45 protein-coding genes, 1 pseudogene and 1 riboswitch (1 of these 47 running past the window's edge) are annotated in these 57671 nt (G+C 45.8%); of the genes and pseudogenes, 11 read left to right on the forward strand and 35 right to left on the reverse strand.

Annotation, left to right across the window (positions count from 1 at the left end; all coding sequences use genetic code 11):
- The 3 genes and pseudogenes from REC12_RS07250 to REC12_RS07260 form a co-directional block, all read right to left on the reverse strand.
- Positions 1-199 (reverse strand): annotated as a pseudogene (locus REC12_RS07250) (DODA-type extradiol aromatic ring-opening family dioxygenase); the annotation flags it as partial.
- A gap of 469 nt (positions 200-668) precedes the next feature.
- On the reverse strand, positions 669-1898 hold the full coding sequence (locus REC12_RS07255) for a D-alanyl-D-alanine carboxypeptidase family protein (protein WP_308893224.1): 1230 nt from the start codon (positions 1896-1898) through the stop codon (positions 669-671).
- A 250-nt stretch (positions 1899-2148) separates the two neighbouring features.
- Positions 2149-2847 (reverse strand): VanW family protein, encoded by a 699-nt coding sequence (locus REC12_RS07260; RefSeq protein ID WP_308893226.1) that lies wholly within the window; start codon positions 2845-2847, stop codon positions 2149-2151.
- Between the two features lie 440 nt (positions 2848-3287).
- A riboswitch (cyclic di-AMP (ydaO/yuaA leader) is annotated at positions 3288-3425 on the forward strand.
- Between the two features lie 3 nt (positions 3426-3428).
- On the opposite strand from REC12_RS07260, the gene REC12_RS07265 reads away from it, so the two are divergent.
- On the forward strand, positions 3429-4151 hold the full coding sequence (locus REC12_RS07265; protein WP_308893227.1) for a C40 family peptidase: 723 nt from the start codon (positions 3429-3431) through the stop codon (positions 4149-4151).
- Positions 4152-4280: 129 nt separating this feature from the next.
- Here the strand turns inward: REC12_RS07265 and REC12_RS07270 are convergent, their stop codons facing one another.
- Genes REC12_RS07270 through REC12_RS07280 form a run of 3 tightly spaced genes read right to left on the reverse strand, consistent with a single transcriptional unit; the run spans position 4281 to position 7774 of the window.
- Positions 4281-5501: an ABC transporter permease gene (locus REC12_RS07270; RefSeq protein ID WP_308893228.1), complete on the reverse strand. Its 1221-nt coding sequence runs from the start codon at positions 5499-5501 to the stop codon at positions 4281-4283.
- Positions 5501-6244 (reverse strand): ABC transporter ATP-binding protein, encoded by a 744-nt coding sequence (locus tag REC12_RS07275; protein WP_308893229.1) that lies wholly within the window; start codon positions 6242-6244, stop codon positions 5501-5503. Before REC12_RS07275 ends, REC12_RS07270 begins: the two co-directional genes overlap by 1 nt.
- 21 nt (positions 6245-6265) lie before the next feature.
- On the reverse strand, positions 6266-7774 hold the full coding sequence (locus REC12_RS07280) for an efflux RND transporter periplasmic adaptor subunit (protein ID WP_308893230.1): 1509 nt from the start codon (positions 7772-7774) through the stop codon (positions 6266-6268).
- A 532-nt stretch (positions 7775-8306) separates the two neighbouring features.
- Between REC12_RS07280 and REC12_RS07285 the strand changes: the two genes are divergently transcribed.
- The gene (locus REC12_RS07285) at positions 8307-8984 is read left to right on the forward strand and encodes a C40 family peptidase (protein WP_308893231.1); all 678 of its coding nucleotides are present in this window, start codon (positions 8307-8309) and stop codon (positions 8982-8984) included.
- A gap of 133 nt (positions 8985-9117) precedes the next feature.
- Here the strand turns inward: REC12_RS07285 and REC12_RS07290 are convergent, their stop codons facing one another.
- On the reverse strand, positions 9118-9396 hold the full coding sequence (locus REC12_RS07290) for a hypothetical protein (protein WP_308893232.1): 279 nt from the start codon (positions 9394-9396) through the stop codon (positions 9118-9120).
- A 148-nt stretch (positions 9397-9544) separates the two neighbouring features.
- On the opposite strand from REC12_RS07290, the gene REC12_RS07295 reads away from it, so the two are divergent.
- Both REC12_RS07295 and REC12_RS07300 read left to right on the forward strand, forming a co-directional pair.
- Entirely contained in the window at positions 9545-9757 is a 213-nt protein-coding gene (locus tag REC12_RS07295) for a helix-turn-helix domain-containing protein (protein ID WP_308893233.1), read from the forward strand.
- 414 nt (positions 9758-10171) lie between these two features.
- Positions 10172-10330, forward strand: coding sequence for a hypothetical protein (locus tag REC12_RS07300; protein ID WP_308893234.1), 159 nt, complete (start codon positions 10172-10174; stop codon positions 10328-10330).
- Between the two features lie 24 nt (positions 10331-10354).
- Here REC12_RS07300 and REC12_RS07305 read toward each other — a convergent pair whose 3' ends face one another.
- Complete coding sequence (locus REC12_RS07305; protein WP_308893235.1) at positions 10355-10621, reverse strand: hypothetical protein; 267 nt, start codon at positions 10619-10621, stop codon at positions 10355-10357.
- Positions 10622-10953: 332 nt separating this feature from the next.
- Here REC12_RS07305 and REC12_RS07310 point away from each other — a divergent pair, with 332 nt between their 5' ends.
- On the forward strand, positions 10954-11160 hold the full coding sequence (locus tag REC12_RS07310) for an alpha/beta-type small acid-soluble spore protein (RefSeq protein WP_308893236.1): 207 nt from the start codon (positions 10954-10956) through the stop codon (positions 11158-11160).
- Positions 11161-11533: 373 nt separating this feature from the next.
- On the opposite strand, the gene REC12_RS07315 is transcribed toward REC12_RS07310, so the two are convergent.
- From REC12_RS07315 to REC12_RS07340, 6 genes are all read right to left on the reverse strand, one after another.
- Entirely contained in the window at positions 11534-12127 is a 594-nt protein-coding gene (locus REC12_RS07315; RefSeq protein WP_308893237.1) for a DUF1003 domain-containing protein, read from the reverse strand.
- Between the two features lie 206 nt (positions 12128-12333).
- Positions 12334-13956 (reverse strand): cell wall-binding repeat-containing protein, encoded by a 1623-nt coding sequence (locus REC12_RS07320; RefSeq protein WP_308893238.1) that lies wholly within the window; start codon positions 13954-13956, stop codon positions 12334-12336.
- Positions 13957-14192: 236 nt separating this feature from the next.
- Positions 14193-15032, reverse strand: a complete 840-nt coding sequence (locus REC12_RS07325; RefSeq protein WP_308893240.1) for an ABC transporter substrate-binding protein — start codon at positions 15030-15032, stop codon at positions 14193-14195.
- A gap of 288 nt (positions 15033-15320) precedes the next feature.
- Complete coding sequence (locus REC12_RS07330) at positions 15321-16955, reverse strand: class I adenylate-forming enzyme family protein (RefSeq protein WP_308893241.1); 1635 nt, start codon at positions 16953-16955, stop codon at positions 15321-15323.
- A 413-nt stretch (positions 16956-17368) separates the two neighbouring features.
- Positions 17369-19801 (reverse strand): coiled-coil domain-containing protein, encoded by a 2433-nt coding sequence (locus tag REC12_RS07335; RefSeq protein ID WP_308893242.1) that lies wholly within the window; start codon positions 19799-19801, stop codon positions 17369-17371.
- On the reverse strand, positions 19791-20957 hold the full coding sequence (locus REC12_RS07340) for a metallophosphoesterase family protein (protein ID WP_308893243.1): 1167 nt from the start codon (positions 20955-20957) through the stop codon (positions 19791-19793). The genes REC12_RS07335 and REC12_RS07340 overlap by 11 nt, the downstream gene beginning before the upstream one ends.
- Before the next feature lie 240 nt (positions 20958-21197).
- On the opposite strand from REC12_RS07340, the gene REC12_RS07345 reads away from it, so the two are divergent.
- From REC12_RS07345 to REC12_RS07365, 5 genes are all read left to right on the forward strand, one after another.
- Positions 21198-22184: a tyrosine-type recombinase/integrase gene (locus REC12_RS07345; protein ID WP_308893244.1), complete on the forward strand. Its 987-nt coding sequence runs from the start codon at positions 21198-21200 to the stop codon at positions 22182-22184.
- Between the two features lie 99 nt (positions 22185-22283).
- Complete coding sequence (gene msrA, locus REC12_RS07350) at positions 22284-23246, forward strand: peptide-methionine (S)-S-oxide reductase MsrA (RefSeq protein ID WP_308893246.1); 963 nt, start codon at positions 22284-22286, stop codon at positions 23244-23246.
- A gap of 120 nt (positions 23247-23366) precedes the next feature.
- Positions 23367-24284, forward strand: coding sequence for an ABC transporter ATP-binding protein (locus tag REC12_RS07355; RefSeq protein WP_308893248.1), 918 nt, complete (start codon positions 23367-23369; stop codon positions 24282-24284).
- Positions 24268-25281 (forward strand): DUF2705 family protein, encoded by a 1014-nt coding sequence (locus tag REC12_RS07360; RefSeq protein ID WP_308893249.1) that lies wholly within the window; start codon positions 24268-24270, stop codon positions 25279-25281. The genes REC12_RS07355 and REC12_RS07360 overlap by 17 nt, the downstream gene beginning before the upstream one ends.
- 10 nt (positions 25282-25291) lie before the next feature.
- Positions 25292-26104, forward strand: coding sequence for a GDSL-type esterase/lipase family protein (locus tag REC12_RS07365; RefSeq protein WP_308893251.1), 813 nt, complete (start codon positions 25292-25294; stop codon positions 26102-26104).
- Positions 26105-26118: 14 nt separating this feature from the next.
- On the opposite strand, the gene REC12_RS07370 is transcribed toward REC12_RS07365, so the two are convergent.
- The 13 genes from REC12_RS07370 to REC12_RS07430 all read right to left on the reverse strand — a co-directional run bounded on the left by REC12_RS07370 (position 26119) and on the right by REC12_RS07430 (position 46862).
- A complete protein-coding gene (locus REC12_RS07370) occupies positions 26119-26511 on the reverse strand; it encodes a hypothetical protein (RefSeq protein ID WP_308893252.1) in 393 nt (130 codons plus the stop codon).
- A 664-nt stretch (positions 26512-27175) separates the two neighbouring features.
- Positions 27176-27379, reverse strand: a complete 204-nt coding sequence (locus tag REC12_RS07375; RefSeq protein ID WP_308893253.1) for a hypothetical protein — start codon at positions 27377-27379, stop codon at positions 27176-27178.
- A 293-nt stretch (positions 27380-27672) separates the two neighbouring features.
- A complete protein-coding gene (locus REC12_RS07380; protein WP_308893326.1) occupies positions 27673-28521 on the reverse strand; it encodes a class I SAM-dependent methyltransferase in 849 nt (282 codons plus the stop codon).
- Positions 28522-29120: 599 nt separating this feature from the next.
- Positions 29121-30284 (reverse strand): pyridoxal-phosphate-dependent aminotransferase family protein, encoded by a 1164-nt coding sequence (locus tag REC12_RS07385; protein WP_308893254.1) that lies wholly within the window; start codon positions 30282-30284, stop codon positions 29121-29123.
- Positions 30285-30519: 235 nt separating this feature from the next.
- Positions 30520-31764 (reverse strand): (Fe-S)-binding protein, encoded by a 1245-nt coding sequence (locus REC12_RS07390; RefSeq protein ID WP_308893255.1) that lies wholly within the window; start codon positions 31762-31764, stop codon positions 30520-30522.
- A 23-nt stretch (positions 31765-31787) separates the two neighbouring features.
- On the reverse strand, positions 31788-32630 hold the full coding sequence (locus tag REC12_RS07395) for an FAD/NAD(P)-binding protein (RefSeq protein ID WP_308893256.1): 843 nt from the start codon (positions 32628-32630) through the stop codon (positions 31788-31790).
- Positions 32630-33643: a 4Fe-4S dicluster domain-containing protein gene (locus tag REC12_RS07400; RefSeq protein WP_308893257.1), complete on the reverse strand. Its 1014-nt coding sequence runs from the start codon at positions 33641-33643 to the stop codon at positions 32630-32632. The genes REC12_RS07395 and REC12_RS07400 overlap by 1 nt, the downstream gene beginning before the upstream one ends.
- Before the next feature lie 9 nt (positions 33644-33652).
- Positions 33653-34600, reverse strand: a complete 948-nt coding sequence (locus tag REC12_RS07405; RefSeq protein WP_308893258.1) for a 4Fe-4S ferredoxin — start codon at positions 34598-34600, stop codon at positions 33653-33655.
- Complete coding sequence (locus REC12_RS07410; RefSeq protein WP_374214184.1) at positions 34593-35075, reverse strand: hydrogenase iron-sulfur subunit; 483 nt, start codon at positions 35073-35075, stop codon at positions 34593-34595. The genes REC12_RS07405 and REC12_RS07410 overlap by 8 nt, the downstream gene beginning before the upstream one ends.
- A 35-nt stretch (positions 35076-35110) precedes the next feature.
- Positions 35111-38143, reverse strand: a complete 3033-nt coding sequence (locus tag REC12_RS07415; RefSeq protein ID WP_308893260.1) for an FAD-dependent oxidoreductase — start codon at positions 38141-38143, stop codon at positions 35111-35113.
- Positions 38144-38297: 154 nt separating this feature from the next.
- Positions 38298-42275: a helicase-exonuclease AddAB subunit AddA gene (gene addA, locus REC12_RS07420; RefSeq protein ID WP_308893327.1), complete on the reverse strand. Its 3978-nt coding sequence runs from the start codon at positions 42273-42275 to the stop codon at positions 38298-38300.
- Positions 42268-45828, reverse strand: a complete 3561-nt coding sequence (gene addB / locus REC12_RS07425) for a helicase-exonuclease AddAB subunit AddB (RefSeq protein ID WP_308893261.1) — start codon at positions 45826-45828, stop codon at positions 42268-42270. Before addB ends, addA begins: the two co-directional genes overlap by 8 nt.
- Before the next feature lie 92 nt (positions 45829-45920).
- On the reverse strand, positions 45921-46862 hold the full coding sequence (locus REC12_RS07430; protein ID WP_308893262.1) for a BadF/BadG/BcrA/BcrD ATPase family protein: 942 nt from the start codon (positions 46860-46862) through the stop codon (positions 45921-45923).
- A gap of 346 nt (positions 46863-47208) precedes the next feature.
- On the opposite strand from REC12_RS07430, the gene REC12_RS07435 reads away from it, so the two are divergent.
- Positions 47209-47943 carry a polysaccharide deacetylase family protein gene (locus REC12_RS07435; protein WP_308893263.1) on the forward strand — a complete coding sequence of 245 codons (735 nt, stop codon included), beginning with the start codon at positions 47209-47211 and terminating at the stop codon, positions 47941-47943.
- A 3-nt stretch (positions 47944-47946) separates the two neighbouring features.
- Here REC12_RS07435 and REC12_RS07440 read toward each other — a convergent pair whose 3' ends face one another.
- The 8 genes from REC12_RS07440 to REC12_RS07475 form a co-directional block, all read right to left on the reverse strand.
- Entirely contained in the window at positions 47947-49353 is a 1407-nt protein-coding gene (locus REC12_RS07440) for a GGDEF domain-containing protein (RefSeq protein ID WP_308893265.1), read from the reverse strand.
- Between the two features lie 111 nt (positions 49354-49464).
- Positions 49465-50313: a YitT family protein gene (locus REC12_RS07445; RefSeq protein WP_308893266.1), complete on the reverse strand. Its 849-nt coding sequence runs from the start codon at positions 50311-50313 to the stop codon at positions 49465-49467.
- A gap of 189 nt (positions 50314-50502) precedes the next feature.
- A complete protein-coding gene (locus REC12_RS07450) occupies positions 50503-51678 on the reverse strand; it encodes a DUF4349 domain-containing protein (RefSeq protein WP_308893267.1) in 1176 nt (391 codons plus the stop codon).
- Positions 51678-52187, reverse strand: a complete 510-nt coding sequence (locus REC12_RS07455; RefSeq protein ID WP_308893268.1) for an RNA polymerase sigma factor — start codon at positions 52185-52187, stop codon at positions 51678-51680. The genes REC12_RS07450 and REC12_RS07455 overlap by 1 nt, the downstream gene beginning before the upstream one ends.
- A gap of 236 nt (positions 52188-52423) precedes the next feature.
- The gene (gene cls, locus REC12_RS07460; RefSeq protein ID WP_308893270.1) at positions 52424-53848 is read right to left on the reverse strand and encodes a cardiolipin synthase; all 1425 of its coding nucleotides are present in this window, start codon (positions 53846-53848) and stop codon (positions 52424-52426) included.
- Positions 53849-54038: 190 nt separating this feature from the next.
- Complete coding sequence (locus REC12_RS07465) at positions 54039-55571, reverse strand: MASE3 domain-containing protein (RefSeq protein ID WP_308893271.1); 1533 nt, start codon at positions 55569-55571, stop codon at positions 54039-54041.
- Positions 55572-55743: 172 nt separating this feature from the next.
- On the reverse strand, positions 55744-56856 hold the full coding sequence (locus REC12_RS07470) for a pyridoxal phosphate-dependent aminotransferase (RefSeq protein WP_308893272.1): 1113 nt from the start codon (positions 56854-56856) through the stop codon (positions 55744-55746).
- 89 nt (positions 56857-56945) lie between these two features.
- A protein-coding gene (locus REC12_RS07475; RefSeq protein WP_308893274.1) for a GHMP family kinase ATP-binding protein crosses the window boundary here: on the reverse strand, positions 56946-57671 show its 3' portion. The gene runs 201 nt beyond the window's last position; only the last 726 of its 927 coding nucleotides appear in the window; its start codon lies off the right edge, out of view — the gene reads right to left on this strand; its stop codon occupies positions 56946-56948.

Genomic DNA, 57671 nt, shown 5'->3' on the forward strand with positions numbered 1-57671 from the left:
AAAAAGTGTTATTCCGGCCTTGATAAGCGGCGCGTGAGGTGACACCAGGATTACACTCTCAATATCCGCCTGAACAAGCCTACGGGCCAGCTCACGGTAGGCATCCAAAGTGGCACGGCATTTTTGCACTTCTCCGCCCCCCGATTTCGGGTACAACGATAGGTGGATGCGGGACAAAACCTATGTAAACTAAACTCATGATCAAATCCTCCTTTCCGGTAACCTCGCAACCACTAAAAAACCCCAACCCTCTTCTACACACCAAAACCAACTTACCTCCAACAAGCAATTACTCAAGTATTGAAGACACGCCAAAACAAAACAATGGACACCTATAGCAGCACGTACCGTCGTGCCAGATAACAAAAATCGAGTGATCCGCTGACTAATCCGCTCTAAGACACCCGCTTCGGCAAGCGGTGAGTTAAGAGCGGCTAAGTCCCTGGATAAGTGCGACTAAGATTCAGAGGGAGTTAAAAACTCCACCTGAATCAAGTCTGCTTTATTAACCTATGGAGAGATTTGGCTAAACAATCCTTTTTAAGTAAGCCTTGCTGTTTAAAAGCATAAAGGAAGCGGGCCAACAAAAATGTATTTTCTAAGCAAACAAGAGGCGCAATAAAACGCCTCTTGTTAAAAACAAAGTCTCTATTCTGATTTTCAGATCTTTAGTATCTAATAAGTTTCCAAAGGATTGACGGCGGTTGTATTGGCTTCGTGCTGCTAAGTTTAACCGTCTGGGTTTGTGAACCTGCACTGATTTTCAACGTCGCTACATTCTCATTTGCATTGATCGGCAACCCTGTCTTAACGTTGGTGATTGAAAGTGTCACTTTCATGCCCGGATAGCCAAAAACTTGGATGGCCTGACTTGTTTTTAAATCACTGGAAGAATTCCAAGCACTTGTCACCTGACCAAATCCTGCCGGCGGTGTTACAGGATAGAGCTTAAACTGCGAACGCACCTGGTCTAAAATTTGGACATTAGACTCTAAAGCGCTTTGTAAAGACTGAGCGGTTTTTTGGCCTAACACTGCCGCTATAATAAAATGCTTTTCTTTGCCGACGACTACGGGCGTTGCCGAGACAAAACAACCGCCGGCCGGAGTGGTTGAGCCGGTCTTAATTCCCACAACTCCATGTTTCCCCAGCATGGAGTTAACGTTGTACACCGTACCGGCTACAGGAAGCGTAGCCTGGGGCATAGCAACAATTTCCTGGAAAACGGGATCTTCCATCGCAGCCTGAGCTATTTTAATTTGATCGACCGCGCTGCTTACCGTTGTAGTACTCACACCACTGGGGTCGTCATAGTGGGTATCTTTCATACTCAGGGATTTAGCCGTTTCATTCATTTTGGTAACAAAAGCGGCTTCTGTTCCCGACACCCAGCGGGCGAGAGTCGTTGCGATATTATCCCCCGATGGCAGCATTAAGCCTTCTAAAAGCTGTCGCTCACTCAAGGTTTCTCCTTGAGCAACAGGCAAAACGGAATAACCGTTTTTGACACCATTCTGATAATCGGCTAAATCTTGGGCATTGATCGTTAAACTGGGCCCATCCTCCCCTGGTTTTAAAGGATGTTCTTTAAGTACTAAATAAGCTGTCATCATTTTTGTCAAGCTAGCAATAGGGACGGAAATTTGCTGATCACTTGCAGCGACAACCCCCAAATTTTCCGTACCCACGGCTGATTCACCCTGATCAGGGAAGCTGACAGACAATTGACCGGGCAATGTGATATCCTGAGATAGCGGTTTCACCTCTATGTCAGGATAGGAACGACTGACCTGTACGATACCAGCCACAATAATTAAAATTACTATGAGCAAAATCAGGGGACCTTTGGGCTTGGGAGATCTGGTTTTTGAAGTTTTCAACTTCGGAGAAACAGTCATGAGAAACCTCCTAGTTCTTTTTTGGAAAGATATCGAAACTAATTCTATTCTACAAGAAGTTCAATCTTACAACAATATTTATTTGCTGCCATATTTTTTCAAAAGCTTGACTGTTGAAGCATGAAAGAGGATCAATCGACATAAGATAAGGCGAGTTGCTTCCAGGAAGCAACTCGCCTTATTGTGTACTTAAGGCAAGAATTGAGCCTTTACGGCCTTTACGGCAACGTCAAACGAAGGAGTTGACCGGTTATTTTTTAATTAAAGGTGCATATATATCGTGGCTGAGCAATGATTTAGTGACATGTCCCTGAGCGTCTTTAACAATTTTCCATGTCTTAACAACGTATCCTTTTGAGCCGGCACGGCCTTTAATGGTTTTGATAATCTGCGGCTTTATCTGAACTATTTTGCCGGTTTTCTCACCATAAATTTGCAACGTTAATAGGCCTGACTGAACTTTGGCGCGAATGTAAATGGGACTGTTCGTGTTATTCTTAAATTTGAAATCTATCCTCGGATAGTATACTGTAGCATCTTGCCCTAACGGTGCATATACAATAGGCACTTGGTGAGGAACACGTTCAACAACCGGCAGATCTGCCAACAACACGGCATTATATAAGGTTGAAGAAACCTGGCATATTCCTCCACCAATAGCAGAAATATAGCGGTTCTTGCTTAAAATATAGGCGTCTTTGTATCCTTTTTTTAAAGTTCGCTCGCCGACTGTGCTATTGAAAGAAAATACGTTTCCCGGATATATTATTTTATTGTTAAGGGCTTGCGCTGCCAAGGTTAAATTTCTGGAACGGTTTTTTTCCCTAATATCAAATTTCGTGCTATATTCACCGATAACTCCGGTTGCAGCCGGGGACTTCGGCCTTTTAGCCCCTTGTTGAGCAGGTGCATTTAGGACTATGTTCCTTACTGCGGTTTGCTCGGACAAACTTTGTCCTGCTATTTTCTTGAGATCGCTCGGAATGGATAGCTGAGAAACATTAGGAAATTTTGTAACGGAGACAGCTTTAAAACCAGATAAAATTACAATAAACAAGCATATTGCCAGAATTAGTTTATGGCGGTGATATTTTAGCAATCTTTTCTTCACTCCCTCTGGATCTTTCTAAGAAACGTTAAAAGGATCAAAGGGATCGGAATCAGCAATTCCATAATCATTAAACTACATTCATATTTTTTGCAATAGCCTGTTAGATTATTGAGAAAAACCAACGTAATATTAGCATATAATGTTACATTTTACCTGCCGAGGCTTCCGGAAGCTTATTTTGGCAGGTTTACTTTCAAATTTTGTTTTTTTCCAGATATTGCATAGTATTTATTGCAGGATATTCAGATATATTGTCGAATTTTCAGCTTTATGAACTATAACAAAAAAAGCTGAATCTAGGTTACCCTAGAGCGGGGGAATTTTCCAATGGGGTGAATCACGTGATAAACGCGTAGGGCTTAAACCTTCCTGCCCGAATCCGTCAACTAACCTCGTAAGCTAAGAAAGGTGAAAACAGAATGAAATTGTCCCCAGGCCTGTCTCGGCTATCCGGAGTTATTCTTTCCGGAATGCTTTTGACAGGTAATGTTTTAGCTCCGTCAACGTCTCAGACTTTGTCTGCCAGTCCTTTATTGGCCCCGGTGTCTTTGGCCGATTATTCCGGACCGGCCAGCGTTCCCCGCTTCTTACATCAGCAGTCTCAAGCGAATGTCGGGACAAAGGTTATGGCAACAACTAAGGAAGCGGACCCGACTCCAACAAACAATAACCAAAACGAAAGCAGTTCACCAGGCAACAGCACACAACCGGTACAAATAGCTCAAGCCTCACCGTCTAAAACTCAGCCAGCAGAAAAAGTGTCTCGCGGGAGCAGCAGTTTTTCCGAGATGATTGATCATGCACTCAGTTTAGTGGGAACACCTTATGTTTTTGGGGGAACATCGCGAACGGGTTTTGACTGTTCAGGATTCACCCAATACATATACTCAGGGTCCGGTATCTCTCTGCCCCGCACCTCTTACGCGCAATATGCTTCAGGTGTTGCCGTCAGTAAAGATGAGCTTCAGCCCGGTGACTTAGTATTTTTTACGACCTATTCTAAAGGAGCTTCTCATGTGGGAATATATATTGGCGGGGGACGTTTTGTTCACGCCGATAACCCTCGTGTTGGGGTAACTATCACAAACCTCAGCAATAGCTTTTATACCAGTCATTATCTCGGCGCCCGCAGGTATGGCTAATACCCTTAGTTCTCCATCCCGTGAGCTTAAGCAAACAAACTGGAAATTCCCCAGTAGGCTGAGCTCATTAAGCATCAACATACCGGGGAATTGTTTGCTCCCGATTCCGGTCAAAACTGTTTGCTGTATCTATTCGAAACGCAGGGCGTCAATGGGGTTTAATTTTGCTGCCTTTTGCGCTGGGAATACTCCAAAAATTATTCCAATAGCAGCCGAAAAGGCAAAGGCCATGACGATAGGAGAGGTGGAAACTTGGGTGGACATACCTTCCAATTTACTCAATAGTTCTGCTCCCCCGGCCCCAAAGAGAATGCCTATAATGCCGCCCAGCATACTTATGATAACCGCCTCAATCAGAAATTGCAGCATAATCGTTTTTCGTTTGGCACCGATTGCTTTGCGAATCCCAATTTCTCTTGTACGTTCCGTCACGGATACCAACATAATGTTCATGATTCCGATTCCGCCGACTAAAAGAGAGATGGCGGCTACTCCGCTGAGCAAGAGGGTTAAGGATTGAGAAACTCCTTCCGCAGTTGACAAGATGTCCGATTGACTTGTGACTGTAAAATCATTAGCTTCACTTCCGGTCAGGCCATGCTGTTGCCTTAAAATCTGGGATGTTTCAGCACTGGCCGCAGTCATTAAATCGGAACTTTTCGCTTCAACATAAATCGTCCGGATGCTTTTAGAGCCAATAAGCCGATTTTGCGCTGAAGAGATGGGGACCAGGATTTGATCGTCGTTGTTGCTTGTTCCACTTGATCCTTTGCTTTGCAACACCCCGATAATTTCAAAAGGCACTTGGTCAATGTTGATGGTTTGTCCTACCATATTGGTATTCGGGCTGCCCGTTAAGTCTTGAACAACAGTAGTGCCGATGACAGCAACCTGGGCATTATTTTGATTTTCCTGGTCTGTGAAAAACCGTCCAATACTTGCCTGCTGATTGCGGACGTCTGCATAAGAAGGTGTTGTTCCGATGACCTGCGTACTAGTATTCTGACTCCCGAAAACGACTTGAACTTGTTTGCTGGCCGAGGGTGCTACATTAGACACATCATTAGCTCCGCTTTTAATCGCATTAACATCATCCATAGTCATATTAGTTAAACTTCCGCTTCCCCCCTTGACGCCTCCAGTGTTGGACTGTCCAGGGGACACAATGAGCAGGTTTGATCCGAGCCCTTGAATTTGTCCGGCAACGGAAGCTTTTGCTCCCTGGCCGATGGATACCATAATAATCACGGCGCCTACTCCGATAATGATGCCTAACATTGTGAGAATCGAGCGAAGTTTGTTGGATTTCAGGCCGCGCAGGGCAATCCTGATGTTCTCAAGAAAATTCATTAGCTGGCCACCTCCCTGTGCCAGTGTTCGTCCAGTTTTAGATAGCCGCCTTGAGCAATGCTTCGGTTTTTGACAGTCTCGTCCCGGTCAATGCGGCCATCTTTAAAATGGATAATTCGTTTGCTGTATTGGGCAATATCCGATTCGTGAGTAACCAGGACAATCGTTATTCCTATGGCGTTGAGCTGTTGAAAAATGCTCATGATTTCGATGCTCGACGTACTGTCCAGATTGCCTGTCGGTTCATCGGCCATAAGGATCGCGGGTTTGTTGACGAGGGAGCGGGCAATGGCAACCCGCTGCTGTTGCCCGCCTGACAGTTCATTGGGTTTATGGTCGATACGCTCGGAGAGGCCGACGGCCGCCAGGGCGTTTATAGCTTTGAGTCTTCGTTCCCCTGCGCTGATCCCGTTATAAAGCATCGGCAATTCTACGTTTTCCAAAGCGCTTGTTCGCGCTAAAAGGTTGAAGCTCTGGAAAACAAAGCCTATCTTCCGATTGCGGATTTCGGCCAAATCATCCTCGCGGGTGTGCTTGATATTTAAATTATCGAGCAAAAATTCTCCCGAGGTAGCGGTATCCAAACAACCGAGAATATTCATCATAGTCGATTTGCCTGAGCCGGAAGGTCCCATAATGGCAACAAATTCTCCATCTTCCACTGTCAGGTTAATTCCGGAAAGCGCTCTGAGCTCTATATCTCCTGTTTTATAAATTTTGACTATATCTTTAAGAATAATCATCCTATCACCTGCTTCCTAAGATTAGGACCGGCTGAATGAGCCGCCATTGCCGCCTGTAAAGCTGCCTCTGCCACCACCGGCTCCGCTGTAACCGCCGCCGTAGCTGCCGTTGCTTCCGCTAAGGGCTTTATTTAGAGAATTACCTGTCTGTGAGGTCTGAGAGTCTTTCGTCTGGGTGCTCCGAGTTCCTATGACGACTTTATCCCCTTCCTCAAGTCCTTGAACGACTTCGACGTTTTTGCCATCGTCAAGCCCTGTTTGAACCGTACGAACGACGGGAACAGATGAACCGCTTGAAAGCAAAGAAACAGTTTCTTGGGAACCGTTTGTATGAATTGCCGAACTGGGGACTGTCAGAACGTTTTGCTTTTCGGCAACAATAATTGTCACGTTAGCGCTCATTCCGGATTTCATTTCATTGTCTTGATTAGCAACATTAACTGTTACATTAAAGGTCGTTACACCGCTTTGAGAAGTACCCGTGGGACTCACTTGAGTCACACTCCCTGAAAAGGTTTGGCCTTGATAGGCATCCAAAGTAATATTAGCTGACTGACCGACACTGACCTTAGCGATATCTACCTGATTGACGGGAACAACAACTTGCATCGTATCTGAAGTGCCGATCATGGAAATAAAGGCACTGCTGCCGGAGCTGCTCCCTTGACTATTTCCTGAGCTGCCGTTTCCGGAACTTCCTGAAGGGCTTCCTCCGACTTGACCATTAACGGCCGTCACGGTTCCGTCCGCAGGCGCTTTAATTACAGCACTGTCTAAAGCTTCCTGAGCACTGCTCAAGGTTGTTTTCGCTTGATCGACCTGATTTTGAGCCAGTTGAACATCGGTGCTGCTAGGTCCGGCATTCGCTTGGCTGACCTGAGCCTCTGCTGTTTTCAAATCTGCCTGGGCCAACTGGTAGCTGATAGAGGCCTGTGATATGGCTGAGTTTAAATCCGCCGTATTATCCAGGTAATCTTGCAGCGTTGAAAGTTGGGAATTTGAGCCTTGCCCGGCTGCTTGCAGCTTTTGAATCGCCGCTTTGAGGGTAGCGGAGCTTTTATAACTTTCGAGGGTTTGCAAATTGCTCAGGGCGCTGGCTTCACTTGATTGAGCCTTAAGCACCGCACTTTGGGCATTTAAGACATTAACTTCTGAGGGAGGCGCGTAAAGCTGATTTAGCTTTAATTGGGCTTGAGTCAGAGCATTCTGGTCTTGGGTTACTTGTTGCTGAGCCTGAGTTGGGTCTAATTTTGCCAAGACCTGTCCGGATTTGACTTGATCCCCAACCTTAACATCAATCTCAGTAATTTTTCCTCCGCTGCTCGAAGACAAATCGTATTGGTTGAGCGCTTGAATTGTTCCTGTAGCGCTGACGGATTTTTCAACAGTCCCTATGCGTACGTTGCCGGTAATATAACTTGGAGTAGATGCTTTGGCATTTTGAGTGTTATAAAATATATTTCCGCCTACTAGAGCCACCGCTATTATCAAGACACCCGAAATAACATAATCAATCGGTCTTTTTTTCATAATCAGCACACTCCTGTTAATAATTAATGTTCTTATTAAAGATTCCAAAGAAGATTTTGTGTAGCAATTGAGATCTTACCATATTAAACAGAGGAATGTGTGAATAATCTATGAAGATCAAGCGATAAAACTCTAGATTTATTAACTTTCTTACCATTGATTTCTAGAAAATAAACAATTATATGTTCTAAACGTTTTATGATTTTAAATAGGATAATTTTTATTCTGTTTTAATCACTTATGAAATTCGAATCAATTTGTATAGCCTTTTTAGACTAAATAAGCCAGAGAAGGGTTGAAATAAAGCCACTAAATATTCAGTCGTCGCTGATCCGGGTTCGGGCACTAAAGTTCATGGTTTGAAAAGAATTGTGTTATAAACCTAAACCGCTTAATTAAAAGGCCTTAAAGAATTGTTAATAATTTTCCCATAGCTTTTAAATAATTTCCAGACAGCATGTTCAGTTTTCTTTTGTATAATAGATTTTGTCATATCCCTAAGTTTCCTAATAAATCATAAAGGAGTTGTTCTATGACAAAGCGACTGGTTATCCTATTTATTCTTGCGAACTTTTTCATTTTAGGATTAGTTCAGACAGCTCAAGCATCTCAAGGATATACCCTATTGAAAATGGGTTCAACCGGTTCCAGTGTCGTACAATTGCAAACCGAGCTGAATTATCTAGGGTATAATGTCGGAGCGGCTGATGGCATCTTCGGAGTAAAAACCGAAGCAGGAGTTGTTGCTTTTCAAAAAGCAAACTCTTTAAGCGCGGACGGTATCGTTGGCACAAACACAAGCAACGCTTTAAACAGCACTTATACGGAGAAACAGTATACTGCTAAAGCGAGCGCCATCATTGCTACTGCCGAAAAATACATTGGAGCTCCTTATCAATGGGGTGGTGAATCTCCCACCACCGGTTTTGACTGTTCCGGCTTTGTTCAATATGTTTTTGCTCAAAATGGGATTACTTTACCCAGGGTTTCCAGTGAGCAGTATACTACCGGAACATCTGTGAATTTCAATAATTTGCAGCCCGGCGACTTGATCTTCTTCTCCACAGACCAGAGTGGAACAGTAGATCATGTTGGTATTTACATTGGAAACAACCAGTTCATCAATGCCTCCAGTTCCAAGGGAGTGACAATCTACCCCATCGGCCCTTACTGGCAATCGCTATATTTAGGAGCTAAAAGCGTATTTTAGCACTTTGAGACCCTCTGGTGGCCCTTTTAATGGCAATGTTATAAGTAAAACAAGAGCAACAGCTTTCTTCTCAGCTGTTGCTCTTTAACTTCTGTTGCTTCATTTTAGGGTCTTATTGGCAAGAAGGCAACCTTTAATTCGTAGTATGTATCTCGTCAATAAGTTCTTTTAGGGATTTGTCAAAACTCTCTATTTCCTCTCTCAATTCGTCTAAACCTTTACCTGTTCTTATTTTACCTAAATCCAAGTACCCTTTAATTACTGTTAAATTATCAATTAAATCCCCACATAATTTTTCTATCTTTTCGTTCATTTTTTCTTCCTTTCCCTTAAAATAGAATAGTATCGAAAAGTAATAAATTACATGAATGTATTCCCTAATTTCTTCCTTTTCCCTAAATATTTGGGGCATTATTACTTTTTATTCTAAAATTCCGGTTCTCTAACCATAGTCTGCGAAATATAAAAAACCCTATGTCACTTATCGTCTGTAGACGCAATAACTACAAAGATTCTATCATTCGAATAAGTGCGATGTCAATGAGGTGGCAGTAAATTAAGTGACAGATAATATTCGAATTCTTTTCGGAAGGCATGTTCGAAAGTTGAGACAAGAAAACGGTATCTCCCAGGAAGAGCTTGCATTCAGCAGTAACTTACACAGAACATATATTTCAGATATTGAGCGGGGAGTAAGAAACGTTTCTCTAGACAATATTTATAAGATCGCACTAGCTTTAGATGTTTCTCCAAAGGATCTTTTTGATTTCTAATCTATCGAGTCAGCTCATGTTTTGTTAGTTTCATCGCGATGGCATCAACCAGATAGAATCAAGTACCCTTTTTACAATCCCTGTTCCAAAAAGAAGCGGGCCATTTCATAGACCGGCTTCCTTTTGGAAAATTTTCTCTTAATCCATAAGTTTGTCAGGAAAAATAGCTTTCCTTTTCTTTCTCGGCCGAGTCGGTATCTTATATTGATGTATTGTGTTGGATGATTCCACTGATGGTCAGACTTTAAGTTCAGAATAAAAAGCATATGGATTAGAAACACTTAATCATAAAACAGATATCGAGACAAAACAATGTCGTACATTAGCCTTTTGCTACGCTTATGCCTGCTGTTAGAGTTTGCAGATAATATGGTTATTGGATATGATCTATGAAGGTATGAAGGAGTGAACTATATGAATTACGAAAAAATGTGGAATGAATTATTAAAAAAGGTAAAGTTCGAGTGTGAAAAGGTCAATGGAATCAATGGATCAACAAAAGAGGACCACATCAAATTTAATGCTTTATATTCAATTCTTAAAATGATGGAAGATTTAGAAGGCAAAATTTAAACTGACATGGTTAACGCTAGTTGATTAATTCGGCTGGCTTGGCAAGAGTCGAAGTTTATAGATACTGCTTTGCGTATAAATCTCCAAATGATCCAGGTTTTTTATGATATTTGTAATTTTGCTCAGGCTGGTAACATTGCATATTCCATCTTCATAAAATAAAAGTTTTCCTTTGGCCCCGATTTCAATGTCGCGAAGCCACACTTTTCTGCCCCATCTGTGCAGGGATGCAGGCACTTCAGGTAAAATGACATCGTATACTCCTTCAATAATCGCCATATCTTCGTTCATTTTACCCTTCCTCCCGTTAGGTTGTTATAGCCTGGCAGAGCTTCACACCATCAAATTTGTATCATTTCAATTCTATTCTACAATTCCTGCCAATTGACCTTCTTTTTTCTGTTAACATCCATTTATTTCTTTGTCCATATTAGGTTTTTTATAATGTGGTCACCAAAAACTTCAGCGAATTTTATTTGCCAGGTCTTAAATCAAAGGTACCCTGGCAAATTTTCTGTGCCTGAGAAATTTTGCCTTGATAAACATTACCAGGAGTTAAGAATAAGTATCTGGATAAAATAATTTCAGAATCCATTACTTACTTAAAAGGAGGCACATAATTTATGGCAGGAGAACGAAGTACGAATACACCGGCAGCTCAAGGGGCTTGGCAACAATTGGATCAATTCAAATATGAGGTCGCCAATGAAATGGGAGTTCAACTTGGCGGTGACCGCACGAGTCGCGAAAATGGCTCAGTAGGCGGACAAATGACCAAACGGATGATTCAATTTGCGGAAGAACATCTTAAAAGCGGCAGCAAAATCTAATTATTTCAACTAAGACTTACCGGATCGCATTGAGATATTCCAATACAATGCGGTCTGGCAACATTGATTTAAATTAGTATATTTTCTTGTAGAAAAGGCTTCTTTGTCAGTACGACTTAGGAAGCCTTTTCACTTATCGGAAAGTAAACAATACGCCTTCCTTTTACTCCCCTTTCCTTTGTATCAGACGAAATGACCAGGAATATTATGTAATATATTGGAAGGGAAGGATGTTGGAAGATGTTAATATTCGGCTGCGGTGTTGCAATTGTAGTTGTTGCTATTCTTATGCTTATTGCTATGGGCATCGTTTTCTAAATCTTGAATAATAGAGCTCATATCGTTCCATAGGACCAGGCCAAAGCGCCCGGTCCTATTTAATGTAATTTTCCAGCTTGGACTCAAGGGACTCAAGAAGGAGCCTGATCTGTAAAAATTCGAATTTAACCTGCTGCAAGTTTTTCTTTTCTTCAGCTTCAATTCGGTGCAGGTGACTTTGAATATCGTCAATTTCCAATTCTGCTTTATAATTGATAGCAAAATCGATAACCGACTCATGTTTATCACGGGCGGTTTGGCGGTTTTGACTCATCATAATCACAGGGGCTTGAAATGCGGCGATAAAGGACAAACATAAGTTCAAAAGAATAAATGGCGGTTCGTCAAAATGAAAAGCTTTAGTTAACACGAGAGCATTCCAAATTGTCCAGACAATTAAAAATGCGCCGAAACAAAAAATAAACTTCCAGCTCCCTCCGAACTGGGCGATACGATCGGCAAGGCGGTCGGGATAGGTTGTCTTGCTGGAATATTCCTCCTCAAGGCGACTTAAAATAATCTTTTCGTAATCATCAACTAAACGGTCAATTCGCTGGACGTCTTTTTTATGAAGTTCAATATCAAAACCTTCGAAGATAGATGCATCCTCAAAGTCATTTGAAGGGATTTCCCTACTAGTTTCTCTCATCTTTGAACTCCTTGAAACTTTTATTAGGTATAATTATGCCCCCTGGATTTTCAATGAATTCCTGAACGAACCTGCGCTTTGAAAATTCTTAGCCTTAGTTGCCTTTTGGGGCCTTAATTTAACTAGAGTTAGGGAAAAAATGCTCATAAAAAAAACCAGAACATCAAAATGTCCTGGTCAGTGTCTTGGTCAAAATCAAGTTAAAGCTAATCAACTTTTAGGAACACATAGTTAAATGAATCGGAGGAGGAATTGCCCAAACTAACAGGATAGCTGTAGTCATTGGGATTGATAGTATTACTTGAATTTCCGGCTATACGGGTAATACCCAAATTGAAAATTTCCAAGCGTCTTCCGCTTAAAGCGAAATTATCTTCTTCAGCCCAATTGGAATTTTCGAGTTTAATCAGCGTAGGATTCGGGAAAGAATATTTATCGTTATAGACTGTAGTATAGCCGGTAAGTATTTGGGTTTCTACTAGAGTACCGTCATCTTTAAATTCCAAGGTGTACTTGCCATCTGAAGTTTTCCATGTGCCTAAGATATCTTGCTGTACTTGATCAACAGTTGCGGGCAGAATGGTATTTGCATCCACAACCGTAACCGTGGCGGTTGCTTTGACGGTCGTTGATTCGAGGATGGTGCCAAGGACAAGAAAGGCGCCCTTTACGTTATACTGATTTGAGGTAACGGTTGCCCAAGTGACATTAACCGTCTGGGTCGTGCCGTCACTCATCGTGGCAGTTAAGGTAGAAGGCAGCACTGGAGCGTTCCCTGCCGTTGTTGTCACATTGACGGAGCTTAAGTGGCTTACGGTAATCGGCTGACTCAAGTTTTGTAACAGATCGTCAGAAACAACAGCGGGTCCTCCAAAAACGTAAACATTAGGAGCCGAGTTGTTCATTGGGATGGCATTTGCTATTCGTTGCTGATAGTAAATTTTTGTATCACTGGGTGAATCGTTATTTACCAAAACGATAGGAGCGGATAGTTTCGTAGCCAGGGTACTGCCGCTTAAAGCATCGGGAAATTGCTCTCCCGAAGCTAAGGTTGTAGTGTTGGGATTAAAAACAGTGGCAAATTCCTTGTTGACCGCAATATTGGTGCCGTAGCTGTCGGCTCCTGAAATTCTTTCCACATTGGGAAATTGACCGGCAACCGTATCGTCTATTTCCTCCGTTGAACCAATGACATAGGACGTGACGATATTTTTGCAGTCAGACAGATAATCCTTAACTGATTCGGGCATATCACTCTTAGACACTAAAATTATCGGATCTTTTTTTATTGAGGCAATCGGCGAGATGGAAAGGGCATCTGAAAAATCATCCGCAGTGCAAACAAAGATTACCAAGGGAGTCGAAGTGACTTGTTTAGCGACGGCAATTGAAGTTTCGTATTTATCGTTTCCGAATACTCTGGTTGTGGTGATCCCCATGGCTTGTAATTCCGCATCGACTGACGCTGAAATAACTCCCGTGCCGCCCACAATTGTGACATTTTTAGTCTTCAAATCAATCAAGGTTTGTTTAGTAACCGGCGTAAGCGACGCACTCTCAGTCAGTAATATGGGCGCATCATATTTTTTGGCTAAAGGTGCCGCAGCCAGGCTGTCGGTATAACCACCCCCAAAGGCTAAAATACAGTTTGCGGAGCCATTCGGCCAACCTCGTTCGGCAATCGCCGCTGATGTTTCGTAGCGATCTTGACCTGAAATTCTGTTAATTGTAGGAGAAATGGTCGTCGTACTAGTTGCGGCTAGCGCTGGCAGCGCCGAAGAGGCTGTGAATATTAGGGCGAGAAACATAGACGCTAATTTTTTCTTCATTAGAAACATTTCCCCTCTTTCAAGTTTTCTTAGATAAACTATACCACCACCCACCCTTGAGAACAAGAAAACAGAGGACAAAGAAATAATTGGATAAAGAAGACTTGATTCAGGTGGAGTTTTACTCCATCTGAATCTTAGTCGCACTTATCCAGGGACTTAGCCGCTCTTAACTCACCGCTTGCCAAAGCGGGAGTTTTAGAGCGGATTAGTCAGCGGATAATTTCCTCTGAACACTATGAATTGATAGTTTGCAACAGCCTGTGCAGCTTCTCTATTCCGTCAATTAGTCTTGGACCGGGTCTGCATATGGTGGCACAGGAAATAGGGTAAAGGTTGTTCTTGCGCACCGCTGTAATTCCTCTCCATTCTTCAGTTACGATATCATCCACAGTTCTTTGGCAAACGGGGTTCTTAGCGCTGCAGCCTTTACATCTTAAGGGTTTGGGCTGCTCTTTTTCTACGCCGCAAAACAGAATCACCTCCGGGTCAAATTCTTTGATTTGATCCCACGTGACCTTAACATAAGGAGCATCGGACTGAAAATCCATTAAGTGAGCTCCGGCAATCTTTAAAGCATCGTATTGAAAGGACTTTGGGCCCGGAGTAAAAAAGGGATCGGTATTCATTAAGCGAAAGACCCTTGGCCGGCGAAGAGCGGATTTTGATCTGAGTTTGGCCACTCTCTCTTTCAATTGACCTACGATTGGTTGTACGGTAATTTCCCTTTGCGTAATTTCTCCTAAGTTATTCATCAAAGCAAAAACATCTTCGATATTGACAGGGGTGGCAGCAAGAATGGAAATTTTATTATTTTGCAGCTCCTCTATAAGCCTGTTGTGCAGAGCCGGATCCGCCAGAACAATATCTGGCTGAAGAGCAAGAATTTTCGATAGCTGAGGATGAGCAAATGTACCGACTTTGTCTTTAAAGCTGGCTTTCTCCGGATAATTGCAATGTTCCGTTACCCCGCTCACAAGTTCTTCCAGGCCTAAAAAATATAAAATCTCGGTTGCTGAAGGAACTAAAGAAATAATTCTGGAAACCGCTTTTGGACGAACATCATGAATTGACACTAGCCAACCCCTCCCCAAAACTAAATGTCTGTCATAGCATTGTCGTCTATAATTCCATTTAAACCTACAAATTCCTCTATTTGAGTCCGCTCAGCTAAAAGAGAATTTAAGAGCCGCAGGGTGAATCACCGCCTGACCGTTTAACCTTCAAAAGAAAAACGGCCGGATCGTCATCAACGTCCGGGCCGCTTTTGCTGCTTACTTCTACTGCTTAGTTTCCCAACTTAAACAGCAAACTTCCAGATTTCTGGATTGCCTTACAGGCCGCAAGGCTATGGCAAGAAATTATTATTTCTCTGTTTGAATGGCCACCAAACTTGATCCGCCGTATTTTTCCCTTAAGCGCGGCTTTTCAATTTTGCCGGTAGGATTGCGGGGAACTATGTCAAAAATGATTTTGCGCGGTCGTTTGTAACGCGGCATGGGGGCGCAGAATGCTTGGATCTCTTCTTCGGTACATAAACAATCCGGCTTTAGTTCTATGATTGCGGCGGCAATCTCACCCAGGCGCTCATGCGGTAAACCAATGACCGCGACATCTTTTATCGCCTTATGAGCGCGGATAAAATCCTCAATCTGCACCGGATATAAATTCTCTCCCCCACTGATAATCACATCTTTTTTGCGGTCAACCAGATAAATAAAGCCGTCTTTGTCCATCCGGGCCATATCTCCGGTAAACAGCCAACCGTTTTTGATTGCGGCTGCCGTCGCTTCAGGATCTTTGTAGTAGCATTTCATGACACCCGGTCCTTTGACAACTAATTCCCCAACTTGTCCAAGGGGAATAGCGCCTCCATTTTCGTCAGTAATTTTAACATCCCAGTTGTGACCCGGTATGCCGATAGCGCCGACTTTATGAATATTCCCGGTGCCCAGGTGGACACATCCCGGGCCAATTGATTCGCTTAAACCGTAATTTGTATCATATAGATGATTGGGAAATTGTTTTTTCCAACGGCGGATCAAACTGGGCGGTACCGGCTGCGCGCCAATATGCATCAGCCTCCACTGAGTAAGTTCATAATCTTCCAGCCTTACATCCCCCCGCTCTATAGCATCCAGAATATCCTGAGCCCAGGGAACCAAAAGCCAGACAATCGTAATTTTTTCTTCGGAAACGGTTTTAAGTATCCATTCAGGCTTAACCCCACGCAAGAGCACTGCTTTACTCCCGGACAGCAAACTGCCGAACCAGTGCATTTTGGCACCGGTATGATACAGCGGCGGAATACATAAAAAATTATCTTCCCGCGTTTGACTGTGGTGTTCAGCTTCCGTATAGCATGCCGACATCAGGCTCTGGTGCGTATGCAGGATCGCTTTGGGAAACCCCGTAGTTCCCGAGGAAAAATACACTGCCGCATCATCTTCATCGCTAAGTTTAATATTGGGGGCATCAGAGGAACAATTGGCTGTCAGGCGGTCATAATTTTCCGCAAAGGAAGGGCGATCCTCTCCCGCAAAGAAAAGCGTTTTTACCTTAGGTATTTGATCACAAATTGTTTCCACCCGGCCAATAAATTCAGGTCCGAAAATCAAGGCGACGGTGTCCGATAAACCTAAACAATATTTTATTTCTTCAGCCGTATAGCGAAAGTTCAAGGGAACGGCAATAGCGCCGGCCTTTAAGATACCAAAGTAAATCGGCAGCCATTCCAAACAATTCATTAAAAGAATAGCCACCTTATCCCCTTTTTTTATTCCTCTCTTTAAAAGCAGATTGGCCAGGCGATTTGCTTTTTCGTCAAATACGCCCCAAGTCATTTCCCGCCGATATTCCCCCGCCGGGTTGTTCTCAATCAGTTCATACTCACGCCAGGTGACATTATGACTTTCCTGAAGATCCAGGTTAATCTCAGTCAAACATAGCTCCTGTCCATAAATTTTGGCATTGCGCGCTAAAAATTCCGTGATGGGCATTCTCTCTTTCCTCCCGTTCTTCCAAACAACAAGATCATTAAAATGATACGTAAAATAAACCGTATGAGCCCGTACTTCTTAAACAATACAAACTAAATTATAAAGCTCTGTCCCCCGTTAAGCAATAGACTCTTATATCCTCAGATACAGCTCAAACCATAAAGTTCTTTTGGAATGGATGTTGAAGCAAATTGTTTATCTCAAAAATTAAGAGCAGCCAAAACAGCAAGCACACACAATAACGCAGTGCTTGGCAGCAAAAGGCAAACTCAAACTAAGATTTTTTATAGGAAGTCATCACGAAAATGACCCTCATTAGCGCAGTGGCTATTTTGTTTGGTTCGAGGTGATTATTCCGGCGAACTAAACTAGACTGACCAAAGACAGTTTGTCGTCCGGCTGCCTCTTGCTGACTAAGACTTGGGTGCAAGCCAGCCCAATTGCCGGAATTTCTCGCCCAGTTTAAAATCCGTCGTACTGAAAATTACCTGCCTCTCCAGAGAGAGTTTTGTCAAAAACTCCATGACCTTATCCCAGAATCCTTCGCTTTCCTTAATTTCGCCGATTGAAAACAATAAAGGCAGATCAGGGCAGCTGCCAAGAGTCAATTCGGCCATAGCCATACGATAAGCGAAATAATCACTGCTTATGGGGTCCTGATCATCGCGATATTGCCGTTCTTGATCCGGTAAGGAGAAAATCCCCTTAACAAGCCGGTTCATCTCATAGTTAAGCAAATTTCCGTATTTCCCCTGCCATTCTTGCCAAGAGGCTTCCAACAAGCCCTGGGTGCTGCTTATAGCTTGGCGCAAGCTCTCGTAGGTCTGCCACTCCCGCTTAACGGACTCGATCTTTTCCTCCAAAACAGACAATGAAGGATAATTTTGGTGGGTTGGCAGGCGCTTTTCTGCCTCTCCACGCAACTTGCGAATTTCCGCCTGTTCCTTTTGCCAGGCAGTCAGTATTTTCAAGCGTTCATTTTCTGGAACACGCGCTTCATGTTCCAGCTCCGCTAAAGGCTCCAGTTTACCGGCAAGTGCTTTCATGTCTCGTGGTCCCAACAGATCCTCAAACTTCCCTGAAAGCTCAGCAATTTTCTTCTCCGCCTCTTCCTTTATTCTCAGCTGTGCGGCAACTTTAAACACCGCGGCCAAAACTTCGTCTCTGCTTGCGGCGGTTGTTTCCCAAGCGCTTAATTTCTCCCGCAATCGTTCTGTGACGCTAAGTAAATTATTTTCTTTTTGGGCAGATTCCCCGAATAAAAACTGCAGTTCTTCCTTCCTGGAAGAAAGCTGCCGTTTTTTTATTTGGTAATCTTTCCAACCGCTCAGCCAGGCCGGGAAATCGTTGACCCTGGCGGTAAGAAAGGCCTGATCCAGAAGTTTAGTGCGGGAATACACAATGTTCTGCAGACTAGTTTCTCTGGCAAGTTTTTTTCGCAGCTCCTCAATTCGAGCGTCAATTTTCTCCACACGCACCTGTAAATCAAGAAAGCTCTGCTGTCTGCTTATAAGTTCCTCAAAACCGGAGACTTGATAACGTTCATAATAACGAGCAAGACGGGAGGCCAGCTTTTCTCCAAAACTCGTTCTTTGGAAATGGGCTCGCAATACTCGATCAAAGGAACTGGCAAGTTTTGAGCCTTGCCACTTTTCTAATTGCCTTTCCCATTGCCTGATTCTGGCTTTATCTGCCTCTGTCAGGTCAGCAAGATCCTTAAATTCCTGGAGCCGTGCTGTTTCCTGAGCAGATTGAACTAGAAAACTTTCTAATTCGGCTTTGGTATCTGCAAGATTTCCCAGCTCTTTTTCTGCCGCATCCTTTTCCTCTACCGCTCTGCGCAAACGCTGAACATCCTTCGGGAAAAATTCCCGGTATCCGCAGGTTTCTAATGAACCTTGAAGCTGAACAATTTCCTCCGATCTCATTTGGATAATCTTTACCAAACGATCGGCTTCCTCCTGAAGGTTTGCCCATTCAAGGCATTCTTCCCGCAGAACCTCAAGCAAAGACCAATCTATTTCAGGATTACTCGTAAGAATCGTCAGAGTTGATTCGGCCTTTTGCAGCTGTTCTTCCAACTGGATTATTTCTGTTTCAAGTTGACGCAGTTGCCGATAATCGGGGTTTTGGCTCAACAAGGCCAAACGTTCTTGCAGAAGGATGGCGGATTCTATTTTTTCAGATAAAACCGCTTCTTGTTCCAGCAGTTTTTTGATTTCTATTTGGAGCAAGCGTTCTTCATCCTGCCGGCGGCGTGCTGCTTCCCAATCACGCCTCAAAGCGGCATACTCAGCTTGCAGAAGAGTTATTCTGCCCATTTGTTCGCTGACTTTCTTTTCCGCTCCGGCCAGAGAGGCTTGGACGTCGGCGAGGGAGACTTCTTCATCGCCCCCTTGCCGCAGGTTCTCGATTCTCCGGCGCAGCTGTCCCTTGGTGCTATTCTTCGGCCAATCCACAACCACTCCTTGACTAAATGACTGCAGATTGACTCCGAAGATATATTCACCCCAGGATATACTTTCCGGCGGGGATATAGTCTGTCCTGTTATCAGCTCAGTTACCAGCGTGGAAGCTTGTCCGCATTCCTTGCCCTGGGGAATAACGCTTTTTTGTATGTAAAATCGGGTATTTTCCCCGGCCACCCAAGCCTCCAAGAGACCTGGCCTGCCTTCCGCCCTTAATAGGTGGGGCCTTTTCTGATAAAATAGTTCCAGCAACAACCGGCCTAAAATTCTTTGCTGCTCATTCTTTTCGTGCCAAAGGAAAGCCGGACCGGCGGGAAATATCCAGTCAACATCCTCCAGCTCTTTTATCCGACTGATCTTTATTCGTTCAATTTTCATTGTCTATCCGCCCCTGACTCAGTGCAGTTAACCCGATTTTTCCTACTAACTCCCAGTGATCCTGATCTTCTTCACTTAGCGCGGAGCTTTGGCGCTCTTGAAGCTTTTGGAGAAATACTTGGGGCAGAGTTAAGTAACTGTTTCCCTCGCCAGGCGTTGTTTCCCCGGGTGTCCTGAAATTGAGCTTAATTTGAGGAGGTGCCTCTTCCTGATTATGTATCAGCTCGATAAAACGAAATTTATCCGCCAGTTTCTTTTGCCAGAGCTTAGCCACTTCTTCTGCCGGCCAAGCTTCACCGGTCAGCTTGATTCTGAAGAGATCCCGCTCCCGTTCCGCGGGGGGCGTTTCCGCTACCAGCTTGGAAACAAAGGATTCGGGGTTGGCTGGAATCGGCAAGGTCTTCTCGATATAGCGGCGCTGTCCCAGTTCCCGGAATTCCAATTGCGGGGAACCGGGACCGATTTCTCCGACAATTACTCCATGAGGACCGCTCTCCCTGAAATTTCGCGCTTCCAGAACACCGCTATCCGCCCAAACAGTTCTTCCCGCTTCCTGAATTCCGGTCCACTTTTCCCGGTGTCCCAAAGCCAAATAGGTTAAACCGCTTGAGGCAATGTTCTCTGTCTGGAGAGGGATAAATCCCTCGCTGTTTTGAGCCGAGGCCACCTCGGCATGCAAAAGCATAAGGGGAATCATTCCGTCTTCCGCCACCTGAAAACCTTCCAGAAAAGGCTTCTCTTGCCGGTAAGCCGTCCAGCCCGCTCCATATACGGTTGCGTTTTGATCCGGAACCTTTACAGGGCTGAGCCCGGCGGAGAAGATATGAACATTGCTCGGCCAGAGAGCGAGACGGTAAGCGGATATGGAAACAAAAGGATCTTTTTCTCCCGGAACGATGAAAACTTTAGTGTTTTTCAATCTTCCCAAGGATTGAGCAACCCGCTCGACAGTGGTTTTCCGCACATACTCCTGTTCAAATAAGTCTCCGGTCAGGAAAAGAAAATCGGCCTTTTCCGCTTGACAAAGCAAGAGAACCGTTTCAAAAGTCTGCCATAAATCATGATTACGCTGGACCGCCCATTCCGCCGGACCTTCCCAAAAGGGACTGTCAAAACGGCAGCCGGCACACTGTAAAAAACGTACGCTCGGAGTCATAACTTCACCTTCGTCTTCAACCTTACCCCTAGGATAGCTATAGCTTAATTAATCTTAGGTTAGATTATATAGTTTTTTACATAACGTTTAAATAGGCTCATTTTACTAGATTTAGTGGGCCTCTAACTACCGTTGCTTATTGATTCTTCAATATAAATCCACGTATAATTATAGAGTTAATATTTGGATAACATTTCATTGTCTAAATCCGTTAGAGCATTAACATACTGGAGGTAAACCATGGATAAGGACCTAACCACCTCTCCCCTCCCCCCCTTTGCCCGTAATTTTATTGATCACCTGGCGGTTACTAATAAATCAAAGTCAACTCAAACTGCCTATACCCTTGAGCTGCGCCTGTTCTTTGCTTATTTATGCAGTTCCCTGCCGGATTTTCCTGCGTCCCCTCAGGCCATTGACTTGTCCTTACTAGAAAAGATCAGCCATCGCCACATTGAGGCCTACTTAAGCTGGGTCAGTGTCCGGCGAAATAACGGAGCCCGCGCTCTGGCCCGCAAACAGGCGGCCATAAAATCCTTATTTCACTACTTACTTCGCGAAGACTTAATCCAAAAGGATGTCACCATTAAATTGGACCCCATCAATATCAACCAAAAGCTTCCTAAAGCTTTGGAACCGGAACAGATCGCCGATTTGACAGATGTTATGGAAACAGGGATCGGCTTAAGTCAGGGACAGTTAAAATACTATGCCTACACCGAAAAACGCGATTACGCTGTCATTCTCACCTTAATCGGTACGGGCCTGCGTTTATCGGAACTTTGCCATCTCAATCTAAGCAGCACAAACTTTAATAAGGGTTGTTTTGAAGTGACGCGCAAAGGTAATAAAGAAACCCTCATTTACTTTAACCGGGAAATTGCCGCCGCCCTTATGGATTATATCCTGCAGGAACGTCCTCGTTACGCGGCCGGAGAGTTGGACGCCCTTTTTCTTTCAATTCAAGGGAAGCGGATCAGCAAAAGAGCGGTACAAAATCTTATCTTAAAATACATGACGATCCTTAAGAGTTTTGGCCATAATACGGACGGCTTCAGCGCTCATAAAATGCGTTCCACCTTTGCGACTTTACTTTTACGGGAAACTGATAATTTAGCCCTTGTTCAGGATGCTTTGGGCCATTCGGACCCCCGAACGACAAGAATTTATGCCAAAGTTCTTGACGAACAGTTGAAACGGGCCGCAGAATTAATTAAGTTCAAATAGGGCAAACGTTCACCCTGAAACCAAAAAAGCATTTGCCACAGGGATAAAGCAGGCTTGGCTTATGCATAATAGTTTGGATATTATGAGGAGGAAGATAACATGACGGATAAAGAAGGATATCAGTATGCTACCTTTGCCGGAGGGTGTTTTTGGTGTATGGTTAAACCTTTTGCGGAGCTGCCCGGTGTGATTGAAGTAGTGTCCGGCTATACGGGCGGAGATCTTGAAAATCCAAGCTATGAGGATGTTTGCTCTCAGGATACCGGCCATTTTGAGGCCGTGCAGGTTACCTTTGATCCGGGAGTAGTTACCTACAAAAAGCTTTTAGAGATTTATTGGCAGCAGATTGATCCGACAAATCCCGACGGCCAATTTGCGGACCGCGGATCATCTTATCAAACGGCAATTTTTTATCACACGCAGGAGCAGCTTAGAGAAGCGCAGCAATCCAAACAAGCCCTTGAGAAAAGCGGCCGCTTCGCCAAGGAAATAGTGACCCAAATCCTTCCGGCTAAAGAGTTCTACCGGGCCGAAGACTATCACCAAAACTACCATCGAAAAAATCCTTTAAGATATGACGCCTACCGCCGGGGTTCCGGCCGGGAGGATTTTAGAAAACTGTATTGGAATGAAACGCTGAATAAAGAACTTCTGAGATCCAAGCTGACGCAAATGCAATACGAGGTGACGCAAAATAAAGGAACCGAGCCGCCTTTTAACAATGAATACTGGGATAATAATTCGGAAGGGATTTATGTCGATATTATTTCCGGTGAACCACTTTTCAGCTCCTTAGACAAATTCGACTCCGGCTGCGGCTGGCCAAGCTTCAATAAACCCCTTAGCCCCGAGGCCCTCCGCGAGAAAGCGGATTTCAGTCATTCCCTGCAGCGCACCGAAGTAATAAGTACTCAGGGAGGCGCTCATCTTGGTCATGTTTTCACGGACGGCCCTCTGCCGACAGGATTGCGCTATTGCATAAATTCGGCCGCATTGCGCTTTATCCCTAAGGAGCAATTGGAAAAAGAAGGTTATGGCGAATTTCTCAGCTTATTTAGTTGAGTAACTATGAAACCCTCAAAGCTTTAATAAGCGTGGCAAATCCACTGTTTATTTGAGCTTTTTTTATTTATAATGAACTTACGAACTTGCCCAGTCACTAACTTACTTAAAGGAGCAATTATGTCACAAACAGCAGTCCTCGAACTTAGTAATGTGAAAAAAACCATTAAAGGAAAAGAGATTGTCAAAGGAGTTAATCTAACCTTACGCCCTTCTCAAATCTTTGGCTTTCTGGGTCCTAATGGCGCCGGGAAAACGACAACGATCCGCATGATTGTCGGGTTAATTAAACCGACGTCGGGGTCGGTAACAATCTGTGGTTATTCTTTAGCTCAAAATTTTGTCCAAGCCATATCCAATGTCGGGTGTATTATTGAAAGTCCCGATATGTACAAATTCTTGACCGGCAGGGAAAATTTGCTGCAATTTGCCGCTATGAACAAACTAATAACTCAGCAAAGGATTAAGGATGTCGTCGCTATGGTGGGCCTTCATAATCGAATTAACGACAAAGTAAGCACCTATTCCCTGGGTATGCGTCAGCGTCTGGGAATAGCTCAAGCCATCCTGGCCAGACCAAAACTGTTAATTCTTGATGAGCCCACGAATGGCCTTGATCCCGCCGGTATTACCGAGTTCCGCAATTTAATTCGCCAACTGGCCTATGAAGAAGGTATGACGGTTTTTGTCTCCAGCCATTTGTTATTGGAAGTTCAGCAGATGTGCGATACCGTCTCGATCATCAAGCAAGGTAGTGTGATTAAAACCGCTAATGTTCAGGAGATTTTACAAGGTGACCAGATAGAATGGCAATTGAGTGACCCTGCCAAGGCCAAAGCCCTTCTCCAAAAACATTGGGATATTGAAGCCGTTCAATTGAAAAAAAATACGCTCAGTGCGAGCATCAATCGGCACTCTCTGGCTGAAATTAACGAATGTTTTATTAGAGAAGGCCTAGCCCTAACTTATTGCACTGCCAAACAGACCTCCTTGGAAGATTTATTTCTTGATCTGACAGAAGGTGATCAAATTGTTTAGTTTGATTGAAAACGAAGTTATTAAAATGATATCTAAAAAACGGCTGCTCTTTGTTTTTATTATTCTCATTGCCTTAATCACCGTTTTCGCTTACGGCCAAAAACAGACTCAAACGAGAACCCAGGCCCAGCTTTCTCAGCGCATGGGCCTGACTGCTGCCGGTGATTGGCGCAAAATGGCGGATCAACAGCTGATTGATATGAAAAACAGAATGGCCAGTCCCTATATGGATGAGAAAAGTAAGTCTTCCCTTCGTGTCAGAATCGAGCAGCTCCAATACAATCTGGACAATAATATCAACCCCTTGGATCTCTCCGCGGCAAAATTCACAACCAAATTCATGGAGCAGTCCATTTTCCTGTTCCTGCCTTTGTTAATCATAATGCTGGCTGCCGATATGGTATCCGGAGAATCCTCAAGCGGGACGATCAAGCTCCTTCTTGTCAGAAACGTCCCGCGCTGGAAAATTCTTCTCAGTAAATATTTGACCCTGATTCTTTTTGAGGTTGTCATTGTTGTTTTTGCTTTTGTGATTTCCGCCCTTATTTCGGGCTGCTTCTTTGGCTTTGGAGGCTGGTCGGCTCCCGTAGCAACCGGATTTAAGGTCCTGGCGGGGCAATTGGATACTTCCACGGTTCTCAACGTTCCTCAGTGGCAATACGCTCTGATGGTTTATGCCCTGGCCTTTTTCGTGGCAATCGTGGTCGGAAGTATCTCCTTTATGATTTCTGTGCTCGTCAAAAGCACGGCTGCCTCAATTGGGATTATCATGTCAACCCTCATAGCCGGTAATTTCATCAGTTATTTTCTCTCGGATTGGAAAATCACACGTTATTTGTTCATGGTAAATCTCAGACTTACCGATTATTTGTCAGGCTCTTTCCAGCCGATTGAAGGCATGACGATGCTCTTCTCTGTTATTGTTCTTTTGTGTTGGGCAATTGCTGCACTGATTGTAAGCTTTGTTTATTTTACCAAACAAGATATCTTGGCTTAAGGAGAAAGCGATGTTTAAAAAAAGTATGTGGCATTCGATCCTTGGTATTGCCTTTCCGGGTTTCATTGTTTTAGCGATCGGTTTCTATCAAGCGCTCGGCGTTACCACCTTATCTAACGTTCAGCCCTCCGCTAAGTCCGTAATGGCGGCAACTGCAGGGGATACAACTGTTTCGCCTTCTCACCCTTCCAACTCTTTGCAAGTGCTCATCCTGGGAGACTCCATTGCCAAAGGCACGGGGGATGAAAAAAGCAAAGGCTTTGCGGGCTATCTGAAAGACGATCTCAAAAGCACAACTGCGAAAGAGCTTGAGATGGATGATGCCGGAATTGACGGTCTGGAAAGCAAAGGTCTTCTGGAACAGCTTCAAGATAGTAAGCTGGAAAAACTAATTACTAATTCCGACATTATTCTTGTTTCCATTGGGGGAAATGATCTAAAAAGCATTCTTACTTTAAATAGCCTTGCTCAAGAGGATGCCTTTAACACACGGTTGGACAGTTATTTAAGCAATCTAAAACAAGTTCTTGGGATTATTGGCAAAACTAATCCTAAGGCCGAGGTGGTATTTCTGGGACTCTATAACCCCTATGCCAAAGTGACTGACAGCGAAGATGCCGGATTTTTATCAACCTGGAACTATAAAACGCAGCAGATGATTGAAGGCTATGGGAAGGGAATTTTTATTCCGACCTCCGATCTCATGCAATATAATTTAGACCGCTATATTGCTAAAGATGGTCTGCATCCTAATTCTGCCGGCTATCAAGCCCTCTCCAACCGAATTAGTGACTCGATTGAAACGATTGTGGCGAAATTATAAACGTTACAATCCCTCTAATTTTTGAGAGGTGTTACCTTGATAGGACCACTAAAGTTCGGCAGTAAACTTGGCCCGGATCCTTTTCCCGTAACGGCGTCTTTGACACAATCTCGTGTATAATCATCTGATTCAGTAATTGACGATTGGCCGGCGCCAATGGCTTTATACTCATCCCTAAGCATTGCTTCGAATTGGGCAGGTGTCATATTTTTGATATTGTTATAGACTGTCTCCTTGTTCCCGTCCGGAATGTGTATAGTTGACCCCAGTTCTGCGTTAATTTTATCAATAGCTGCCTGATAAGGCGCAAGCCGTTCATCAATTGTTGCCGCTTTTTTGATAGTATCCGGCGTACATGCTACAAGTAGCAAAGAAATGAACAAAATCATCCATACCAATTTCCTCATAAATACACCTCCTTTTTTCTGATATTCCAGTAATATCTAGACCTAGTTTTAATATACCACATTCTCCTGCTTATTCCATATCCCATAATTGATCCGCTGACTAATCCGCTTTAAGACTCCCGCTTTAGCAAGCGGTGAGTTAAGAGCGGCTAAATCCCTGCTCCCCAACCCTGGTCCGTATCTCCCAATCCTTTGGTCATTATATAGTCTTTAGGTATTTTATTGCCAATTAAGACAGCTTTATTAAATAACAAAGGATCACGCTCCCCTCCAAACATCAGCAAAGAGGTGAATTCTCAATCCTTTAGGAATATATTCGTCTCTAAGAATAATTAGATGTGGCGCACGAGAAAAGGGTCCTACTAAAAATAATTTAGATAGGACCCAAAAATCAGGAGGATGTTATTTACAGTAACCAATTCTAGAGAAATGATACATTTTCCAGGTTCGCTAAACATCTTAAAAGTATAAGTCAGCAAATTTTCTCCTGAAAAAGCTAAATAAACGCCAAATTAAAGAAAACTCGACTTAGGCCGAGTTTGCGAAAGCAGAAACTGTTAGCTGCCCTTATGCAGTCAGAAAGCATAACTTCGTCAATACTTTCTGACTTCATCCCTGCTGACAAGGTCTTGCAGGAATTGGTTGAGAATTCTGCCGCTATCACTTATTTTATATAGTGAAACCCTGTTTCACAATCGTAACAAAGGTCATATGCCTCGATTTCACGTACTTGTCGCGGATGCAAATCGTTCCTATGGTCCGAGTAGATTCCTCGGGTTCCTTTTTTCCATTCGCTGTAGTTGGGGGCTGAAACTTTCGCTTCTGTCCATTCAGAGTTCCCTTTTCTTTCATTTCTCCCATGAGTCATATTAATCACCTCCTCAAAATATAACCCTGTTCAATTTGAAGCAAAAATTAGTGCTCAAAACCTGTTTCAAATAATAAAACTAGGTTTCATTATTGTTACCATGCTTGTATCTTATCACATTGCCTCTATTGCATCAAGTAGTTTTCTAGGGTAACTGAAGTTTTAACATCTTAATTTTAAAGCTATAAATCAAAAAAGTCAATATATTTAGTAAAATCAGAAGATAGCCTTTTCAAGGAAATGTTTGACAACATTGCTTTAAAAAAAGTAACCAGACCTCAGCGTTCTGGTTATTAATACCCCAAATATTTACGTAATTCTTTTAAACTGGAATAGTATCCTAAAAAAGTTTTTCTGAGCCAATAGCTAAAGGTTTTTGGGGGCAAAGGTGTCGGCTTTGGCTTGCGGCCCAAAAAAAGACCAAAGCCAAAAAAGCTTCGATTATACTTCATGAAGTTTGCATTGCGTTGCAGCCTGTTGACTAGACCGGGCTGGTATCTGATTTTTTGCGGCAGATCTTTGATCAATAACCAATCCTTTTTTAGCTCTCCTAAAAGCAGATTGCCATTGTTTCTCATAGGCTGGGGATTTTTTGCTGTAACGTCTTCAAATCCTGCTTCTGTTAGAGTTTTTAGCCATTCTTCAAAAGGTAGTGGATTAGTCCCCGAACCAAAGCAGGTTTCCATTTGGGTTTTTAGATGAGGAGGCAGCTCCTTAAGCAAGGCCATTTCTAGATCGGCAACCCTGCCTTCAGGTTTAAGAACCCGGCAGAACTCACGGTATACTTTTACCTTATCTAAAAAAACTGTGATCGATTCCGCCATGACTAAGTCAAAGAGATTATCCTCAAAAGGCAGCCTATAGACATCTGCCACCTCAAACTTAACAAGATGAGAAACGCCTTCCCTTTCAGCTCTCTTTCTGGCTTTTTCCACCATTAGGGGGCTGATGTCAATTCCAATGATTTTGCAGCCGATGGTTTTAGCAATATGACAAGCTGTAAGGCCGCTGCCACAGCCGGCATCAAGCACATATTCCCCAGGCTTTATTTCCATAGCTTCTAAATTTTGCTTGGTCGCGGGAAAGCCTCCCGGATGGGAGCTTCCCACCCCTAACCAGGCGATTAATTCGAAATAATTCATATCTTCAACGCGTTTAGTATTCTCCAAAGACTCACCCCCTTCTCTTCTATAAGATATATGGTATTATATTCCAAGAATAAATCCCCTGATAGTTGTTCACTTCCAATATAAAGCAAACTTAACTAGCGGCACACTTGCACAGGCAGCCGCCTCACACATGGTTTTGCGGACAATACACCGGCCAGCCTGTTTGCTCTGGGGCCAATCTGGTTCGCCGTGATGCTGCCCGTTTTCGACCTGGGCTGCCTCGCCTGGCGGACGGTTGTGCAGAGCAGACCAAAGCGCCCGGTACCGGAGAAGCACAGGATGCTTAGGTTCCCCAGAGTTGCTCTCTTCACGCTTGCGCTGGCGGCAGCAACAGCCTGAATCCCACTTACCTGAACACTTGTGATTTGTGAATTTCGGACAAATCCAGGACATGTATTATGTATTCAACAAAAAAGGAGTTGTACTCAAGCTGGCCTTCCAGTTTCGTACAACCCCATTATAATAACTAAAGCAGAGAGCTATGAAATTATTAGTTAATTTTCTTAGTTAATATTAATAATTGCTTTGAATCCAAAAGAATCCCGTAGTGCCGTCTAACATTAACAGCATCTTTATACTGAATGATAGATTTTAGTAAATTCAGCAACGGCTTTTTCAATATCCGCTTCATGTCCCATTTCTTTAAGAGTTTCGCCAACAAGTTCAAGAGCTTTAACAAACATCTTTTCCGTGGCGTTCCCCATATGACCGATACGGAAGGCCTTTCCGGACAACGATGCCAAAGCTCCGGCTATGACCATGCCTTTTTGAGCTAAGCGGGCACGGAATTCGGCATCAATCACGCCTTCCGGGTAGAGGATACAGCTTAAAGTCGGAGCGGCGGTTTCCTCGGGAGCTAAAGGTTTCATCCCATAGACGGATAAGCCTGCTCTCACAGCCCGCCCTAAAGCGGCATGACGTTGATAGCGTTTGCCCAATCCTTCAGACATGACGATTTCCATACCTTTATTGAAAGCGTAAATCATGTTCACGGGAGGCGTTGCGTAATATTTTCCGGGATCGTTCATAATCGGGAGCCAGTTTTTAATATCCGAGTAATAGCCGGTAACGGCCGGCATGGCCTCGCGTGCCGCTAAAGCCCTGGGTCCGAAGGCTACAATGGCCAACCCGGGGGGAACGCCAATCGCTTTTTGCGAGCCTGTTAAGACTACATCCATGGTGTAAGCCGGATCGCCATAGGCCTTCTGCATGTCTTCCTCAACGGCCGCAGCGGCACATACACCGTCAAGAATAAACAGTGCTCCCGATTTTTTGACGACAGGCACTAATTGATCAAGATTAGCCATAACTCCCGTTGAAGTATCAACATGAGTTACAGTGACAGCTTTGAAGCCGCCTTCTGCTAATTTTTCCTCAACTAACTCTTTACGGACATGCTGGCCCCATTCAGCCTGAATAGTCTCGACTTGGATGCCGAAAGACTTAGCCAGGGGAACGAAGCGGTCACCAAAATAACCGTGGCTGATCACCAATAGCTTTTCGCCGGGAGCAATAGTGTTGATGATGGCAATTTCCATGGCAAGAGTTCCGGAACCGGCAATGACGAATACTTCCCCGTCAGTGTTAAACAACTTTTTAGTCATCTCTAAGCTGTTTTTAAAAATTTTAACGAAACGCGGATCGGTATGAGCATAAGTTTCATGGGTTAAAGCATCATAAATTTCATCGACAACGGGCGTAGGCCCAGGGATAAGCAACATTTCTTTATTAGGCACGATATGACCCCTTTCTGTAATGTCCAACCTTTATTTTAGTATTTCCTACTATCCCCAATATATAAATACTAATTTCTATAATTTCTACTTAAATTGTGTATTTCCTGCAACAATTTAAGTTTTTCTCTGTATACAGGGTATGGGGGTAAAATAAAGCCCCGGCGGGCGGTTGTACCGCCCGTGGGGGCTTATGATCTTACATGGTCCGTCTGCTATTCATGACACAGTCAGAGTTCTATTTCGGGGTGTTCTCCGTTTCTGCGCCTTCGCCCTCTTCTTCCGTCACTAAGGCATTCTCAATAAGGTGACTGAGATGATACATTTTCATGCCAAGCTTATAGAATTTATTCATGTCATTAAACTGGTCGATACAGTTGTGACAAGGAATACAGCCTATTTTGGCGCCGGTGGCTAGCAATTGCTCTACTTTTGGTTTAGCCTTTTCCATACGCTGCTGTTTGGTAGCCGCAACAGCCAAAGCTCCGCCGCCGGCTCCGCAACAGATGTTATACTTGCCATCGGGGTTCATCTCGCGGTAATCCATGACAACATTCTTAATGACATAACGCTGCGGTTCATAGACCCCTTCTTTACGCACCGTATTACAGGGATCGTGCATCGTAACAGGGAGAGGATTTTTAGTTTTATCCAGTTTTAGTCGGCCTTCTTTGATCCAATCGGCGTAAAGCTCGACGATATGGCGAACAGGGAAATCCTTACCTTTCCAGAAGGAACGTTTGAACATTCGGCAGGAGCGGAAGGCGTGACCGCATTCTGTGACGATGAGCTCTTTGGCATTCAGACGCTCTACCTCTTCGAAAAGCGGCCGGGAAATTTCCTGAAACTGATCATTTTTCCCGGTGAAGAGACAGATATTGGTTGCATCCCAGCGCTTGCTGCTAAGGGTATAGTTGGCCTTAGCGGCAGCGAAAACATGCAGGATGGTTTGCAGCTCATTGGGATAATGTTTAACCTCTCTGGCATTGAAACCAAACATAAAATCGGCATTCGGCACATCGATGGGGATTTTATAGTTAGGATCTTTCAGTTCGTTCTGGAGTTCCTCTTCCAGCCACTCCAAAGTTTCATCATAATCGATTTGTTCTACCGCCATTTGGTTACCCGTTCTGATATGATCATCGGCAATAATTTGCAAATGTCCGGGAGGAACAGGTGTTTTGCCGCGGAAAGCTCTGGTAATGGCCGCAATATTTACACCCATAGGGCATTCCACAGTACAGCGTTCACACATATTGCAATTCCAGACGAAGGGATCGTTTTCCACTTCTTCCCTCAGTCCAAGCGCTACTTTGCGGATAAATTTACGCGGGTCATTATCCTCGACTAAATCACTATACTTACAGCCGGCAGTACACATACCACAGGTAAGACAATTGGAAAAATCATAGCCATTCAGCATGCCGGCCACTTCATCACGTAAAGTTGGATCAAAACTTTTAACTCTTAAGGGTTCTGCCATTTATATCACCTCCGATATTTGAATTAATATTCACTGGGCAGTTCTTTTAGTTGAGCCATAGAAAAGACCGGACCATCTTTGCAGACATATTCGGTTCCGATATTGCAGCGTCCACAGATTCCCAAACCGCATTTCATGCGCATTTCCAGGGAGGTATAGATTCTCTCCGGCGGGAAGTTCAGCTTTTCTAAAACCGGCAAGGTGAATTTAATCATGGCCGGCGGTCCGCAAACAACAGCATAGGTGTTGACGGAAGAAGGAGCGACTTGCTCGGTAATCGAAGGGATGAAACCGACATGCTTGGTCCATCCTTCGGCGGGACGGTCAATCGTCGTCACGAGATTAATATTGGGGTTCTTTTCCCATTCCGCTAATTCTTCTTTATAGAGCAGGAGGCCTGGGTTTCTTGCTCCGTAAATAACCGTAATATCGCCGTAATCGCCGCGGTGTTTTTCATCCAGCATATAAACTGCCAGGGAACGAAGCGTCGTAAAGGCAAAACCTCCGCCGATAATGACGAGATTCTTCCCTTTGAATTCTTCGACCGGGTAGTAGTTACCCATGGGTCCTCTGACTCCCACCATGGTACCTTCTTCCATCAGGTGGAGGGCATTAGACACACAGCCTACTTTAGCAACGGAGAATTTCAGAACACCGGGCTCAGTGGGAGAGGTGGCAATCCCAAAAGGAGCCTCACCATAGCCAAAAGCGCTGAGTTCAGCAAACTGGCCGGGCATATATTTAAAGTTTTCTTCATCCTGCTTATTGAGATATTCCAAGGTAAAGGTGTTAATATTTCTGTCTTCCGTCTCAACGAGATTTTTAGCGAGCCTCATGGTTATTGGAAGATAAGGATTCTGTTGCATTATTCCACCACCAATTCTGCTTTGTTCACGCCATCAATGACCTGGCGCATATCCATATTTACAGGGCAACTGCGAATGCAGCGGCCACAGCCAACACAGGCCATATCACCGTTGTTATGCACAAAATAGTTGAATTTGTGCATCATCCGTTGACGCCAGCGTTCTTTTTGGGTGTTTCTCGGATTGTGACCGGAACCGTGCAGAGTAAAGAGCGGGGCCATGCAAGCATCCCAGGTTCTCACCCGGCTTCCCGCATTTTGGCGCACTTCCTCAGAGATATCAAAACAGTGGCAGGTTGGACAGGAGAAAGAACAGGTATTGCATCCCAGACATTTTTCTTGCAGTGAATCCCAATAAGCATTGTTAAACATTTTATCGAGTTTGCCGGTAATGGTGGAAACGTCCACTTGGCCTGCTGTTTGTGCACTTTTAACAGCGTCCACAAGGGCCTGTTCCTGAGCTGTCAAATCGGAAAGCTGCAAATCAGTGAATAAAGCTTTTCCTTTTTCTGTGATGACTTCGACCGCATAGGCATCTCCTAAATCAATCAGGAAAATATCGGCGCCTTCGCTGCCGGCAGGAGATAATCCCAAGGAGGAACAAAAACAGGTAGGGGCAATTTTGTTGCAGGCAACCCCGATAATCACGGTATTATCCCGGCGCTCATAATAATAGGGGTCCTGGTATTGATCATTTGTAAAGACTTTGTCAAGCAAGAGCAAACCTTTGGCATCACAAGGCCTCATCCCGAAAATAATGGTCTTCCCTACCTTGAGTTCATTTTTCACAGTGACATCTTTGCCGTTTTTGACATACGAGAGAAGTTTTTCGTGCTGGGGAAAGAAGATCGCTTTGGGAGGAAGCTTAGAATTTAGATAATCCTGCTTAATATCTGCAAAGCTTTTAACTGCTTTAAAATTTACTCCGCCTGTTTCACTCACAGGAGCAATCAGTTGATAATCTGAGGATAAAGCATCTAAGGACTGGCCGAATTTTTCTTTACTTATCTTCATTTCTTCACCTCACTCCTTTACCAAAAACGCTTCTGGGTCATCCCCGCTGTATACATTAAGTGCCGGTTTAACGTCTTCGCTAATTCCGGATTCGTGGTGGTACATTTCCAATACGTCCCGGCTCATTTTGCGGTTTAGAGCGCGAATATCGACGCCCTGCGGGCAAGCTCTGCTGCAAGCCCCGCAATCAACGCAGCGTCCTGCCAGGTGGAGAACACGGCCTGCCTGGAAGAAAAGATTCTCAGCCCGGTCCACACCGCCTGTCAGCCAGCGAGGGCTGTTGCAGTCTACGAAGCATTCCTGACAATAACATAGCGGACAAGCGTTGCGGCAAGAATAGCAACGAATACATTTATCCATCTGCTCACCGAAATAAGCAGCCCGTTCGCTGTCGGCTTTAGCTTCCATCTCCAGAACATCGGCAAACAGGAGGGATTGTTCCGAATCCACAGTTCCTCCTAAATGAACATCTTCGATGACGGGATTAGGATAGCGGCAGGTTTGGCAGGTGGCATCTTTTACTTCAGCAAAGGTAAACATCCCGTCTCCGGACATACCTTTCACCGTAACGCGGCCATCCGCGATAGTTGCTTCAATGATTTCGCCCAATTCATTTTCGATTTTTCTCTTGTCAACAACCCCTTGACAGGAAACACCAATAATGTAAAGATCCTCTCTCTTCAATTGGTTCTCTTGCAAGAGTACGACTAAAGCCCGGCTGTCGCAGCCTTTAGCGACAATAGCCTTCTTACCGGGAATTTTATAGGAAAAGGCTGCTAAATTATTTTCACAGGTTTCATCCCAAATGAGTTTTTCGGTATCCTGGGCTGTGCGTACAAAACAAGGAGTTGCTTTCAGAGGCAGAGAACCTCTTTCATAGCCAATGACAACGTCAACTTTTCCGTCGGCCAGTAATTGGCGGGCCGTTTCTCGGATATCTTCAACAATACTACTCATCCGTTCCACCCCCGTCCTTTACTTTAAATACACTGTTGTTGGGTCCCAGGGCAGCAACACGCTCCGTAACCCCTTTGACCACTTCCGAAAAGCGAACGCCCTCGGCAGCGGATACCCAAGAGAAATTAACCCGGTCTTCTTCTAAGCCCACATGTTTCAACAGGGACTTAATCAGGGCAAATTTGCGCCGGGCGACAAAGTTCCCGCTGATATAATGGCAATCACCAGGGTGGCAGCCGGAAACTAAAACTCCGTCCGCTCCATTGGCCATAGCTTTTAAAAGATAGAGAGGGTTGATTCTTCCGGAACATGGGACACGGATGGTTCTGATGGTCGCCGGGTATTGAAAACGGCTGACTCCTGCCAGATCTGCCCCGGCATAACTGCACCAGTTGCACAAAAAGGCGGCAATTTTAGGCTGGTATGCTTTATTATCCGTATCAGATACGTTTACTTGACATTCTTCCATAAACATCTACCTTTCCTTAACCTTATTAAAGCAGTTCAATTTTAGAAGAAGTTTAACATTTCTACGATTTGTTCATTAGTACATCCTCTAAGATTGATGGCACCGCAGCGGCAACTGGAAGCACATGCTCCGCAGCCTTTACACAGTGCATCATTCACCACGGCTACGCGGTTCTCCAGGTCCACGCTGACAGCCTTGGCTGAACATACGGCTTCGCAGGTTCCACAGGCAGTACATTTGCGTTTGTTAACAAAGGCATTTAAGCCGGCGGATTCAACTTGTTCCTTCGACAGGGCCACACCCGCCCGACCGGCGGCAGCCTTGGCTTGGGCGATGACTTCTTCCATATTTTTCGGACTATGGGCGATACCGGCCATATAGACACCATCGGTGCTGAAATCGACAGGTCTCAGTTTCATATGAGCTTCCAGGAAGAAGCCTTCGTTGTTCAGAGGCACTTTAAACCATTTGGACAGTTTCTTGCCGTCTTCCGGAGCTTTAATGGCAGCTGCCAGGCAAATGATGTCGGCTTCAATTTCGATGGGACGATTTAAGACATGATCATTGACCGTCACAACAAGAGTTTCTCCCTCTTTGCTAACAACAGGTTTGGCATTTTCACTGTAGCGGACAAAGAGAATTCCGCTCCTGCGGGCCAGTTCATAATCTTCTTCAAAATAGCTGTAGGTTCTCATATCACGATAGAGCACAAAGACATTGGCGGAAGGATTCTTGGCTTTAACTTTTAAGGCCAGCTTCACAGATTTGGTGCAGCAAGTGCGGCTGCAATAGGGGTTTTCCTCGCAACGTGAACCTACGCACTGGATAAATACATAGTTCTGAGCTTTGTTGACAAGGTCATCATGACGAACTAAGGCTTCGTCCAATTGAATTTGGGTCATAACGCGGGAGTCCTGCCCGTAAAGATACTCGTGCGGTTGATATTCCAGACCGCCGATAGCAATGATGGCAACTCCATGGCGGATCTGTTCTCCGTCCTTTAAAGTTGTTGTGAAGCTACCTAAGAAGCCTCCGACATCTTGAATTTCCTTGCCTAAATGCAAGGTGATCTGCGGATGCTGGCCGACACGTTCGATAAGTCCGCCGATAAAGGCTTTGATGTCTTCCCCCCGGAATCCCGTAGAGAAACGTTTGCCAAAGCCACCCAGTTCCTGACTTTTTTCAACGAGATGAACTTCATATCCTTGATCCGCCAAGGACAAAGCACTGGTCATCCCGGCTACTCCGCCGCCGATCACTAAAGCAGCATGATTCATGTCCATATATATCGGCTGTACAGACTGCTGCATCGAAGCGCGGACAATAGCCAGACGGGTAAGGTCTTTGGCTTTTTCCGTAGCTTTTTCCGGCTCGTGCATGTGTACCCAGGAGCATTGGTCGCGAATGTTGGCCATGTCAAATAAGTGGGCGTTTAAGCCGGCTTCTTTTAAGGTCTCCTGGAATAAGGGCTCGTGAGTGCGGGGGCTGCAGGAAGAAACGACAACTCTGTTTAATTTGTGCTCTTCGATCATAGCTTTCATCGATGCTTGAGCATCCTGGGAACAGGCATAAATCTTCTCCGTTGCGTAAACAACGGTAGGCAGGGTTTTAGCGTATTCTACAACGGAGGGCACATTGACAACGCTACCGATGTTGACCCCGCAATGACAGATGAAAACTCCGGTACGAATAACATCTCCGGCGACTTCTTTCTCCGGGGGATACTCTTTTTCGCTGACCAGACTGCCCCGTTCCTGGGATAACAAAGCAGAGGCGGCACCGGCGGCTGCGCTGGCTTGCATAACGGTTTCCGGAATATCGCGCGGTCCGCTGAAAGCGCCGGCGGCGAAAATTCCTTCACGGGAAGTATTGACACCGCTGAGAGGTTCAAGTTCAGCAAAACCAAATTTATTAACTTTCAGATCTAAAGTTTGAGCCAAGACTTTGGAACTTTCCCCTGGCTCTAAACCGACGGAAAGAACAACGAGATCGAATTGCTCTGTGGAGATTTGACCGTCTTCGTTGGAATAGCGAATGACCGCATCGCCTGAGCCGTCTTTGGCCTCGGTAACCTCATAAATACGCGAGCGGACAAAGCGAACTCCTTGATTGTTCTTGGCATTGTCGTAATATTTTTCGAAGTCTTTGCCGGGAGTCCTCATATCCATATAAAAGATTGTGGTATCTACCGGTATATGACTATGCTCTTTGGCGATGACCGCTTCTTTGATGGCGTACATGCAGCAGACACCGGAGCAATAATTCTTTTTAATTTTGGAGTTTCTGGAGCCTACGCATTGAATCCAGGCGATCCTTTGCGGTTCTTTTTGGTCAAAGGGGCGGACTAAATGACCGTCAAAAGGTCCGGAAGCGCTCAAGAGACGCTCAAACTCCAGACTGGTGACGACGCTTTTGATTTTGCCGTAGCCATAATAATCTAAAGAACCGGCATCAAAGATTTTAAAACCGGGGTTCAGAATGACGGAACCAACTTCAATCTCGATTTCCTTAGCTTCCATCTCGTGGTCGATGGCGCCGGCCTGACAAGCTTTCAGACACTTTTTGCAAATGTCCTTGCCCTTAGCTTTACCGGTGGTTTGAAATAAGCATTTTTTTGCGTCAATGGCATAAGCGTTGGGAAATGCCTGGGAATATTGTTTATAGATAGCCTTGCGTTTTCCGATGCCTTGATTGAATTCATCGTCCACTTTCACAGGACATACTTCCGCGCAGGACCCGCAGCCTGTGCATTTGTCAACATCGACGTAGCGTGGTTGTTGCTTAATGGTAACTTTAAAGTTCCCTGCTTCCCCTTCGGTTTTAACAACCTGGGAATTCGTGTAAATGCGAACATTAAGATGCCGTCCGCATTCAACCAACTTAGGAGACAAAATACACATGGAGCAGTCATTCGTAGGGAAGGTCTTATCTAACATTGGCATGGTTCCGCCAATGGCTGACGATTCTTCCACCAAATGAACCATGTACCCCGACTCCGCCAAATCAAGTGCAGATTGGATGCCGGCAATTCCAGCGCCTACGATCATAACGGCACCGATTTTATTTTGACTCATTATAACACCTCTTTCATCTTTACTCTCTTTGCAATAGTTACAACAATCACAAGGAACAACAACTAATAATTCGCCAAATAAATTAAAAATCCTCTCTTAAAATGCCGAAATATTATAGAAGAATGTAATTATTCAATAAAAGAATTGGCTAGTATCATAAAAATAGCTGATTCTCAAGGGACCGCCGGATCTCCAGGCGAAGCTCACTGGGAACAATGATTTCACGGCCCAAGGCAAACGAGTACAGCGAGCATTGGGTGACCCGGATGCCCAGCAGTCGTTCAATAGCCAGAGCGTAAAGAGTGAGCTGAAGGGCATACCTGTCCCTGAGAAGCTGCTCTGAGTCCTCCCTTCCTTGGGACAAAGAGTCCGTTTTATAATCGAGAATTTCTGCCCAAACCCCCTCTTCCTTTTGAAAGATCATTACTACATCTATGACTCCCTGAATTAGGATATTCGTTGAAGCTTCTTTTTGAGGAGGGAAGGTTAACGTAAAAGGAACCTCGCGCAGGAGCTGATCCGCTTGCAAAAGCCGCTGCCCCGCGGAACTGTTCAGAAGCTGAATAATTTGGGCAGGCTGGATGACGCTTCTTTGTTCCGAACTTAAAATTTCCCTCTTTTCAAAGTTACTCAGCACTTCCTGAATGGTATTAAGTTGGTTGCTTGATGTCAGCGTTGACCAAACCTTGCCCCACTCTGGCAACGGCAAATGCTGCATAACGGTATGCATGGCGCTTCCGCGCTCTGAGGCTGTCAAAGGCTGCGCCGACTGCATAAATTTAGGCCGAACCGACAAGTCGGATTGCGAGCGGATAGCAGGATGCTGTGCCGTATCTTCCGGCACATACCAGGTGTGGCGGCGCTTTAATTCTGAAACACTGGTTTTGGCTGCTTGATTGACGAGATGGGGATATTGCCAGCTTAGGCGGCGGTCAATTTCCGCATACCATTGCTCAGAGGATATGGTTGCGGCGGAATCCTCTGTCAGAAGGATATCCCGGTTGTCCTCCGCCTGAGATGATTCAAGCTCTCCGCCAAGATTTGCCTCCTCAGCCGCTGTGAAGCTGCGGTGGCAGACGATTTCCCAACTCGAATCGTTTTCGGGCAGGGTTGCGGCAGACAAGCCGGAAGTCTCCTCCGGATTAAACAGGGGATGACGAATCAGGGCCGGGCCGATCCAATCGAGAAAGGATTTGGCGCTGCGAAGTTGGCCGGCAGGTAAAGCAATATCTTGCCAATCTGAACTGCGCCGCCATTTAAGCAGGGTATTCTCCAGGTTTTCCACATTCCCATAGAGGAACAGCCGTTCTTTGGCACGGGTCAGAGCCACATAGAGAATGCGCAATTCCTCGGCCAGAGTTTCCTGGCTCAGCCGCTGCTGAACCGCGTACTGGATCAAGGAGGGATAACGGACATTATTCTCCACGTCAATAATAGGCATACCAAGACCCAGCCTGGCATGAAGGAGCATTTTCCCCCTCAGACCCTGGGTGTTAAAGGCCCTTCCCAGGCCGACAACAAATACCACCGGAAACTCCAGGCCTTTGCTGGCGTGGACTGTAATCAGGCGAACAACATCTTCATTTTCCCCCAGGGCACGGGCGTTTCCCAGATCGTTCCCCTGTCCTTGAAAACGTTCCAAAAAACGAAGAAAACGAAACAAACCGCGGTATCTGGTTGCCTCATAGCGTTTGGCCCGGTCATAAAGCACACGGAGATTGGCCTGGCGCTGGACGCCCGCCGGCAAAGTCCCTACATAAGCCAAATACCCGGACTCTTCGTAAAGGGACCAGAGCAAATCGGCCAGAGAAGTATGGCGGGATCTTGTTCGCCAGGTCTCCAGGTTGTGCCAAAAAGTAATAAGCTTTTCTTTTAAACCCGGGGTTGTTGCTAACAAACCGCGGGCCTTTTCCCTTTTCGCCGCCAGGCTGTCTTCATAAAGAGTCAGCATCCGGCCGAAGGTCCCGCTTGCTTCCGGAGAAAGCTTTTCATCCTCGAAGCCGGCCCAGACAGCTAGGGCTAAGGCCTCATAAAAGTCTCCCTCGGGCAGCATCATCCGCAGTTTTCCCAGCTCACTCCCGTTGAGGCCGACGAGAGGAGAACGCAGAACCCCGGCCAGAGGAATATCCAGGTGTGGATTATCTATTACTTTTAAGAGAGAGAGCATCGTCTCCACTTCGCTTGCCCCAAAATAGCCTGAAGTGGTTTCGGCATAAACGGGAACCCCGGCAGCTTGAAATTCTTCGACATAGATGGGCGCCACCGCGGAGTAGGAACGCATTAAGATGACAATATCCGAATAGCGGACAGGGCGAAAATTCCCCAGCTTTTTGTCATGAATTTGAAACTCGGAATTCTTAACCAGGGCCTGGATTCGCTCCCGGACAAAGCGGGCCTCTACCCTGGCCTTATCAAACTCTTCAGCGGACATTTCCTCATGGGCTGCGCTTAAATCGTCTTCGGAGCTTGGAGCATTTCCCAAGGGCTGAGTCGTTAAAGAATTTTTTATTTCTTTTAAATCAATCAGGTGGACTTCGATCGGTCCTTCCGCAGTGCGGATCAGATCCTGGCCGCTAACGAAGGAAGCTCCATATTGCAAAGCCGCTTGATCATCATAAGAAATCTCTCCGCTTTCCTCCGTCATGATCTGTCGGAAAAGAAAGTTCACCCCGCTGACAATTTCCCGGCGGCTGCGAAAATTGCGGTTCAAATCGATGACCAGGTCGGCAGAAGCGGAGAGTTCGGCCTGTTTTGCGGAATTCCAGTGAGGCAAGTTGTGATACTTGGCGAGAAATAGGCCGGGGTCTGCCATACGAAAGCGGTAAATGCTCTGCTTGACATCGCCAACCATAAAAAAGTTCGCTGAGTCCTCCTGCCGGGATACGAGTTGTAAAATACGTTCCTGAACAGGGTTGATGTCTTGGTACTCATCCACTAAGACCTCGGTAAAATACTCCTGCAACCCTTGGGCAATCAAGGTTGGTCCTTCCTCTTGCACCAGGAGACGCAGGGCAAAATGCTCCAGATCAGAAAAATCCAAGACGTTGCGCTGTCGTTTGGCCCGCGCGTAACTTTGAGCAAATTCCAGGACTAAAGAGGCGATGGTCTCCGCCAGCTTGCCCATGCCCCGCAAGGCTTGAACCTGCTGGTCGAGAGGGTAAACGAACAGCTCCTCGTTGAGGGCATTAAGCTTTTTCTTGGCCTCGTCCCTCAGCTTTTTGCATTCTTCTTGCAGCGACTTATCGGCTTTGCCACGCGTGGCTGCAAGCTTAGGAAACGTAATGGCTTCCTGATACTGATTTTCAATCTGCTCCCAGGTTCCGGAAGTCAGAATTCGGCTCAATAAGCGCAGGCGGTTAAGGTCATCTTGTAAGGTTTCCGCATACTGGGCCGGTCCCTCCGGCTGTTGGGCAATTTGCTCAGCGTTTTCCAAAAGACTGAGACATTCCGTGACCGAGTCCGCAAAGCCTTGACGGACAGTTTGTCCCCATTCGCTCTGCATCAGGGCTTCCGGACTGTCCCACAAATAGGCTTGGGCAAGATTTTTCAGCCATTCCGCGGGATTAGGCTGGCTTTGAGCAAATTCAAAAAGACGCAGCGTCTGTTCCATAACCACTTGATCGTCACGGTCTGAACCGAAGGCATCGATGAGCCGAATAAAGTCGGGGTCTCCCTGTTCGTAACGGGTTTCAAAAAGATCCTCGACGACATCTTGACGCAAGAGAGTTATTTCCGCCTGATCGGCCACCCGAAAAGCCGGATCAAGCTCAAGCTGATAAAAATATTTGCGGATTAATTCTAAGCAAAAGGAATGCAGGGTAGTAATATTGGCGCTTTGCAGAAGAGTGCGCTGCTGCAGGAGGTGCTCCAAGGCCTGAAGGTCATGTTCCAGGAACAAGGCTTCATCAATAGCTTTGCCGATTCGTTCGCGCATTTCGTTGGCGGCGGCTTTAGTAAAGGTTACAACTAAAAAACGGTCGACAGCGGCAGGCTTTTCCGCATCCGTAATCTGCTGAATAATTCTCTCTACAAGAACGGCGGTCTTACCGGAGCCGGCGGCCGCGGCAACAAGCAGCTGCCCGCGCAGCGTAATAGCGGCGCGTTGTTCGCTGGTCCATAACGTCTTACTCAGTGAGATCTCCTCCTTCCAGCCAATGTAACCCTCCCGGGGCTGTATCCTCTTTCGGAGGAAGGTTTGCTGTTTGGTGAGCCGGAATGCTCTCCAGTCTTTGCCATAGTTCCTCTTGATTTAAAGCAAGCAGATCCCTATAGTGATTTTCGGACAGATAGGGGTCGAAGTGGCACACAGGTCGGTAGGAACAGTATTGACAGCCCGTGTTTTGGCCGCGCCGGTAGGGGGATAAGGAAATATTGCCGGAAATAATCTCCTCGCCGCTCTGCCGCAGAGTGTGATAAAGATATTTTTGCAGCAAAGAAAACTGCTCCTCCGTGAGAACGTTGGCACCTTTGCGAAAGGTGCCGTCCTTATTCAGCTTGAGTCCGAGTAAATCAGAGCGCCCTGAGGTGAAGGAAGAGTCCATCGCTTCTAAAACCTGAGGATTGGCCAATAAATAACCGCTGATTTTAACGGCCTTCAGGCGCTGAAGTTCCAACTCCTCCGCGCTGAGGGGGCTTTTCTCTTCCAACTGAGGTTCGAGTACGGGAAAATACAAAAAGCCGGCAGGCGTCGCGGGGGAAGCAGCGTTCAGCAAAACCTCCGCTCCCTCTAAGGCCACATTGAGATAAGTGAGCAGTTGGAGATTGAGCCCGTAATAGATTGTATCCAAGCTTAAAGATTGTTCACGCGATTTATAATCGAGAATTCTCAGAAATACCTGGCCATTGAGAAAGGCGGCGTCAACACGGTCAATTTGTCCGGACAACAATAAAGTATCTCCCTCGGAAAGGGGGATTTCCACACCCGGGAGGGTTTCATCAGGGCCGAATTTGACTTCCAGTTGGATGGGAATAAATACCCCTCGCCGGGCATGTTCTCCCAGTACCCGCACGGCATGATGCACGGTGCGTTTGAGTTTGTGAGTTAAATAGCGGTAGCGGGCGCTGCTTAAGAGAATTTCGTGCTGCAGGCTTGGAGCTAACTGATCCGCCAGCTCACTGATAAGAGCCCAGGATTCTTCTCTGGTCAGTCTCCCCCAATCCAAGCCTCTTTCTTGCAGTTGAAGAGCAAAATCATGTAAAAGAGTGTGAAAAAATTGCCCCATATCCGGTTTGGAAAGCTGATAGGTGGAACGTTCGCGCAGTTTCAGCCCATAACGGGCAAAATGCCCAAAAGGACATTTGGCAAACTGTTCTAAACGGGACACACTGGCCATTAGCCGCTTGCCGTAAAGGCGGCGTGCCAGAGGGCGCTGAATTTGCTCTTCCTGATTCTTCGTGAGCAGACCGGAACGGATAAAATTTAGCTTTCCCTGGTGACGGGGACTCTCACTTAACCAGCGTTCAGCCGCCTCCCATAAAGGGGACAGCCGTTCACCCCGGCGCAAAGTGCGCATTTGTTCGGCATAGTATTGAAGGACAGTATCCGCTTGACTGATACAGGCGATAGGTTCCTGATTGCCCAGGTACTCTTCAGCAATTGGAAAAAGTTGTTTCAGGCGCAGGATAACGGAAGAGACTGTGAGGCCTTTCCCCTCTTCGTCGGTAAGGGGGTAGGTAATTACAAGCTTCTCCCTAGCCCGGCTGAAAGCTGTATAGATATAAAATTGTTCCTCAAAAGTCTGAGCCTTTCCTTTAGGGGCTAAGGATACCCCTTCTTTTTCTAAAAGCTTTCGTTCCTCGTAATCAAGGACCCCCTCGGATGCAGGTCTGGCCGGAAGAACTCCTTCGTTGGCCCCGAGGAGGAATTGTACTCGTACCTCGGGATTCCGGGAACGGTCCAGGGAGCCTACTAAAACCTGATCAAGTCCGGGAGGAATTTGCCCCAGCTCCAAGCCCTCAATTCCGGAAGCCAGAATCAAGGAATAGTCCTCCAGTTCCAGTTGCTCATCCCCCAGGCTGCTCACGATTTCATCGAGGACTTGCATAATGGCCGGCCAGAGTTGTTCGTGCAATCGGGCCTCGCTCAATTCTCCGGCTTTCCGGGCTTGATCCGCCCAGGTTTTTAAGGTTAAAGGAACTTGGAGTTCTGCCAAAAAATCAAACAGCGTTTTGCTGATTTCCCGAACAGTTAAACGTTCTCCTTCGCCTTTCGCTGCCAACACTTCACATAAGGGGGCAAGGAGTTCATGGATAGTTGCCCGGTAGGAATTGAGCTGAGATTCAAGCTTCAGTTCAAGCTCATGCTGCACCTCATTGCGGCCCAGCGACCACTGGCGGTGGTAGCGCCAGGGAACATTGCCGCTCCAGCTTCTGCCCCCTATCCCATGTTCCAGAACGTAATTTTCCAGACGGTCAACAGCATCTCTGGAGAGCGGAAAAAAGTCTGTTTTTAAACAGCGGAAAAGGGGTTCATATCCCCAATTGCTTGCAGCTACTTCTAAACTGGAAAGCACTAATTCGATCAAGGGATGATGAAGAATAGAATGTTTATGATCAATGTAAAGCGGAATGGCATAGGCGGTAAAGACTTGCGAGATCAGTTCATGATAGCCGGAAAGATCACGTGTCATCACGGACATGTCTTGCCAAGACAGCCCTTCGTCTCTGGCCAAACGGCGCAACTCCCGGGCGACTCCCTCAACTTCCGCCCGCCGGTTGACGGCGGATAAAATCTGAATCCCCGGGTTGAGGTCATTGGAGGGAATTTCCGCATAAGGCTTTGTTGGGTAGGCTGAATAATACTTCTCCAAATGCCCGAGCCAGGGATGTTTAAAACGTTTCGTTGTCTCCAGCAGGAGCGGGGGATGCATGGGAATTCCGCTTTCCGCCGCCAGCCGCTGCAAGGATTGCCAGGTTTGCCAAGAGCCGGTAAACAGTTCTTCTCCTACCCTTAGCTGTCCTTCTTCCCCGCCTCGTTCCGGGTTAAAGAGACCCGGATCGAGGGGAATTGTTACCACGACCTCGGCAGCCGTAGTCAGCAGGTTTTTTAAAACTTCGAGTTCCTGGGGAGTATATCCTGTAAAGCCGTCCACCCACACCCGAGCCCCTTGAATCAGAGGTGCGCCGGGAATCTTTTCTGCCAAGACGGACAGTTCATCATCCGGATCGCGCCCCACTTGTCCAAGGGAGGATTGAAATTCTTCGTAAATCAAAGCCAGGTCATTGAGCTTATCTCCCAAAATCTCCCGAGCGCTGCTAACTTGACGCAAATCAGCGGGAGTAACGCGATAAAGCTTAAATTCAGCAATGGCCTGAGCCAAAAGCTCAGCCATGCCGGGGCGAGTTGCCGAACGTGCAAAGGCTTTTAGTTCAAAGCGGTGTTTTAAGAGAATCCGGCGCAGCAGCATTCGTTTGCCGGTTGCTCCTATCAGAGCTTTTAACCCTCCCCCGGTCTCCGCCAAAACCCGCCAGCCCATTCTCCGGAAGCTCAGGACCTGGGCCCGGAGGCTTCCTCCCAATTCCGGCGTATTAGCCAGAGCCACCTCCATTTGATAGGTTGCCTGTTCCGGAACTAAGAGAATTATCGGTGGTCCCCAGGGCTGAGTGCGAAGCTCGCGGCGGATTTCTTCCAGGCAGAGGGTGCTTTTACCGCTTCCCGCCCGGCCGATTACTACTTTGAGGCTCAAATCAATCCCTCTTTTCTTCGGACACTCTGGCGCTTGGCGGCAACCGTCTGTTCGCTTTTCAGAGCATCATGCGAATTCAAAGTTCCATCCCCCTAAAACTCAATATGGCGCACTTGGGCAATCTCACTTAAAAGGGCTGCCCCGACAGAAGGCGGATAACAAGGGGTAAGAAATTGAAGAGCGGGAAATTCTTCTTCTATTGTTAACTGGAAAGAAGGCTTAATGAATTCCCAAATATGGACAATTCCTCCTACAAGACCCAGCTCCTGCCCTTGGGTTTGGCGCAGAAGGGCCAAAGTCAGCAGACCTAAATCCCGTCCCGCCTCTTGCAGGATGGTTTGAGCCGCAGAGTCTCCTCCGCCTGCGGCTTCAACAACGACGGGAACGAGAGCAGCCACGTCCTTGTTGGTGCGGTTGGCCTGATTCAGCCAGTCGACGATTTCGCGCACTTGATTTAGCCTTAAATGTTGCGTTATTAAGGATTCTAAAACGCTTTTCGGTCCGTATCCGTCAAAGGAAGCGATCATGGCCACCAGGGCTTTGCGTCCTATGTCATAGCCGCTGCCCTGATCACCGATGAGATGCCCCCAGCCTCCGACCCGACAGGCCTTTCCTGCCCGGTTAACCCCTAAAGCAACAGTCCCGGTGCCTACTGCCAAAACATTTCCGGAAAATGTCCCCCGCACGGACATTAAAGCTCCAAAAGCATCGTTTTCCAGGACAATAGGAAGATTCCGGAAGGAGGTTCCCCGTTCCTGCTCCACACTCACTAAAGCAGCGCGGATACCGTTAGCCATTATATTCCAGTCCTCCGCAGTGTCTATCCCGGCAAGACTAATGCCGATGCCTTCCAGCGGCTCCTCTTTAAAGCAATCCTGAATTCCCGAGACGATACTTCGAACGGCTTGCATCATACCGACGACATGATAATTGCTCGAAGGATTGCGCTGAGAACAAAGGACTTGCCCGGAAGCATCGAGGGCGACAATTTCTGTCTTGCTTCCTCCGCCGTCTACTCCGATTTTTACTCCCATCCGATCCACATCCTATCCCCTTTTAGATCTAAATAGCCTTCGTCTTTGTTGAATTCCTTCAATCTATTCTATCTCCAATACTTACCGTTTTTAGCTGTTAACTTCGAAATAGGTTTCATTAAAATTATAACATGATCTCCATTATAAAAGCAGTGGAGAACAACGGTCAAACCGCTGCCCACTGCTTTAGCCACCCCAAGCTCCGCGACTTTCCCAAAGTAAAGAAACCTGGGCAGACATCCGAAAAGCGTGCGTTTATAAGGGATCTGTTAATTTATAAAGAGAGCTAGGTATGGAACAAGTTATTTATCCATAGGTATTAAAGAAGCACTTGGAGGTGAATGAGGTGCCGATTTACGTCCTAACTCGCCGCAAACTGATCCTATGTCTTTCATTAGTCATCGTTTTAGGGGGGATCTGCTACTTAACAGCTTATTCCTTGACAACGCCCTCAATTGTCCGCGCACCGGGAACCTATTATATGGCCCATACCCGGGAAAAAGTCGTAGCCTTAACCTTTGATGATGGCCCTGATCCGATTGATACGCCGGCAGTACTGGACATCCTTAAAGAAAAAGGCGTGCGGGCTACATTTTTTGTTTTAGGGCAAGCGGCCCAGGAAAACCCGGATTTGTTAAAGCGCTTAGCCAAAGAAGGGCATGAAATCGGGAATCACAGTTTTAACCACGATTATCGGCAACAGCGGCTCTTGACGGAAATAAATCGCACAGACCAGGAAGTTTATGCGGCAACAGGCACACACACGTATTTTTATCGTCCCCCGGGAGGTTTCTTAACCAAGTGGCAGTTGGAAAGTATCAAAAAAAACGGTCAGGTTGTTGCTCTTTGGAGTGTGGACAGCAAAGACTGGCGTAATCCCGGAGTAAATCAAATCGTTAAAAATGTTCTGGACAACGTCTTTCCGGGAGCGATTATACTTTTACACGACGGCGGGTTTCAGCGCACTCAAACCGTAAAATCTTTAGCGAAAATAATTGATTCTCTTCAAAGGCAAGGTTATCGTTTTGTCACCTTAAGCGAATTGAAAACCTTCGATGCCGGCGATAGTGAATTAAAGTAACCGCTAAGGTCTGGTCTGCGCCCTGCAAACATCCCTGTTCTCGAGGCTGTAGACGCTTAAGCGATTTTTGCCGCCGCGTTTGGAACAGTAAAGGGCGTCGTCGGCATGTTGAATGAGATCTTCAGCCGTTAAGGCGTGTTGCGGATAAGCTGCCAGACCCAGGGAAACCGTAGTGTGCAAAGCGGGATTGTTACCCATAGTTCTTGCCCGGGTGGTTTCGAGCAATCGTTCCCCGATACTTATCGCCGCCTCAAGACGGGTATTGGGAAGAAGAATGACGAATTCATCTCCGGCGTAGCGCACAACCGAGTCTCCCTCCCGAACCCCTTCCAGCAATAGTGTTGCGAAAAACCGCAGGAATTGATCACCTGTCGGGTGACCAAACTGATCGTTAATTCCTTTAAAATTATCACAATCAATAAAAAGAAGCGAAACATTGCCTTCGGTTGCCTGAGCGTGACTTATAGCTTTTTCGGTTAACTCTGCCAGAGAACGGGAATTTAAGAGTCCCGTCAAACTGTCTGTTTCGGAAAGACAGCGGACATGTTCATATAAGCGAGCATTTGCCAAGGCCACACTGACTTGATTGGCAAAGATCTGGGCCAATTGCAGATCATCTTTGCTGAAAGCATCTAAATTCAATTTGTAAATCCAAAGAACTCCAAAGGTTTCTTTTTCAAGTTGCAGCGGGATACCCATTACAGATTCGTCATCATAGGGAGTGCCTGGGATATGCAAAGCTCTGGGATCGTGTTCGGCGTCTCCCGCCAGAACGGACTCACCGGTTGCCGCCACCCAGCCAACCATTCCAAAACCCACTCTGGGATGACTGTTAAAAATAGAGGCCAAAATCGCAGGATCGTTCTGACTTTCACGAGCACTAACGACATGCAGGGATTTTTCTCCCTCATCCATCAGGAATATTGTGCAGCCGTCGGCTCGAAACAAGGAAAAAATTTGGTCTACTACTTGATTGGTCAACTCACATAAATCGAGGGTTTTGGTTAAAGAGGCAGAGATATTTGACAAAGCCGACATTTCCGCTTCATGCCTTTGAATTTGGCGGATAGCGCTGATTTCCCGATTAACGGCTATGCCTATAACGAAATAAATAAGCGTGTACATAGCCCATTCTACGAAAGTCAGGAGATGGGCTTGTTTATACAAAATAATGAAAGTCAGCAGTGAGGCAATGGCAATTTGCATTAATAATAGTCTCCAGGGGAAATACAAAGCAATGAGCGCTATCATCAGGAAAAAAAAGGATACTAAAAAAATACTTTTATCCCCCGCGAGAATGATGATAGCCGCCAGACCGGACATTAGGCAAATCACGCCTAGTGTCCAAAGTTTATGATGCGAAACGGGTGATACTTTCGTTCTGTCAATTCTCTTCTTCTCTCCCGCCATCTGTCGTCCCCTCTGTTCTATAACTGATTATCAATTGTCATTTATACATCACTGTATACTTCTCGTTTCTTAAAACTAAATCCTGCTCAGTTATTGCCGGCTGGAAATTAATTATTCATTTTTCACAAAGCCCCTGCCGAGAACTTCTCCCGCGTTGGTAATAATCATAAAGGCTTGAGGGTCTACCTCCCGCACAGCTTGTTTTAAACGGCCCAGTTCGGGAAGACTGACAACACAGATAATGACGTTTTTAGACTCATTGGAGTAGGCGCCCCGTCCGCTTAAAAAGGTAGCCCCTCTGCCCAGATCTTCTATAATGCGATCAACTAAAATTTCGGCCTTGTCGGAAATGATAGTGATTGATTTCGAGGGAACTCCGCTTTGAATCAAGTCCAGAACCCGTCCGTAAACAAAAAGTGTGACAAGTGTATAGAGAGCAACTTTCGAACCCAGCATAGCCCAAGAGATCATAATGATAACGCTGTTGATAGCTAAGGCCGATGTTCCCATCGGAATTCCAAATCTTCGCTGAATGACCTTGGAAACAATATCCGTACCGCCCAAGCTTCCGCCAAACCGGAAGACAATACTTGAGGAGACTCCCGAAAAGACACCACCGTAGAGTGCGCCGAGAAAAATATCGTTTATGGCAACAGGATGGACTCCTTTAAAGAGATCTAGAAAAATCGAATAGATAACCAAGCCCCAAATGGTCTTAAAAACAAAATTCTTATTAATCTCCCGCCAGCCTAAACCGAATAAGGGAATATTCAATAAAAAGGTCATCAGGCCGATAGGAAGTTTGAACGTATAGTAGAGCAACAGAGCAATACCGCCGACTCCTCCCCCACTTAATCCCGATGGAACAATAAAGGCCTGAACCCCGTAGGCTCCAATAATCGCTCCGGCAGCAATCGCGATAATACTGCTGATAGATCGGGCGCGCTTCGATAACTTCATACAATACCCTCCAAATAATTCGTTGGGAAAAGACGACACTTGATTGATAAATCAAACCTCCCCTATCTCCGAAGAGTTCCGGGGAGGTCCGCTATTGGGTTTAATGCTCTCAATTTAAGAGATATCAATAATATTATACTGAGTTATGCGAAGAAGTAAAGAAGAAGCTGAAGCTAAATCCAAATCGGTCTATTTTTTCTTCCGAATGCGGTAAACGGCCCAGCCCACCAGGCCGAGAAACAGGTACGGCAGAACATATCCCAGGCCCACCGCCAAATAATTAAGGACGTTCCAGGAGCTGCTGATAGTTTTCAAGCAGGCATTTTGAGCAGCTATCCAAGTTTTCTGCCAAGAGACAGGCTGCCAGGAATTTTTTACGGTCACGTTCGGGCTGGAGTTAGCTACGAATTGAAAAGTTACCGTGGAATAATCTACCTGGTTGTTCCAAAGTTTAAGTTGTCCTTCGAGTTGTTCGATTTGCTGGCGGATATTTCCCAAAGCGTTTTCAACTTTGAGGATATCATCAACAGTTTTCGCCTGGTTCAAAATTTCAAGATACCGGTTTTCTTCAGCCTGCAACGTCTGCAGACGATTTTGAGAATCATAGTATTGATTGCTTATGTCATCAGCCGCCGTGTGTTGATCAAGTACCTTACCCCAGCTGACGAAGGAATTAGTGAATTCATCCAGTTTATCGGCGGGAACTTTGACGGTCATCTGGGCTGAAAGCTGACCAGCGGAGCCGTTTTGTTGGGATTCGACAATATAGCCGCCCATTTGTTCCGCCTTCTGTTTGACCTGATTCAGGGTGTCCGTCGGATTAGTTACTTCAAGGGTTAAGGTTACATCGTGGGTTATTTTGTGAGGAATTACGGCCTTATTAAGAGCGTTGTCACCGGACACGGCCGTTTGCGGCGCTTGCTCGGCAATTTTAGGCGCGTGAAGGGCGGCCCCTGCGGAAGACTGGCCGTAGGCTGAGTTCTTATCCGCCATTGACGAGCTTTGCCTTTGAGAAGTTGCCTGTCCCCCTGAGGGGAACAAATGCCCAAAATTCAAAGCAGTTTGAGCTACAACCAGTAAGAGGATCAGACCGGCAACAGCGGCTCCAAGTTTCCGGCGGCTAAGCAAACTCACCGCAAACCATTTTGCTCTCCATCGCTCAAACAGGGGCTTCTTAAGCGGAGCATGCGGCTGCTTGGCCTCTTCCGCGGCCATTCTGGCCAGAGCTTTTTGTTTAATAGTTTCTTTGATCTGCTCATTTATTTCGGATTCAGATCTGATGGCTTTAAAATATGCTCTCATTTGTTCTAAATCACCGTCTTCTTCCCAAAGAGATATAAGATCTTTTTTCTTAAAGCTCTTCATCAGCCTCTTCCTCCTTTGTCAGGATTCCCCTGGTAGATTTTTCGGAACCCTTTCTTAGCACGGTATAAAAGGCTGTCCACCGCCTGCTGAGATGTACCTAAAATCTCGGCAACTTCTCCCGCACTGAAACCTTCGATAAGACGAAGCTGAATCACGTTGACCTGTTGGGGGGAAAGCCCGGCCAGAGCTTCCCCAATGCTTAAAACAGTGGCCCAGCTATCGCTTTGGTCGGAATCTTTAAGAAGAGATTTTGGTCGTTCTTCCAGAAGTATTGAGGCAGAATGTTTGTGAGTTCTATAATAATCGGCGATCTGACGAGCGGCAATTTTCAGGGCCCACGCTTTCAGGGCATCTTTCTTAACGAGTTCAGAGAGAGCCTTCCATACTTTAACAATAATTTCGGCGGTGACGTCTTCCACATCAGACTTAGGTACGCGGATGGAAACAAACCTGTAAATAAGCGGGAATAGTTCTTCATAGGTTTCATCAAAGGATGAATCTGCTTTCACCTGGCAGTTCTCCTCCCTTCGCTTGTTATAATTGAGTATAAACTATCTCCTCTGGTCTTAAATCATTGTTTATCATCATTCGCCAATGGTTACTATTCTATAGACGTATCCCGGAGGCCTTTTCTGATGGGGCAGTTCAACAAACAATGCAATAAAACAAAAGGACGACTCCAGGCCCAGGGGCACAGAGGTCATCCTCACAGTTTAAAAGCATTGAACGCTTAAATATTCCGCTGTCATAACAGCGGGGAAAATAAGCGGGCACAGGATTCCTTTAAGCGTTCAGAGAAGGGGCGGCTTTGGAAAGACTCCAGCTGAATGAACCGGCAATCCTGCAAATCCTGTTCAAAATTTTCATTTAGAGTTTTTGTTATGCTCCGGTCATAGAGAAAAGCACAAATTTCAAAATCGAGAGAAAAGCTGCGCACATCCATGTTGGCAGAACCTACGGAAGCAAACTGATGATCGATAAGCAGGATCTTGGCGTGGAGAATCCCTTTCATATATTTATAGATTTTGACCCCTGCCTGAAGCAGTTCCTCAAGATAGGAGTTCATGGCCCAGTATATCAGTTTGTGCTCAGGGATTCCCTGGATAATGATCTGCACGTCAAGACCTGAGAGGGCGGCAGTTTTGAGGGCCATAATCAAGCTTTCATCAGGAATAAAATAAGGAGTTTCAATTCTTATGCTTTTCTTAGCCATAGTTATAGACAAAAAAAAGCCTTGCAGAATGGATGCCCAATGGGAATCGGGACCGCTGGCGCCGATCTGCACCGGCAGAAGGTTCGTGATAGTAACTTTCGGATAGTAAGGATTCCCCTGGAGTTCCTGACGGGTAACAAAATACCAGTCGTTTATAAATACTGATTGTAAGGTATAAACGGATTCACCCGAAAGTTTTAAGTGTGTATCCCGCCAAAAGCCAAGCTCCGGGTCTCTGGACAAGTATTCGTCTCCTATATTGAGTCCGCCCATATACCCGGTGCGACCGTCAATAATCACAAGTTTACGATGGTAACGTAAATTCAGTTTCGGACTCAGAAAAGGAAAACGCAGGGGAAAATACCAGTGGGCCTGTATTCCCGCCTGTCGCATAACCTCAATGAACTTTCCCGAAACTGCAAGGCTTCCTATGCCGTCAAGAAGAACCCGAACTTCCACTCCTTCCCCTGCTTTGCGTGAAAGAATTTTCAGGACATCCTCGCCAATTTCATCCCCTTTAAAGATGTAGTAGCTTAGATGAATATGATGTGTTGCCTTTTCCAAGGATTGAAACAAAGCCTCAAATTTTTCCTCACCGTTAATAAGAACGGTTGCCTGGTTATGAAACGTTAAGGGGGCATAACCACTGTGGAGAAGGAGATTGACCAGCTTAGGGTCGGAGATTTGCTTGTCGGGAAGCCTGTTTTTTTCGGCATTCAGAGTCTTCTGCTGTTGAGCTATCGCCTGATCCAGTTTATTGTCCGGAAGATGTTTGTGCTGAAAGATTTGCTTTCTCTGCTTGCGGCCTAAAAGAATGTAAAGAATAAACCCTAAGAGAGGGAACAGGCTGAGTATAAAAAGCCAGGTCACTGTTTTTCCGGGATCTCTGTTTTCCAGGAGAATAACCGTGCCAAAGAGCAGCACTTGAAGGATTAACAGCAAAAAAAGCCACCCCATAGTTTCACCGCCTATAAAGAGTATGACGAGCAAAATACTTTTGAATTGTGTTTAATTAAAGGACTCTTGCTATTATGCACACTCTGAAATCGTTTTACTAAAGCGGATGAAATCCGGCTAACATGAACTCCGGGCATAGATAAAGAAAACTAAAGCTTCCCTCACTAAAAGCGAGAAAAGCTCAGGAAAATTATTTATTAAAAGGAATTTGCAACGAGAATGTTGAGCCGGACGAACCTGTCACAATACCTATACTGCCGTTGTGCCGGGCGGCAATTCCGAAGCAAGTAGCCAAGCCAAGTCCGGTTCCGTCTTCTTTAGTCGTAAAAAACGGGGTGCCAAGCTTCTCCAGGATGTGGGGTTCGATTCCTCCGCCCTGATCTCTGACAGCCAGAATTACGGCATTGTCCATAACGCTGGTTTTTATGGTTAATCTCTTTCCGGGTTCCATTGCTTCTAAGCCATTGCGGGCCAGGTTTAAGATAACCTGACGTATCTCTTCTTCATCAAGCAGCAGATCCGGAAGATCGTTCAAGTCCAGATCAAGGTATTTATCGTAACGTCGGGCATCCGCTTCAATGAGCGGAGCCAAGGCCTGAACGATCTTATTAAGGTTTTGGATTTTGAATTCCGGAGGTTTTGTTTTACCAAAGGAGAGAAATTCGGAAATGATGGAGTTGGCCCGATCCAATTCGTCGATCATCAAAGCAATATAGTTTTGGTAATGTTGAATGTCCTCTTTATTGCCCAGAAATTGGAGGAATCCCCGCACAGTTGTCAAAGGATTTCTTATTTCATGGCTGATTCCCGCCGCCATTTCCCCGACCAAATTCAAGCGGTCTAACCGAGCGATTTCCCGCTCGAATTGTTTCCGCTTAACTGCGTTTTCCTGGGCAATTTGTTTCCAGGAAAACGTTACGCTAATACTGTCAATATAGATTCCTTTAAAGAGAAATAAATAGCCCAAGGCCTTGAAGCCATGTCCCAAAAGATTGTCATAATCACTTGAGCCGAAGTTGGCGGCAACTTCCAATTCGCCTAATAACAACAATATCAAACTCAGAATCATTGCCAGTTGGCTAACCGTACGCCGGGAAACATAACGCTTGCTTAAGAAGCCGAGAGTCAGGAGATAGAAAAAGCAGATCAGATATTCAAACCTGACCCTTTGCAGCAAGAAGCTGAGAGATTTTACCCACTGGAAGGAAGCTTGCCACAGGGAAAAAAAACTAATGAGACAGATTACAATCAGAACAAAGAAAAAAGCTTTCTCACGCCGTGAGCGCTCTATAACTTCGTCCTGGTGGTAAAAGACAAAGAGCAGGGACAAAGACTCCGTGGTGCGCGCTATCAGCCAAAACCAAAGAGAAACTTCCTCACTAGCGGAGGCGAAAAAAGGCATATCCGGTCTGGTAACCATATGGAAAAGATCAAAGGCTCCCACAGCGAGAAACATAGCCGCTAAGTAGAGTTGATATCTCGACAGCGTGTGCGGAAAAGAAAAAAAACCCTGCAAAGCAATGGCGAAGGCTATCGTGATACAGATAAAACCTAAGCCGGTATGCAAAGCGAGGCAATTTTTATAATCAAGAAACTGTAAATTGTGAACATAGAAAATTCGGGTTAAGGCGTACAGAAATAAGGCAATTAGGGCGATGAAAATAGTCATGAATTCCTGGGGATTAACATGACGGTTAACCCCGTTCCAATCTTGTTCTCCCATGGAATGATTCACCTCGCACGTTAAGGACGCAAATTGTTGTCCTTAAAACATTCTTGAGCCTGCGCATCTATTCTACGTCAGGCGGTAATATCCTTCTCTTAAGGGAGATTATTCTCGAAAATTCTCATATATACCACTTTAAAATATAAAAAGAAAATTTTTTTGAAGAAAGTCAACCATAAAAAGCTTTGAGTTCTGTAATAAGCTTTTGCATAGCTAAGATATCCTTGATAGCAACTCTTAGATAGTTCCCTTGCAGTCCGGCAAAATTACGACAATTGCGCACAAGAATTCCCTTGCTTCCGAGATGCCGGATTAATTCCGGAGTTGAAGAATCCAGGATTTCAAGCAAGGAGAAATTTACCGCAGTGGCAAGCAGACGCAAATGCTTAAAGCCGCACAGCTCAAATTCACGGTAAAAATAAGCTCTGCTCTCTTGCAGCTTTTCTCTGACCTCGCGCCCATACTTTCTGTCCCGGAGAGCCGTTATCCCGGCATTTTGGGCTAAAACATTGACAGACCAGGGGTCCCGGTATTGCTCAAATTGCCTGAGCATTGCCGGCGAAGCAAAAGCGGCGCCTAAACGCAATCCCGGCAGGCTGTAAAATTTCGTCAAGGAGTATAAAACGATAAGGTGCTTATTGCCTGCCAGATAAGTGCGAGCGGATTTCCGCAATTCGTCCGGGAGAAAATCCAGGAAAGATTCGTCAAAGAGGATGTTGCAGCCTATGGCGCGTGTGAGCTTTAAGAGTTGTTCAAACCTTTCTGCTTCAAGAACGCTGCCTGTCGGATTATGAGGAGAGCAAAGAAACAAAAGTTCACATCCCTCCAGATAGCCTTTCCAGAGTCGATTAAACTCAGATACGTCGAGTCCTTCCGGCCCATCCTCGGGATTGCTGCCTTGAAACTTCCGCCACCCCTCTGCCCCTAAAGGAATATAGCAAACTTCAGCTCCTATGGAGCGCGCCGCCCGTTCGTATTCACTGAAAGTCGGCAGGGGTATGGCGACTTTGCGGGGCTTTAAAGCATTGACAATTGTAAAAATTAACTCTCCAGCCCCATTGCCAACCATTATTTCTGCCATGGGCTGATCTAAACGCTGAGACAGGGCTGTGCGCAAGGCAATGCTTTCAGGGTCCGGATAACTTGTAATCTCTTGAAGGCTTTTTTGTAAAGAATCCCAGACATCCCGCGGCGGGCCAAAAGGGTTTATATTGGCGGATAAATCAATGAAGTTGGTTAAGCCATAGACTTCCTGAGCCTTTCTTAGATTCCCTCCATGCATGAACTCACCCCGCATTTTCTTACTTTGTTAGAAGTATGGGCTGCCTGACTCTCCCTGGCCGGCCTCAGTACAGCCAGACAGCCGCCCGCTTAAGTCTTGGTGCCGGTTAGATTTTCTTGATAGTTTGCAGCATTGGCAAGGATGCCTCCGGGATGGCTGTTAAAAAGATCCAGGTAAGCAGGACTAAAACGCTGCTGCGCTTCCTTTTGCAAATGATTGCGAATCTTTCTTTCCACTGTTGCGGCCTGGGGAAATACTCCGGCCAGCAAAGTGCCGCTATGGGCTGTTACGACTCCCAAGCCGCCGTTTTGCAAAACCCAATCCAGGAATGGTTTAAATAAGGCTTTAGGATTTATCTCCAGATTACAGCGCGCACTGATCGTCCCGGCGGCCGCTAATTTCTCCAAGTCTCCCTGCTTAATTCCTTCTGAGGCTATTTGATAAGCCTTGCTAATTTCTCTTTCCCAGCGGCGGTAATGTTCAGCAAGTCCGGGACGGGCATTAAAGACCTCAGTGTCAACAGAGCCGCCCCAGTCCAAGGCCAGAAACAGAGCCGGCAGCGCAGGCCCCAGCAGGCGATAGTTATGTCTTTGCACATGTTCAATGTCCGTAATTCCGGGAAACATCACACTGTCGCTCGGTTCTATCCGCAAAGCAAGCCGCGCTAAATGCTCAGGCTCAGGATCTTGGCCTAAGGCCAGCAAAGCGGCGGCAGCCACGGCAGCAATATCCGCCGTCGAACTGGCCATGCCCTTCCCCTCGGGAAGCTGCTGCAGAAATTCAACCTGACCGCCTAAGGCGGGCAGGCCCAAGTC

Origin of the sequence: Candidatus Desulfosporosinus nitrosoreducens, assembly GCF_030954495.1 — a bacterium.
Lineage (GTDB): Bacteria > Bacillota > Desulfitobacteriia > Desulfitobacteriales > Desulfitobacteriaceae > Desulfosporosinus > Desulfosporosinus nitrosoreducens.

Coding starts and splice junctions, on each gene's coding strand:
- REC12_RS07400 (WP_308893257.1), bottom strand. CDS start 33,643: ATGAAGATAAGTAAAGAAAAATTCGGCCAGTCCTTAGATGCTTTATCC.
- REC12_RS07300 (WP_308893234.1), top strand. CDS start 10,172: ATGAATTACGAAAAAATGTGGAATGAATTATTAAAAAAGGTAAAGTTC.
- REC12_RS07375 (WP_308893253.1), bottom strand. CDS start 27,379: ATGACTCATGGGAGAAATGAAAGAAAAGGGAACTCTGAATGGACAGAA.
- REC12_RS07275 (WP_308893229.1), bottom strand. CDS start 6,244: ATGATTATTCTTAAAGATATAGTCAAAATTTATAAAACAGGAGATATA.
- REC12_RS07370 (WP_308893252.1), bottom strand. CDS start 26,511: ATGAGGAAATTGGTATGGATGATTTTGTTCATTTCTTTGCTACTTGTA.
- REC12_RS07440 (WP_308893265.1), bottom strand. CDS start 49,353: ATGGCGGGAGAGAAGAAGAGAATTGACAGAACGAAAGTATCACCCGTT.
- REC12_RS07285 (WP_308893231.1), top strand. CDS start 8,307: ATGACAAAGCGACTGGTTATCCTATTTATTCTTGCGAACTTTTTCATT.
- REC12_RS07395 (WP_308893256.1), bottom strand. CDS start 32,630: ATGCAACAGAATCCTTATCTTCCAATAACCATGAGGCTCGCTAAAAAT.
- REC12_RS07365 (WP_308893251.1), top strand. CDS start 25,292: ATGTTTAAAAAAAGTATGTGGCATTCGATCCTTGGTATTGCCTTTCCG.
- REC12_RS07330 (WP_308893241.1), bottom strand. CDS start 16,955: ATGCCCATCACGGAATTTTTAGCGCGCAATGCCAAAATTTATGGACAG.
- cls (WP_308893270.1), bottom strand. CDS start 53,848: ATGGGGTGGCTTTTTTTGCTGTTAATCCTTCAAGTGCTGCTCTTTGGC.
- REC12_RS07390 (WP_308893255.1), bottom strand. CDS start 31,764: ATGGCAGAACCCTTAAGAGTTAAAAGTTTTGATCCAACTTTACGTGAT.
- REC12_RS07265 (WP_308893227.1), top strand. CDS start 3,429: ATGAAATTGTCCCCAGGCCTGTCTCGGCTATCCGGAGTTATTCTTTCC.
- msrA (WP_308893246.1), top strand. CDS start 22,284: ATGACGGATAAAGAAGGATATCAGTATGCTACCTTTGCCGGAGGGTGT.
- REC12_RS07380 (WP_308893326.1), bottom strand. CDS start 28,521: ATGAATTATTTCGAATTAATCGCCTGGTTAGGGGTGGGAAGCTCCCAT.
- REC12_RS07345 (WP_308893244.1), top strand. CDS start 21,198: ATGGATAAGGACCTAACCACCTCTCCCCTCCCCCCCTTTGCCCGTAAT.
- REC12_RS07315 (WP_308893237.1), bottom strand. CDS start 12,127: ATGAGAGAAACTAGTAGGGAAATCCCTTCAAATGACTTTGAGGATGCA.
- REC12_RS07290 (WP_308893232.1), bottom strand. CDS start 9,396: ATGCCCCAAATATTTAGGGAAAAGGAAGAAATTAGGGAATACATTCAT.
- REC12_RS07450 (WP_308893267.1), bottom strand. CDS start 51,678: ATGAAGAGCTTTAAGAAAAAAGATCTTATATCTCTTTGGGAAGAAGAC.
- REC12_RS07305 (WP_308893235.1), bottom strand. CDS start 10,621: ATGAACGAAGATATGGCGATTATTGAAGGAGTATACGATGTCATTTTA.
- REC12_RS07405 (WP_308893258.1), bottom strand. CDS start 34,600: ATGAGTAGTATTGTTGAAGATATCCGAGAAACGGCCCGCCAATTACTG.
- REC12_RS07410 (WP_374214184.1), bottom strand. CDS start 35,075: ATGTTTATGGAAGAATGTCAAGTAAACGTATCTGATACGGATAATAAA.
- REC12_RS07255 (WP_308893224.1), bottom strand. CDS start 1,898: ATGACTGTTTCTCCGAAGTTGAAAACTTCAAAAACCAGATCTCCCAAG.
- REC12_RS07355 (WP_308893248.1), top strand. CDS start 23,367: ATGTCACAAACAGCAGTCCTCGAACTTAGTAATGTGAAAAAAACCATT.
- REC12_RS07310 (WP_308893236.1), top strand. CDS start 10,954: ATGGCAGGAGAACGAAGTACGAATACACCGGCAGCTCAAGGGGCTTGG.
- REC12_RS07340 (WP_308893243.1), bottom strand. CDS start 20,957: ATGACTCCGAGCGTACGTTTTTTACAGTGTGCCGGCTGCCGTTTTGAC.
- REC12_RS07320 (WP_308893238.1), bottom strand. CDS start 13,956: ATGAAGAAAAAATTAGCGTCTATGTTTCTCGCCCTAATATTCACAGCC.
- REC12_RS07445 (WP_308893266.1), bottom strand. CDS start 50,313: ATGAAGTTATCGAAGCGCGCCCGATCTATCAGCAGTATTATCGCGATT.
- REC12_RS07335 (WP_308893242.1), bottom strand. CDS start 19,801: ATGAAAATTGAACGAATAAAGATCAGTCGGATAAAAGAGCTGGAGGAT.
- REC12_RS07280 (WP_308893230.1), bottom strand. CDS start 7,774: ATGAAAAAAAGACCGATTGATTATGTTATTTCGGGTGTCTTGATAATA.
- REC12_RS07415 (WP_308893260.1), bottom strand. CDS start 38,143: ATGAGTCAAAATAAAATCGGTGCCGTTATGATCGTAGGCGCTGGAATT.
- REC12_RS07430 (WP_308893262.1), bottom strand. CDS start 46,862: ATGGGAGTAAAAATCGGAGTAGACGGCGGAGGAAGCAAGACAGAAATT.
- REC12_RS07270 (WP_308893228.1), bottom strand. CDS start 5,501: ATGAATTTTCTTGAGAACATCAGGATTGCCCTGCGCGGCCTGAAATCC.
- REC12_RS07470 (WP_308893272.1), bottom strand. CDS start 56,856: ATGCATGGAGGGAATCTAAGAAAGGCTCAGGAAGTCTATGGCTTAACC.
- REC12_RS07465 (WP_308893271.1), bottom strand. CDS start 55,571: ATGGGAGAACAAGATTGGAACGGGGTTAACCGTCATGTTAATCCCCAG.